46 protein-coding genes and 1 rRNA gene (1 of these 47 running past the window's edge) are annotated in these 57671 nt (G+C 62.9%); 3 read left to right on the forward strand and 44 right to left on the reverse strand.

Annotated elements, in window-relative coordinates; translation table 11 throughout:
- Together VGM51_05000 and VGM51_05005 are read right to left on the reverse strand one after the other, a co-directional pair.
- Positions 1-109: ribosomal RNA gene (locus VGM51_05000) — 16S ribosomal RNA — on the reverse strand; the annotation flags it as partial.
- A 366-nt stretch (positions 110-475) separates the two neighbouring features.
- The gene (locus VGM51_05005) at positions 476-757 is read right to left on the reverse strand and encodes a hypothetical protein (protein ID HEY3412404.1); all 282 of its coding nucleotides are present in this window, start codon (positions 755-757) and stop codon (positions 476-478) included.
- Positions 758-771: 14 nt separating this feature from the next.
- On the opposite strand from VGM51_05005, the gene VGM51_05010 reads away from it, so the two are divergent.
- The gene (locus VGM51_05010) at positions 772-2130 is read left to right on the forward strand and encodes a serpin family protein (protein HEY3412405.1); all 1359 of its coding nucleotides are present in this window, start codon (positions 772-774) and stop codon (positions 2128-2130) included.
- 210 nt (positions 2131-2340) lie between these two features.
- Positions 2341-3708: a serpin family protein gene (locus VGM51_05015; protein HEY3412406.1), complete on the forward strand. Its 1368-nt coding sequence runs from the start codon at positions 2341-2343 to the stop codon at positions 3706-3708.
- Between the two features lie 118 nt (positions 3709-3826).
- Here VGM51_05015 and VGM51_05020 read toward each other — a convergent pair whose 3' ends face one another.
- The 14 genes from VGM51_05020 to VGM51_05085 form a co-directional block, all read right to left on the reverse strand.
- Complete coding sequence (locus tag VGM51_05020; protein ID HEY3412407.1) at positions 3827-4036, reverse strand: type II toxin-antitoxin system HicB family antitoxin; 210 nt, start codon at positions 4034-4036, stop codon at positions 3827-3829.
- A gap of 15 nt (positions 4037-4051) precedes the next feature.
- On the reverse strand, positions 4052-5560 hold the full coding sequence (lysS, locus tag VGM51_05025; GenBank protein HEY3412408.1) for a lysine--tRNA ligase: 1509 nt from the start codon (positions 5558-5560) through the stop codon (positions 4052-4054).
- A 233-nt stretch (positions 5561-5793) separates the two neighbouring features.
- Entirely contained in the window at positions 5794-6285 is a 492-nt protein-coding gene (gene greA, locus VGM51_05030) for a transcription elongation factor GreA (protein ID HEY3412409.1), read from the reverse strand.
- Positions 6286-6518: 233 nt separating this feature from the next.
- On the reverse strand, positions 6519-7595 hold the full coding sequence (locus VGM51_05035) for an SDR family NAD(P)-dependent oxidoreductase (GenBank protein ID HEY3412410.1): 1077 nt from the start codon (positions 7593-7595) through the stop codon (positions 6519-6521).
- A 194-nt stretch (positions 7596-7789) separates the two neighbouring features.
- Entirely contained in the window at positions 7790-8692 is a 903-nt protein-coding gene (locus VGM51_05040) for a quinate 5-dehydrogenase (GenBank protein ID HEY3412411.1), read from the reverse strand.
- A 62-nt stretch (positions 8693-8754) separates the two neighbouring features.
- On the reverse strand, positions 8755-9687 hold the full coding sequence (locus VGM51_05045; protein HEY3412412.1) for a hypothetical protein: 933 nt from the start codon (positions 9685-9687) through the stop codon (positions 8755-8757).
- 71 nt (positions 9688-9758) lie between these two features.
- Positions 9759-10733, reverse strand: coding sequence for a tRNA dihydrouridine synthase DusB (dusB, locus tag VGM51_05050; protein HEY3412413.1), 975 nt, complete (start codon positions 10731-10733; stop codon positions 9759-9761).
- Between the two features lie 58 nt (positions 10734-10791).
- Positions 10792-11586 (reverse strand): type III pantothenate kinase, encoded by a 795-nt coding sequence (locus tag VGM51_05055; GenBank protein HEY3412414.1) that lies wholly within the window; start codon positions 11584-11586, stop codon positions 10792-10794.
- A gap of 91 nt (positions 11587-11677) precedes the next feature.
- On the reverse strand, positions 11678-12457 hold the full coding sequence (locus tag VGM51_05060; GenBank protein ID HEY3412415.1) for a hypothetical protein: 780 nt from the start codon (positions 12455-12457) through the stop codon (positions 11678-11680).
- Between the two features lie 184 nt (positions 12458-12641).
- Positions 12642-13412, reverse strand: a complete 771-nt coding sequence (locus VGM51_05065) for a hypothetical protein (GenBank protein HEY3412416.1) — start codon at positions 13410-13412, stop codon at positions 12642-12644.
- 63 nt (positions 13413-13475) lie between these two features.
- A complete protein-coding gene (polA, locus tag VGM51_05070) occupies positions 13476-16199 on the reverse strand; it encodes a DNA polymerase I (protein ID HEY3412417.1) in 2724 nt (907 codons plus the stop codon).
- Positions 16200-16270: 71 nt separating this feature from the next.
- Positions 16271-16564 carry a hypothetical protein gene (locus VGM51_05075; protein HEY3412418.1) on the reverse strand — a complete coding sequence of 98 codons (294 nt, stop codon included), beginning with the start codon at positions 16562-16564 and terminating at the stop codon, positions 16271-16273.
- Positions 16561-16782 (reverse strand): helix-turn-helix transcriptional regulator, encoded by a 222-nt coding sequence (locus tag VGM51_05080; GenBank protein ID HEY3412419.1) that lies wholly within the window; start codon positions 16780-16782, stop codon positions 16561-16563. Before VGM51_05080 ends, VGM51_05075 begins: the two co-directional genes overlap by 4 nt.
- Before the next feature lie 565 nt (positions 16783-17347).
- Positions 17348-18940: a serine/threonine-protein kinase gene (locus VGM51_05085; protein HEY3412420.1), complete on the reverse strand. Its 1593-nt coding sequence runs from the start codon at positions 18938-18940 to the stop codon at positions 17348-17350.
- A gap of 328 nt (positions 18941-19268) precedes the next feature.
- On the opposite strand from VGM51_05085, the gene VGM51_05090 reads away from it, so the two are divergent.
- Positions 19269-19973, forward strand: coding sequence for a transporter (locus tag VGM51_05090; protein ID HEY3412421.1), 705 nt, complete (start codon positions 19269-19271; stop codon positions 19971-19973).
- Between the two features lie 143 nt (positions 19974-20116).
- Here VGM51_05090 and VGM51_05095 read toward each other — a convergent pair whose 3' ends face one another.
- From VGM51_05095 to VGM51_05230, 28 genes are all read right to left on the reverse strand, one after another.
- Entirely contained in the window at positions 20117-20929 is an 813-nt protein-coding gene (locus VGM51_05095) for a serine hydrolase (protein ID HEY3412422.1), read from the reverse strand.
- Positions 20926-21591 carry an NYN domain-containing protein gene (locus tag VGM51_05100; protein ID HEY3412423.1) on the reverse strand — a complete coding sequence of 222 codons (666 nt, stop codon included), beginning with the start codon at positions 21589-21591 and terminating at the stop codon, positions 20926-20928. The genes VGM51_05095 and VGM51_05100 overlap by 4 nt, the downstream gene beginning before the upstream one ends.
- 121 nt (positions 21592-21712) lie before the next feature.
- A complete protein-coding gene (locus VGM51_05105) occupies positions 21713-24463 on the reverse strand; it encodes a glycoside hydrolase family 38 C-terminal domain-containing protein (GenBank protein HEY3412424.1) in 2751 nt (916 codons plus the stop codon).
- Between the two features lie 165 nt (positions 24464-24628).
- Positions 24629-25609, reverse strand: a complete 981-nt coding sequence (gene hemB, locus VGM51_05110; protein ID HEY3412425.1) for a porphobilinogen synthase — start codon at positions 25607-25609, stop codon at positions 24629-24631.
- Positions 25610-25649: 40 nt separating this feature from the next.
- Complete coding sequence (gene cobA / locus VGM51_05115) at positions 25650-27149, reverse strand: uroporphyrinogen-III C-methyltransferase (GenBank protein ID HEY3412426.1); 1500 nt, start codon at positions 27147-27149, stop codon at positions 25650-25652.
- Between the two features lie 86 nt (positions 27150-27235).
- Positions 27236-28249, reverse strand: coding sequence for a Gfo/Idh/MocA family oxidoreductase (locus tag VGM51_05120; protein ID HEY3412427.1), 1014 nt, complete (start codon positions 28247-28249; stop codon positions 27236-27238).
- Positions 28246-28746: a 6,7-dimethyl-8-ribityllumazine synthase gene (gene ribH / locus VGM51_05125; GenBank protein ID HEY3412428.1), complete on the reverse strand. Its 501-nt coding sequence runs from the start codon at positions 28744-28746 to the stop codon at positions 28246-28248. Before ribH ends, VGM51_05120 begins: the two co-directional genes overlap by 4 nt.
- Before the next feature lie 7 nt (positions 28747-28753).
- Positions 28754-29959, reverse strand: coding sequence for a bifunctional 3,4-dihydroxy-2-butanone-4-phosphate synthase/GTP cyclohydrolase II (locus VGM51_05130; GenBank protein HEY3412429.1), 1206 nt, complete (start codon positions 29957-29959; stop codon positions 28754-28756).
- A 75-nt stretch (positions 29960-30034) separates the two neighbouring features.
- Positions 30035-30628, reverse strand: coding sequence for a riboflavin synthase (locus tag VGM51_05135; GenBank protein HEY3412430.1), 594 nt, complete (start codon positions 30626-30628; stop codon positions 30035-30037).
- 61 nt (positions 30629-30689) lie between these two features.
- Entirely contained in the window at positions 30690-31793 is a 1104-nt protein-coding gene (ribD, locus tag VGM51_05140) for a bifunctional diaminohydroxyphosphoribosylaminopyrimidine deaminase/5-amino-6-(5-phosphoribosylamino)uracil reductase RibD (GenBank protein HEY3412431.1), read from the reverse strand.
- Positions 31790-32215, reverse strand: coding sequence for a hypothetical protein (locus VGM51_05145; GenBank protein HEY3412432.1), 426 nt, complete (start codon positions 32213-32215; stop codon positions 31790-31792). Before VGM51_05145 ends, ribD begins: the two co-directional genes overlap by 4 nt.
- A 21-nt stretch (positions 32216-32236) precedes the next feature.
- Complete coding sequence (gene rpe / locus VGM51_05150) at positions 32237-32893, reverse strand: ribulose-phosphate 3-epimerase (protein HEY3412433.1); 657 nt, start codon at positions 32891-32893, stop codon at positions 32237-32239.
- A complete protein-coding gene (locus VGM51_05155) occupies positions 32890-34662 on the reverse strand; it encodes a protein kinase (GenBank protein HEY3412434.1) in 1773 nt (590 codons plus the stop codon). Before VGM51_05155 ends, rpe begins: the two co-directional genes overlap by 4 nt.
- 31 nt (positions 34663-34693) lie before the next feature.
- Positions 34694-35791, reverse strand: a complete 1098-nt coding sequence (locus VGM51_05160; GenBank protein ID HEY3412435.1) for a DUF362 domain-containing protein — start codon at positions 35789-35791, stop codon at positions 34694-34696.
- The gene (locus tag VGM51_05165; protein ID HEY3412436.1) at positions 35788-36021 is read right to left on the reverse strand and encodes a hypothetical protein; all 234 of its coding nucleotides are present in this window, start codon (positions 36019-36021) and stop codon (positions 35788-35790) included. Before VGM51_05165 ends, VGM51_05160 begins: the two co-directional genes overlap by 4 nt.
- A 68-nt stretch (positions 36022-36089) precedes the next feature.
- Positions 36090-37193 carry a 3-dehydroquinate synthase gene (aroB, locus tag VGM51_05170; GenBank protein HEY3412437.1) on the reverse strand — a complete coding sequence of 368 codons (1104 nt, stop codon included), beginning with the start codon at positions 37191-37193 and terminating at the stop codon, positions 36090-36092.
- Entirely contained in the window at positions 37193-37738 is a 546-nt protein-coding gene (locus VGM51_05175; GenBank protein ID HEY3412438.1) for an AAA family ATPase, read from the reverse strand. Before VGM51_05175 ends, aroB begins: the two co-directional genes overlap by 1 nt.
- Before the next feature lie 2 nt (positions 37739-37740).
- A complete protein-coding gene (locus VGM51_05180; GenBank protein HEY3412439.1) occupies positions 37741-38259 on the reverse strand; it encodes a DUF2721 domain-containing protein in 519 nt (172 codons plus the stop codon).
- Positions 38260-38494: 235 nt separating this feature from the next.
- Positions 38495-40156: a TrkA C-terminal domain-containing protein gene (locus VGM51_05185; protein HEY3412440.1), complete on the reverse strand. Its 1662-nt coding sequence runs from the start codon at positions 40154-40156 to the stop codon at positions 38495-38497.
- 166 nt (positions 40157-40322) lie between these two features.
- Positions 40323-40814 (reverse strand): shikimate kinase, encoded by a 492-nt coding sequence (locus tag VGM51_05190; GenBank protein ID HEY3412441.1) that lies wholly within the window; start codon positions 40812-40814, stop codon positions 40323-40325.
- A 62-nt stretch (positions 40815-40876) separates the two neighbouring features.
- Complete coding sequence (aroC, locus tag VGM51_05195; protein HEY3412442.1) at positions 40877-42103, reverse strand: chorismate synthase; 1227 nt, start codon at positions 42101-42103, stop codon at positions 40877-40879.
- A gap of 110 nt (positions 42104-42213) precedes the next feature.
- Positions 42214-43845: a hypothetical protein gene (locus VGM51_05200; protein HEY3412443.1), complete on the reverse strand. Its 1632-nt coding sequence runs from the start codon at positions 43843-43845 to the stop codon at positions 42214-42216.
- Positions 43846-44054: 209 nt separating this feature from the next.
- A complete protein-coding gene (locus VGM51_05205; GenBank protein HEY3412444.1) occupies positions 44055-44810 on the reverse strand; it encodes a hypothetical protein in 756 nt (251 codons plus the stop codon).
- Positions 44811-44950: 140 nt separating this feature from the next.
- Positions 44951-45976, reverse strand: coding sequence for a hypothetical protein (locus VGM51_05210; protein ID HEY3412445.1), 1026 nt, complete (start codon positions 45974-45976; stop codon positions 44951-44953).
- Positions 45977-46036: 60 nt separating this feature from the next.
- Complete coding sequence (locus tag VGM51_05215; protein ID HEY3412446.1) at positions 46037-46945, reverse strand: hypothetical protein; 909 nt, start codon at positions 46943-46945, stop codon at positions 46037-46039.
- Positions 46946-46947: 2 nt separating this feature from the next.
- The gene (locus VGM51_05220; GenBank protein ID HEY3412447.1) at positions 46948-47796 is read right to left on the reverse strand and encodes a hypothetical protein; all 849 of its coding nucleotides are present in this window, start codon (positions 47794-47796) and stop codon (positions 46948-46950) included.
- A complete protein-coding gene (gene pilM / locus VGM51_05225) occupies positions 47797-49284 on the reverse strand; it encodes a type IV pilus assembly protein PilM (protein ID HEY3412448.1) in 1488 nt (495 codons plus the stop codon).
- A gap of 311 nt (positions 49285-49595) precedes the next feature.
- A protein-coding gene (locus VGM51_05230) for a hypothetical protein (GenBank protein ID HEY3412449.1) crosses the window boundary here: on the reverse strand, positions 49596-57671 show its 3' portion. 117 nt of this gene lie beyond the right edge of the window; the window shows 8076 of its 8193 coding nt (coding positions 118-8193); the start codon falls outside the window, past its right edge; it ends in the stop codon at positions 49596-49598.

Consider the following 57671-nt stretch of genomic DNA (forward strand, 5'->3'; position numbering starts at 1 on the left):
CGACCGTTCGCCGCTAACACAAAGACCGAAATCCTCATGTCCGCTCGACTTGCATTTCTCAGGCACGTCGCAAGCGTTCGTCCTGAGCCAGGATCAAACTCTCCATAGATTTTATCTGTATCAGCAGGTTATCGCTAACCCGCCGCTCAGTCTCGTTTAGAGGTCAAACCCTAGCCAAGAGTTTTGCTTCTTAATCCCTCCCATCAAAGAGAGAGACCAATCACTAGTTCTCAACTAGTTTCTTTGTCCTACCGGCTCCATTACAGAAACCAGCAGGCTCACCAGATACGCTGCTCGATTGTCAAGGTGCTAAGGCATTGCCACCCGGAGTGGCATGCGGCAGTATAGCGTTACCAAGTGCCGTTGTCCACTCATTTTTCCACCCGATTTTTGGGCGAAAAAAACCTCCGCAGCCGGCGGCCCTTTGGGTTCATATTGCTGAGCAACATGTCCATCGGTTGCCGTGGCGCGGAGTTCAAAACTCAATTGTCTCCAGTTTTTCCGGCGTTTTGGCCGGGTCTCCTGGCGGTGCGGGGTTGTCTCCAACCAGCACCTTTCCCAGTATACACGGGGGATCGGGTGGGGTCAAGGTGAACTTCAGGAGTTTTTCGGGAAGTGCGGCTCGGGGATCAACGCTGCGCTCAAGCGTGCGCCCGCCGAGCGAGGGATTCCCCCGGTTTGACACGCCCGACCACGCCTGCACGCCTGTGGGGCTGTTACCGACAATCACGCTGTAGTGTACTAGCATCCAAGGCAAAGGGGGCAGCCTCCATGAGACGATTCCGCGTAACGGATTGGATCCACCGAAATGCACGCCTCCTCGTTGCATTGTTCTTCTTCGAAGTCGCGATGGTAGCCATTGGTCTGCCGGACCCCGTCCAGATCGTGATCGTGTGCGGTTACAACGGTTTCCAGTCTGTCCGCGAACTCACAGCCGACGCGGTGGCACGTTTCCACCACCGAAACCCGAGCGGCCCGCCTCCCGACATGAGGGTCGTTGCCGCTGCCAACGATCTGGGATTCAGCCTGCTTCGCCGCCTGTCCGACGCCGCGCCTGGCCGCAACGTGTTCTTCTCTCCATACAACGTCGCGGCATCAATGACGATATGTGCAAACGCTTCCAACGGGGCAACGCGGGCGGCAGTCCTGAAGACGCTCCGGCTGACACCGGCGGACCTCGCTGCCTCAAACACGGCCCAGGAGAGCCTTGGTGAGTATTTGTCGGCCACCGACCCACGTATCCAGGTCAAGACCGCCACCAGCCTGTGGGCCGATTCCGCCGTGGACCTCAATCCCGCGTTCACCGGCCAGATGCGGAAAGACCTCAAAGCGGACGTGGAGTCCGCGGACCTGCACAGCGCCGCCGGCATGGCCCGCCTCACGGCCTGGATCGCGCGGAACTCAGACGCACAACTAGCGTCCGGCATCCCACCAATGGCGCCGGAAGAGCACATTGCCATCGTGAACACCCTTTCCTTCCACGGCAGGTGGAAGGACCAGTTCAAGCGCTCAGATACCCGACCCGGCCCGTTTCACTTGGAGGGCGGGACGACGAAGCAGCTGCCGATGATGTCGCGAAGGGGCTCCGTCCGGGGATTCGACGGAGAGTATGGCAAGTCCGAACGGCGTTACCTGGTGGCGTCTCTCCCCTATGGAGACGGCTCCATGGGCATGCTGATCATCGTGCCTGCGTTTGACCGCGCTGCCCGGGTCGCGGATATTCTCCCACTGATCACCGCCAAACAGGTAGACACGTGGATGAGCCACTTACGCTCCTTTGACGGCGGTATAGAAATGCCACGCTTCAGGGTGCGATGCCGGCCGGAGATGGATCCGGTTCTGCGGCAGTCTGGCCTGGCGCCGGCGTATGACGCAAGCCGCGCCGACTTCAGTTCAATGGCAAAAGCCAGATCAGGGCAGAATATCTACCTGGGGCGGACGGTTGAAACCGCCTTCCTGGAAGTGGACGAGGAGGGCACGAGGGCAGCCTCGATGAGGGTGATGGTCTTCAACACGTTTGGAAAGCCGCGGAAGATTGTCGTGGACAGGCCGTTCATCTGCCTGATACGCGACAACCGGACGGGGATGATCCTGTTCGCCGGGGCAATCTACGATCCTTCAGCATTGTAGCGGGGATCGGTCGTTGGGACACTTGACACTTAGGAGCCCGAACCAATTCCATACGGGCAAAGCCGTAGCGAACCACCGCAGTCCGGATTGACGGGGCGACAGCACCGCTAGCGACTGGCGAACGGGACTGACACGCCTGCACGCCTTTCAGCCTGTTACCGACAATAGCACTACCCCATACACGCCCGCCGACCGAAAGGAGCGCCTTCAATGCCAGAGTCCCGCCTTATGAAATGGACCCGCCGAATAGGCTGTACGCTCGCCGCGCTATTCGTAATTGAGATCTTCACCTTGTTCACCGGCCTGCCGGACCCAGTACAGATCGTAATCGTGTACGGGTACAACGGCATCCAGTCCGTCCGCGAGGCCACGGCAGACACCGTCGCGCGATTTCGTCGGCACAACCCAGGCGGTCCACCTCCCGATGCGCGGGTTGTCGCTGCGGCCAACGATTTCGGATTTGGGCTGCTGCGCCGCCTCTGCACCGCCAAGCCGGGACAGAACATCTTCTTCTCCCCCTACAGCGTCTCAGCGGTCACCACGACGTGCGCCAACGCGGCAGACGGAACAACAAGGGCAGCTGTTATGAAGACGCTGCGCCTCGCGCCCTCCGGTCTTGCCGCAGCCAATGCCACGCAGAGGAGTATCCGGGAGTACCTTGCAGATACGGACCCACGCATTCAGGTCAAGACCGCCAATAGCCTGTGGTCCGATTCCACGGTCGACCTGAATCCGGCGTTCGTTGGGTTGATGAAAGCTGACCTGAAGTCCGACGTGGAATCGGCAGACCTGCACACGGCGCTCGGCATGGCCCGCCTGACCGGGTGGATCGCCCGGAACTCGAACGCGAGCCTGGCGTCGGTAATCCCACCGATGGCGCGGGAAGAACATATCGCGCTCGTGAACACCATCACATTCCACGGCAAGTGGAAGGATCAGTTCAAGCGGGCGAACACTCACCCCGACGAGTTCCACCTCGAGGATGGCGTCATCAAGATACTGCCCATGATGTCCCGGTCCGGCGCTGTGCAGGCCACCGGCGGACAGGTGCAGTCTCCGTCCGAGGGCCTGTGGGGTTACACGGTTGCCTGTCTTCCGTACGGCGACGGCTCCATGAGCATGCTGATCGTGCTGCCGAGGTCCGATGTCAAGGCGCATTTATCCGAGCTGTTGCCGCTCATCACCGCGAAGAACGTTGATCGGTGGACGAAGCACATGGGATCACATGTCGGCGGAATCGTGATGCCTCGCTTCAAGGTGAGCTGCCGGCCCGAACTGGACCCGGCCCTTCGGGAGATGGGCCTCGCGCCGGCGTATGACCCAGCGGCGGCGGACTTCACCGCGATGGCGACCAGCAGGTCTGGGAACCCCATCTACCTGAGCCGCACGATCCAGAACGCTTATCTGGAGGTGGACGAGGAGGGTACCCGGGCGGGAGCGATGACCATGCAAAGATACAACACCGCGGGCATGCACGTGCCTATCTTCGTGGATCGGCCGTTCATCTGCCTGATTCGGGACAACCGGACGGGAATGATCCTATTCGCCGGGGCAATCTACGATCCTTCGGCGTGGTAGGTTGGGACAGCCGTGGTGCAACCGGCGGTCCGATCGACTGCCACGCGATCGCCATCCACACGAAAACGGGCACGGCAAGCCGTGCCCGTGAAAGTAACGGGGTATTGGCGCCCTCAGGTCAGTTGGCGGGGGTATAGTAGCCGAAGCCGGGGTCGTCGCCGTCGACGTTTTCATCGGCGTCCACGTTGTCCACGTAGAACTGGAGGGCTTCCTCGATGTACTGCATTGCCTCCTCCACCGTTGCGCCCCAGCTGTGGCAGCCCTTGAGGTTAGGGCAGTACGCGTGATACGTGTTGCGCTGGGCCTCAACCACCACTCTGAATTCCATCGCCACGCGCTCCTCCTACGCCCCTTCCGGTTTCATCTGCGGAAACAGGATCACGTCTCTCACGGAGGCGGTGTCCGTCAGGACCATCACCATCCGGTCGATGCCAAGTCCCAGGCCGCCCGTTGGCGGCATGCCATAGGTCATCGCCTTGACAAACTCGGTGTCCATCGGGTGCGCTTCTTCGTCGCCCCCGGCCCGGAGGTCCGCTTGAGCGGCGAACCGCTCCCACTGGTCCACCGGGTCGTTGAGCTCGCTGAACGCGTTGCCGACCTCCTGCAAGGCGATATACGCTTCGAAGCGGCGGACAAGTTTCGGATTGTCGGGGTGCTTCTTCGCGAGCGGTGATGTTTCCAGTGGATAGTTGGTGATAAACGTCGGTTCCTTGAGATTAGGCTGCACAAACCGTTCCAGAAACTTCTCGATGATGCCGCCCACGAGGTGCTCGCCCTCGGTGGGGAGGCCGACGGCCTCCAGCGCTCGAAGGGAAGACTCCAGGGTCTCAAATTCTGACGGTTTCACACCCGCATATTGTTCGATGCCTTCCAGAAGCGGCAGGCGTCTCCAGGGCGGGGCGACACTGATGCGTCCCTCACCATATGGAATGCTGGGTTCGCCATACAGTTCCATCGCTGCCGAGGAATATACATCTTCGACGAGGCCCATCACGTCCTCGAGGTTGGCGTAGGCTTCATAGCACTCCATGAGCGTGAACTCGGGATTGTGGCGGGTGCTGATGCCCTCGTTGCGAAAGACGCGGCCGATCTCATACACGCGTTCAAAGCCGCCGATGATCAGCCGCTTCAATTCCAGTTCGAGGCTGATCCGGAGATTGAGGTCTGCGTTCAGAGCGTTATGGTGGGTGCGAAACGGCCGCGCGGCGGCGCCGCCGGCGACTCGCTGAAGAACGGGGGTTTCGACTTCCATGTAGCCGCGCCGCTCCATAGTCTTTCGAACGCTGGATACCACCGCGCTGCGCTGGCGGAACCGTTCCCGGACTTCCGGGTGCACGGCCAGGTCCAGGTGGCGATGGCGATGCCGTTCCTCGACGTCTACGAGGGTACCATACTCCTTTCCCTCGTCTGTTTGCTTGCCGAACGGAAGGGGGCGAAGAGCCTTGCTGAGCACCTGGTACGACGAGACAAAGATGGTGACTTCGCCCGTGCGCGTCTTGTGGACCTCGCCTTCGAATCCGAGGAAATCGCCGCTGTCCACAAGGTTGAGGCGCGCGTATGCCTCGTCGCCAAGGGTATCCTTCTTGAGGTAGATCTGAATCCGCCCGGATCCATCCTCTATGTGCATAAACTGGGCCTTGCCCATGACACGGATGGCAACGACGCGACCCGCCATGCGGGCGACCGTTCCTTCGAGGTCGTCGAATCGGGCGGACACGTCCGCAGCCAGGTTCGTCCGCTCGAATTTCTCAACGGCGAACGGATCCAGTCCGGCCTCGCGCAGAGCGCGCAGTTTTTCGAGCCGCGTGGCAATCAGTTCGTCTTCGGCGTCTGGAAACGGAAGTGCGGGCATCAGGAATCCGGGCCTCTCGGAAAGGGATGGGGCTGCGCCCATCTGGAGATCAACTCCATTTTAGGAAGCGCCGCCGCAAATGGCGAGTATTGGTGGATGGCGGATGGTGGAAGGGTACCGCCGCGAAACTGCCGGATCGCGATTGAAGCAAAGCCGGCGGGGACGCCGGCATTGCTGACGAGGGCAACCACCCCCGGCCCCTCCCCAAACAGGGGGAGCCGTGCCCACGCGGGCTATCGCCCGATTTTCAGAACCTTGAATTTGAGCCGGCCGACGGGAACATCCACCGAGACGGTTTCGCCGACTTTTGAGCCGATCAGACTCTGGCCGACCGGTGATTCATACGAGATCTTGTCGTCTCCGTTTGCCTCCACCGGGCCAACCATCTGGAAACGCCATTTCTCCTTGAACTCCATGTCCTGGACTTCCACAAGGGATCCCACGCCAACCTGGTCCGTTGGGACGTCATCCTGTTCAACGATGGAAGCGGCGCCCAGGATGCGTTTGAGATCCAGGATACGCCCTTCGACGAACGCCTGCTGTTCCTTGGCGACTTCGTACTCGTTGTTCTCCGAAAGATCGCCAAACGCCTTCGCTTCGCGAATCCGATCGGCGACTTCCTTGCGCTCTATGCTACGCAGTCGTTCGAGTTGTTCCTCAAGGCGACGCGCACCCTCGGCTGTGAGGATAACGCTTCCCTCCAGGACTGCAGCCTCTTCTGGCATGTGAACCGTCCTACCTTCTCTACGGACTCAACGCCCTTGCGGCAAGGCGGGCAACGGTTCCCCGCCTGTAATGGCGGATCGTTGCCCGGCAAACCGGCACAGGCGAGTACTATATCTACCGTGCCGCGTGCGAAACGCCTGTCCGGCGCTTCACCGCTAATCGTGACCCGATGAGTGTTCGACCAATTCTAGCACCCGTTGGTTCCATGGTCAATACCTTGAGCACATTCGCTCTACCGCGCGGCGATCGCTTTCTTAACGCTTTCGATCGTCTCATCCGTAACGGGGCGTTCAAAACTCCGAAAACCCGCAAGCTTGAAGCCCTGCTCTTGAGCCAAACGCTGAGTCTCCCGCACTTGTTCCACGCTGACGGTCTTACCTAACGTAAAACTTTCGTAGCGCCCGGCGAGAGCGAGCATCATCGTCTCCGACATACAGGCGTAAGCCGTGCCAGGCTCAAATCCGAACGAGAAATTAAGGTCCACATGGTCGCCAGGGATTTTCACGACGCCTCCCTCGATGACGAGGACATCGGGCCGTTCTTTCACCACGCGGACCGACACATCGCGCGGGCGAGCCACATCGCATACAACCGCGCCGGACTTAAGGTCCGCGGGGTGGATCACCGTATCAACCGCACTGGTGACCGTGACAACGATATCGGCGGCCTTGAGCGCGGACTTGACATCGGTGGACGTTGTGACCTCGCGGGCGCCGCTCGCCCGCACTTCCCCGGCAACAGCGTTCAGCTTGGACTCGGTTCGTCCAACAAGGGTTACTGATCTGGCGTCGCGCCCGAGGACCATCGCACACGTGCGCCCGATGGAACCAGTGGCTCCAACGACGGCAACCACGGAATCTTCGACGTTGCGACCAAGCAGTTGGTTCGCAGTGACCGCGGCCTCGATAGCGGTGGCCACCGTGTAGGAATTGCCGGTGGTCACCGCGATGGGCAGGCGGCTCGCGATCGTGACGCCGGCATCACCAACCACAGAGGTGAAGGCGCCGAGACCCAGGATACCGGCGCCCAAATCCGCGGCGATCATTCCGCACTGAACGATGCGATCGTAGACGAACTCTGTGGGGAGTTCCAACATCTGGCGCGCCGAAAGCGGGCAGGCGACAAACCAACCCTCCGCCTCTGCGCCATTGGCCGCGCGGATGCCGGTGCAGTGCCCCACCACCTGGGGATTGCTGAACTTGATGGCGAACTCGACAACCTGTTCCGGGAGGTAACGGGCAATGGGATACTTGCGCGCCACGTCTTTTCGGGCGTCCAGAGGATGTATAACGAATGCGAACTTTTCCATGTCAAAAGGGCGCGCTTCGCCTCCTGGCGGTGGCCGGGGCGTTTTGCGTGCCGCCTTATTCTACACCCAGAATGCCGTGGAGGCAAGTGCAGAGGTCGGGTGGCAGGTGGCCGTTGATGGGTATCGGGTGGCAGGGGTCAGAGTTCTGACCCCAAGATATGTCGGTCACCGGTCAACGTTCATCGTTCAGTTTTTCACCCGAGGCGGTCCACGTTGGGGGACCAGTTGAGGCGGCCGAGCATTTCCATGTAGCTTTCGGGAGTCATCTCCTCCGGCCTCTTGCCGGCAGCGGTCACGAGCACTCCTTCCATCACGTTGGTGCCGAACGATTCGCCTCCGAAACTGGGCGTCGTTGTGACGAGCGTGGCGACACCACGATCCACCAACTGCTGACGGTCGGCCTTGCGTGTTGTGTTCGTGAGGATGACCTTGCCGTCCATGCGCTCCGGCATATACCTGCGTATGAACAGGAAATCACCAGCGATGACGTCGGCCCACTCATACCACCTGGGGTATTTCGGCGTAATCGTGTCCTGCTTCTCCCCGGTTGGATACAGCAGTTTGAACGGCGCCTGCACGACGATGGGCAGCAGCATTTTGGCGATCAGCTGGAATGACGACCACTGCCGTATCACGACGGGCAGGCCGAGGGTGAACATCAGGTCGCCCATGGCGAGATCGGCGCCGGCTTCGTGAAGCGCTTCGGCCATTCCGAAGCGATCGACGCCGGCGACCATCAGGACCTTCTTGCCCCGGAAGTCAACCGTGCCGTCTGCCTGGAGGCGGCGGACGGTTTCGCGTTCCAAAGTGTTTTTCAGGCCGCTTCCATCCACCCACGGCGTTTTATGGAGATGGCTGACGAGGCGTTTAGCCTCGCGGAAGGCATAGCGGCGGCCGTTTGCCCAGAGGTACACGTCGAGGCCGCCGATACCGATGGCATCCACGTTGCCGTCCAGTTCCTCGAGTTTGGCGATGTACTTGTCAAACGAACCGTCGACGCCAACGCGCTCGATGCGGAACTGCTCGCCGAAGAACTCTGCGTCCTGGGATTTGTCCCGGGCGGAAGATCCCAGGCTGACGCTGACTACCCTTTTCACAGATGCCTCCTTCCGGGCTGATTATCGGGAAACCGTGACGCGGCATGCCGGCCCTCGCGGGCCTACTTTGGCGGGGCGGTCTTCCAGGTGGCCTTGAGAACGATGTCACCGAGCGCGGCGGCCTCGGGATAAAGCGTCCACCAGACCTCATTCGCGTATTCGTCAGACTCTCCGTTTGTCTCCACTACCGTGCCTGGCGGCTTCAGGGTGAAAGTCATGGACGGCATATCGGTCCCGTCCTTGCTCGCTGAAGATGATCCACCTGGCTCCGGAGACCCTTTGGCTTGGGCCTGGGCGGACATCACGCCGATGAGTTTCTTGACCGTTGCGCGGCGCTCTTCCGCAGTGAGTCGGCTGCCAACGGTTTCGCCAAGCGTGCGATCGATCGATCGGCCGAGGCGCTGCAGGAGGATGTGCTCCGCGGCGTCGGGCTGAAGCATCAACTGAGGCAGGACCGATTGGCCGGGGCCAAACATGGCGCCCCAGAGCCCACGCACCAGTCCAACGGCCAGCGCCTTCGCATTGGCTTCGGTGGCAATTGACGCCGGCAACGCTCCCTTGATTGCCGCGATAGCATCAGCCGGAGGGTTCGCGAGTTCCGCGGGCTTATCCCCGGCCCAGTGCAGAGTCTCCGTATACTGCCAGCGGCCCGGCGCAATTTGCCGAACCACGACAGTGTTCGTAACGAGGACGGGACCTTTCTCTTTGCGGCGGACCATGATATCCTTGCCGAACTGCCCAGGTCCCTTCACCTTCAGCGAGGCGGTATAGGTTACCTCTTTTACGGTCACCGTCTTCTTGGCGGTCCATCCTGCGCCCTGTGCCGGGAGGGTGAAGACATCGGAGAGCTGCGCGCCGCCCATGCCGGATTTGGCCTGCGTGAAAACGTCCTGACGCGTCCAGGAGCCGTCCGGCTTAACCTCAGTGGTCACGGCCACGCGGCTGCAACCGGCAATCAGCGGCATCGCCGCCACCGCAAATAACAGTCTTTTCACGAATCGCCTCCTTCCGCCGGACTGGAACCGCAGGGGTTTATGGAGAGGCGCAGAATCACAGTCGCTCCGCGCTATTCCGCTTCTTGCTGCGGTTCACGGTAATTGTCGAGCAAGTTCAGGACATCGGACAGACCGGGCATGCGCATAATCGCGTCACGCAGGTGATTGCCGCCAGGAATTCCCTTACAGTATGCCGCCACCTGGCAGCGGAACGCCACAACGCCTATCCGCTCACCTTTTTGTTCCACATTGAGCAACAGGTGGCGGCGCATCATGGCAATGCGGTCAGCGGTCCCCGGCGCGGCAAGCGCTTCACCCTCTTCGAGATACGCGTTGGCTGCGGCGAAGAACCACGGATTGCCCATTGCGGAACGGCCGATCATGACGCCGTCGCACTCGCTCTCGTCCATACGGCGGTTCACATCCTGGGGCGTCCTGAGGTCGCCGCTGCCAAGAACGGGGATTGTCACCAGTCCCTTCACGTGCCTGACGATATCCCAGTCGGCGTTCCCGTCGAAGCCCTGTCTGGCGGTCCGCCCGTGAATCGTGACGGCGCAAATGCCCACCTCCTGGCAGAGTTCCGATACCCACGGCGCGCTTACTTCGCCCTCGTCCCAACCCTTCCTCATCTTGACGCTCACCGGGAGATGCGTTGAGGAAATGACCGCCGTGAGAACCTCGCGAAGGCGGACCGGGTCGCGGGCCAGCGCACTGCAGGCCCCGGTGCGCGTTACTTTCGGCACCGAACAGCCCAGGTTGACGTCGATGAAATCCGGGCCTTTGGAGGTAACGATGCGGGCCGCGTTTGCCATATGATCGGGATCGCCGCCAAAAATCTGCACACCCACGGGGCGCTCATCGTCCGTGAAGTCGATCATCTCGTCCGTGCGTTCGCTGCCGTACCACATGGCTGTGGCGCTGAGGAGCTCCGTGCAGACGAGGCCGGCACCCTGTTCTTTGCAGAGGAGGCGGAACGGGTGGTCCGTGTAGCCCGCCATGGGGCTGAGCACGAGCGGGCTTCGGGTTTCAATGGGGCCGTAGTGCATACAAGCAAACGATGAACGATGAGTGATGAACGATGAATGCCGGACCCGGATTCATCGCTCATCGTTCATCGTTCATCGTTTTCTCCCAGATGAGGCGGAGGCCGTCGAGGGTAAGCCATGGGTCGACTTCACTCACTTCCTCGGTTTCGGCGCAGATAAGACCGGCGAGGCCGCCGGTGGCGATGGCGCGCGCGTTGGGACCGAGTTCCCTGCGGAAGCGGCGAACCATCCCGTCTACCTGGGCCGCGTAGCCGTAGACGAGACCGCTGGTGAGACTGTCGGCCGTGGTGACACCGATGGCGGCCGTCGGTTTGGCGAGTTCGGTTTGCGGGAGTTTGCTGGCAGCGCGATGCAGAGCGTCCGCGCTGATGCCCAGGCCTGGCGCGATGGCGCCGCCGAGGTAATCGCCATTTTCGGCGATGGCGTCGTACGTGGTCGCCGTGCCGAAATCGACGACGATGCATGGTCCACCGTATGCGTGATAAGCCGCCACTGCATTGACAAGGCGATCGGCGCCAACGGCTTCGGGCGGGTTGTACCGGATGTTGATGCCAAGGTCCACGGTGCGGTCGACAACGAGGATGCGCCCGTTGAGGTAGCGCTCACCCCAGTCCCGGATGGCGCGGTCGAGAGGCGGTACGACGGACGAGGACGCGGCGCCGGCGAGGACCTCGGTGGGTTCGCCGAGGCCCTGAAGCCGAAAGAGGCCACTGAAGGCGAGGGCCAGTTCGTCCGCCGTGATGTGCCGGTTGGTGCCCATGCGCCAGTGCGCGACGAGTTCCTCGCCCTTGTACGCACCAAGGGTTATGTTCGTGTTGCCGACGTCGAGCGCCAGCAGGAGGTCGTGAGTCATAGGTGTTGTTGAGGTTCGTACATCAGGTTGACGATGCCGCGCGCGTCTGGCGCTCAAGGCAGACCGACTGGGCCGGGCACGGGAGCCCGACCTACTGGGTCACTTCCTGGCGCTGCATGATGACCATGCTCTTGCCGCCGTCCTGCGCAGCTTTGTTCATCTTCTCCTCGATGCGGGCGCGTTCTTCGGGCGGCAGACTCTGCAACGCCTGGGCACGCTGTTCCGGTGTCATATCGGAGGAGACCACCACGCCGCCGTGGTCTTTCATCCACTGGGCGCGCTGTTCCGGAGTCATGGCCTTCAGGGCGTCGAGCCCGCCGGGCGGGAGGGCGTCTCCCAGAAGACCAGGCGCAGCTGCCGGGCTTTCTGTCTGCCGGTAGAGCAGATATACGGCTTTGCGCGTCTTTGCCCATTCCTTCATGGCGGGCGACGCTTCGAGGTCGCGCGAGACGACGGTCATCTGGCCCGTCGCGGGATCGACGACGCCGATGTTAGGCATATTGACGCCATCCAGGCTGGCAACAATGCGCTTCAGGCGGCGGGCATCGACGGCGCCGCCAGCGAGGCGCGGAATCTCGTTCTCGGGAAGGTATACCTTGCGCCAGATGGCGTGATTGGCTTTCGCGATCGTGTCCAGCCCCTGCTCCAGCGGGAGCCTGGCTGTCGCGGCGGACACATTGACGTTGATATCAGGGTCCACAGCGGCAACGGCGTTCGCCGCCTTCGCCATGGCGGCAACGGCGGTGGCAACGGTCTGGCCGCGGGTAACTATGACCTTATTCGCCGGTTGCGGCGCTTCGGGCGCCGACTTCGGCTGCGCGTAGGCTGCCGGCATGAGCGCCGCCGCAGCCAACACGATTAGTCGTTTCATACGTTCTCTCCTTCTACAAACCAGACTCGACGCGAAGTCGACGAACTAAGCGGACCAACGATCCAACCCGGTCGTAACCACGAACGAGCGGAGCCGAGGGACGCCCACCGTTGTGTGCGTCCTTCGACTTCGCTCCTCTCAATCCTCGCTACGCTGCGTTCGGGATGCCGCCCGACACTCTCGCCTACTGTTTCGGCTTGGCCTGAGGCGTCATCATCTTGATCGAGATGTCCATCAGCTTGGCCTTGACCTCCGGCGATAGATTCTGAACGGCCGCCATACTCTGCTGCATCATTTCGCCCATCGCCTCGGGGTCCATGTTCAGGACCTGCTCGATCCCCTGCGACATCGCCTGGCTGCGCTGCTCCGGCGTCATGTTGCGGAAGGCGTCCAGCGAGTTGCGCTGTGTTGTCAGATAATCGCCGACGGGATCGCCGGAGTTGCCAAACGCGGAGCCCATGATCGTCGGCCGATAGAGAAGATAGACTGGCTTGCGTGCCTTGAGCCATTCCTGCGTGGCCGGCGAAGCGGCCGCGGTGCGGGTGGACATCGCGATGGTCCCGGTCGCCGGGTCGAATACGCCGACGCTGATTTCCGGTGCGGCCGAAACGGCCTCAACCATCTGACGCAACTTGGAGACAGAGATTTTCCCATCCTTGTCTCGCGGGATTTCGGCTTCTTTAAGGTATACCCGTCGCCACTGCACATGGTTCGCCGTCGCGATGCTGGTGAGCGCCGGTTCGAGAGTCAGTTTTGACACGGCGGGAGTGGCATTGCCAGTTATGCTGGGATCGACAACCGCTTCCACGTTGGCCGCCTTGGCCAATGTGGCGACCACGGCCGCGATGGGCTGGCCCTGAGAGATGACAACCTTGTTTTGACCGGTGGGCGCGGCGGTCTGAGCAAACGCTCCCGTTGCGACCGCCATCATCGCCAGCGTTGATTTCAGTTTCATACGTTTCTCCTTAGACGTCGCGAATAATGCAATAAGTCACTACGGACAGCCTGGCCGGGCCGGTTACGCCGGCTTCATGTCTCGCCAGTTGGGACCCGCCTTTGCGTCCACCTTGAGGCGGACGCTCAAAGGGTAGGCTTCCTCCATCACTGTACGGACAAGGTGGGCGACAGGTTCCAGATTCTCCGGCGGCAACTCCAGAACGAGTTCGTCGTGGACCTGAAGCAAAAGCGTTGCTGGCTCGCCCCTGTCGCGCAGCTCGTCGCGAAGATGGATCATCGCCAGCTTGATGATATCCGCCGACGACCCCTGGATGGGCGAATTCACGGCGGCGCGTTCGCCAAAGGCGCGGACGTTGTGATTACGGTCGTTCAGTTCCGGAACGGCGCGGCGACGGCCCAGAAGCGTCGTCACGTAGCCGGTTTCCCTGCCTTCGGTGAGTGTGTCGTTAATATAATCCTTCACACTCGGGAACCGGGCGAAATAGGCTTCTATGTATTCCTTCGCCTCTTTCCGGGGAATCTTCAACTGGGCGCTCAGGCCGAAATCGCTCTGGCCGTAAAGGACCGCGAAATTAACGGTCTTTGCCGCGCGGCGCTGAGCGGGTGTGACATCGTCCTCAGGGACGCCGAATATGCGCGACGCGGTGATGCGGTGGATGTCCTCGTCCTCGGCGAAGGCGCGCGTTAGCTCAGGGTCGTTCGTGTAGTGGGCCAGGACACGAAGCTCGATCTGGCTGTAGTCGGCGCTGAGCAGGATCTTGCCGCGGCCCGGCACGAAACATGCGCGGATCTGTTGGCCTATTTCGGTGCGGATGGGGATGTTCTGGAGGTTGGGATCAGATGACGAGAGGCGCCCCGTTGCGGCGACGGTCTGATTGAACGACGTGTGAACGCGCCCGGTGGCTGGGTCCCGCGCGTTCAGGAGCGCGTCCGTGTAGGTGGCTTTGAGTTTGGTGAGTTCCCGGTAATCCAGGATGCCTTGAACGATGCTGGCGTCCTGACCGCTCTCGACCATATCGGCTGCAAGCTGCTCCAGGACGCCGCTGTCCGTGCTGAATCCGGTCTTCGTCTTCTTGCCGGTCTTCAGGCCCATCGACTCGAACAGGACGTGCTGCAATTGCTTTGTGCTGCCGATATTGAATTTCTCGCCCGCCATCGTATGGACGACGCTTTCGGCATCACGGATCGCCTGGTCAAACTCAGCTGACAAACGCTTCAGCGCCTCGGAGTCGACGCCGATTCCGGTGCGTTCCATTTCGCCGAGGATGGGCACAAGCGGAAGGTCCACCTCATCGAAGACCTTCTTCAGTCCGGTTCGCACCAGCTCGTCCGCCATCGGCGCGGCGAGCGCCAGCGCCAGGTCCGCCTCCTCCATCAATCGCAGATGCCGCTGCTCGTCGGTTTCGACCGATTTCCGATCGGCCTTGGCAAATACGTAGTCAGCGCGGACGCCGAGGAACTGCGCAGCCAGGTCAGCGAGGCGGTAATCGGAGCGGGTGGCATCCAGCAGGTAGCCGGCAACGGCGGTGTCGAACTCCACTTGAATATCCGCGACGCCGTCCAACGCCTTGAGAACCGCCTTCGCGTTGTGCGCGGTGATGCGTCCCTGCGCCGCCACCCAGACGGGGTCCACGACGGACGGTGGCAGCCCCACGCCCATATCCAGCGTGCCGAATGCCGCGTGGGTGATGGGCACGTAGACGGCGCTGTCCGGTTCGGCTGAGAGTGCGATGCCGACAATGGCGCCGCGCACATCCTGGTCAAGGGCAACACCCAGCCTGCCCGGTTGAACCGTTCGGGCAAAATCCGAGACCTCTGCGGGTTTCGCAAGTGTGTGGTAGTCGGAGACCCGTTCGCCCAGGACGGGCTCGGGCGGCGCCGCGGCGGCATCCATCTTCGCGGCGAACCGGTTCTCCAGGGAGCGCATCTGCCATTCGGCGAAGAACTCGCGTGCCGTGGCAGGATCGGGTTCACGCACGACGCAGCCGGCCGGGTTCACGTGAAGGTCGATGTCGCAATGGATGCGGGCAAGGTCGCGCGAGAAGCTCGCCTGGTCCCGGCCTTCGTCCAACAGCCGGCGGATGCGGTCCGGGTTAACGCTGTCCAGGTTCGCGTACAGGTTGTCGAGAGATTCGAACTCGGAGATCAGCTTTGCGGCGGTTTTCTCCCCGATCCCCGCGACTCCGGGAATGTTGTCGGACGAGTCGCCTTTGAGGGCCTTGTAGTCCACCATCTGGTCCGGGCGAATACCGTAGCGTTCCATGACCTTGGCGCTGTCATAGAGCATTACGTCGGTCACGCCCCGCTGAGGTAAAACCACGCGCACGTGGTCATCGACGAGTTGCATCGCGTCCTGGTCGCCGGTGACGATGTAGACCTCGTAGCCCTCGACCGCCGCGCGGCACGCCAGGGTACCGAGGACATCATCCGCCTCGAAGCCGTGGGCTTCGATGAGCGGGAGTGCGAGCGCGTTGATCATGTCGAGAACGGCCGGGACCTGAGCTTTGAAATCGTCCGGGGCCGCCTGCCGGCCGGCCTTGTATTCTGCGTAGGAATCATGGCGGAATGTGGCGGACGGCGCATCCCAGGCGATCGCCATGGCCGTGGGCTTGTAGTCGTCCAGCAGCTTGAGCATCATGTTCGCAAAGCCGTAGAGGGCGTTTGTCGGCCGGCCGTCGGATGTCCGGAGGTTGGGCGTGGCAAAGAACGCGCGGAAGAGGAGGCTGTAGCCATCCACAACCACGAATACGGGTCTTGCGCCGAGGGCTGTTTGTTGAGTGGACATAGACGATTCCTTCAGGGGAATTGTAGCACCAGGCGTGATGATGAACGAGGAACCATGCCTCCCCAGGGAGCCTATCGCACCATCAGCGCTGCGACGGCGCCGACGAACGCCGCAATAACGATCACTAGCGCCGCCTTTCTGGCCCAGCCCGGCCCCAACGCATGCTGGCGGGCCTGGTATGCCCGGCCCGCCGCTCCGCTCACGATAACCAGAGCGAACAGGTCCCAGCAGGGCTGATGCAGCCGTCCGCTCCTGTACATCACGTCCAGGAGGATGCCAAACGAGATCAGCATATAGGCCAGGCGATAGCTGGCGTTCTCGACGGCTTCTGTGCGCTCATCGCGCTCAATCGGTAAAGACCTCATCCCTCGTCTCCTTCCATGTAGAACAAATCATCGACACGCTTGTCGAAATGCCGGGCCAGCCTGAAGGCAAGCAGCGCGGACGGGCAGTAGGCGCCGGTTTCGATCGAACTGATGGTCTGGCGGGTCACCCCGATCAGGCGGGCAAGATCGTCCTGCGAGAGATCCCGCTCGGCGCGGGCCACCCTGAGTCTGTTCATCAAGCGAGCTGTTGTTTTCATACCCACCTCCTTCATCCGGAAGGTACCGCTTGGCGAATACGAATGTCAAGTAAACTGGGCAATTTGTCTTGTTTATTTTACATTATGTCTGCTGGAGTTGGCAGGTATGGCATTGGGGAACCTGCGGAGTAATGCGAAATCAAAAATGGAGGATGAAGGATGCCAAGTGGGTGGCGGCAACGGCCGGAAGTAGGTCGTACCAGGGCGGCGGATCCTGCGAGTTTGGGCCGACGATTGATGTTAGTGAGATTCTTCGCTTCGCTTCAGAATGACGGGCCGGCGGTGTCGTTTATGTGCGCGGCATCCCGGTGGTCCCCTATCCCCCAACGCTGGTGGACCAGATACGCGACGCTCTGGGGCGGGTATGGGATATCTTCCGCGAGCCTCAGCAGTCTTCGCGTCGAATCATCGTTGTCGGGCACGGAGGCCCGACCTACCGAATGCGGGCGAGGCGCCCGCGCTCCATTTTCGGGCGAGGCGCCCGCGCTCCATTTTCGGGCGAGGCGAACGCGCTCCATGTTCCGGCGAGGCGCCCGCGCGTCGGGGTTACGGCGGAGTAGGCTAGTTACTGGGTGCCGAGGCGTTGGGCGGCGGCGGCGCCGGCCGGGCCGATGGAATCGATGCGCTGGGCGGTGCGCCACAGATCCTGGGAGGTCTGGCCATTGATGGGGCCGGACCGGTTCGCGTAATCGCCCAGGTTGACGTAAATGACGGCCAGGTTGCTCCGCATCTGCTGCGTCACGTCTTCAGGGCGGTCGGACATCGCGGCGAGCCCGGCGTTGTACCACCGAAGCGCCGTACCCTTGTCCCCGGCCGTGTCGTAATAGGAGCCCAGGTAAATGAGGGTTCTCGGGTTCGCCGGGTCGAGCTGGTACGCCGCATTGAGAAGCCGGAGCGTGTTGTCGCCCGACTGCGACAGGCCAAACTCGATGTACGCATTCACGAGGTTGGCCCTGTCACGCGGGTCGTGTGTGGCGCTGTAGACGCGGACGAACAGGTCCACCGCGCGACCGTAATCGCCGTTATTGTACGCCGCGATGCCGGGCCGGCGAAGCGCGTCTACGGACGCCATCGCCTCCGCCGTGCGCTGCTGCCGGAACTCCTGGCTGCTGGCCCAGATGCCCCAGGCGATCAGGGCGCCCAGCGCCAGCGTGGCGGCCAACGCGGCCATGAAGACACGCGCCTCGTCACTGAGTCGGGGCAGTTTCGGCCATTCAAACGAGCGGCGTGGCGTCGGGATGATGAACGCGCCCGCCGGCTGGGACCCGGGCATGTAGGTTGTGCCTTGTCCCTGCGCGGGCGCCCATGATCCCGGCCCCGGCGCGGATGCCGCAGCCCCATTCGGCGCGCGATGCGCCCGGAGGTCTTCGGCCATCTCGCCCGCGGTGGCATAGCGGTCCTGGGGGCGCTTGTGCAGTGCCTTGCGGATGATCGCCGCCAGGTAATCGGGGATGGTTGGCGGGATGAGGGGCGTTTCGTTGACGATGTTATAGGTTATCGTGACGACGCTCTCTCCGGTGAACGGCTTGCGGCCAACCGCCATCTCAAACAGCATGACGCCCAGGGAGAAGACGTCGGTCCGAGCGTCAATCTCGCCACCCGCGACCTGCTCCGGCGACATATACGACGGCGTGCCGAAAACCTGCCCGGAAAGGGTTATATTGGTCTCCGCCTGAATTCGCGCGATGCCGAAATCAGTGAGCTTGGGGACAGTTGGGGTCACGAGGTGGACATTATCGGGCTTCACATCCCGATGAATGACCCCATGGGAGTGGGCGTACTGGAGGGCATCGGCGATCTGCGCCGCGATGAGGACCGCGCGGTCCACCGGGAACGGCTGGCCACCCTGGAGTGATTCGCGCAGCGTCGGGCCTTCAAGGTACTCCATCGCGATGAAGTGGCGGCCCATATCCTCGCCGACCTCGTAAATGGTGACGATATTGGGATGCGAAAGGCCGCCCGCCGCGCGCGCTTCACGGTAGAAGCGCTGGACGCGCTCATCAGCGGCGGCCGCGCCGACACCAGGCGGCATGACCATCTCTTTCAAGGCCACGCGCCGGTTTACCGCGGGGTCCCAGGCCTCGTAAACAACGTCATTGGAACGCGCAATCTCGCGGCGAAGTTCGTACCTGCCCAGTTTGTTCGCGGAGACAGCCATCAATTACCTTGACGCCATGGAAGCGGGGTTAGGTTCCCGACCGACTGACCACAAAAGCATAAAGACGCGGAGACCAGTGATGAGTTCTGAGTGATGAATGGGAATACCCAGAAGCGGGCGGAGCCCATACGGGCCGGCAGTTCGTTCCGCCACCTCCGAGCATAGGAGAAGTGGGAGGCAAGGATAGAGTTTTGACACCTCATTCAGTAAGCGCGTTGATCCCGCAGTAGCGTTTTGTACTTGACTCGACGCGATGAGCGGGGCAAGAGTGCTGGTGTATATACGACCATATTGGTCGGAATTAACGAGCTGGTTAACAGGAGTTCTTGTGAGGATCAGAGACAAGTACATTTTGTGGGCCGTGGTTGTCGCCGCGATTGCGCTTCCTGCCACGGCGCCTTCCGCCCGAGCCAACAGACGCGACTTCGCATTCACATATGAATGGTGGACCCCAGCCAAGGGTGAAAAGGAAATTGAGGTCTGGAATACCTACGCCACCCATGAGAAGGCTTATCAGGGCCAGGTGGAATTCGAGACAGGAATCACGGATCGACTTACCGTGGCCGCTTACGCACTGCGCGAGAAGACATCGGGCGAATCCGGCGTCAACGGCTATAAAATCGAGACGATCTACCGGATGGGAGACTACAAGGACGGCGCTGTCCTACCTTCCGCGTATCTGGAATACGAGAAAGTGAAGGGTGAGACCGGCGAACTGGAGGGCAAGATCCTCCTCAGCCGGTATAAAGCAGATACAAACCTGTCGCTAAATCTGATCGCGACCCGTCGCACAGGGAGTGGAGCGGAGACAGAAACCGGTTACGCGCTCGGCTATGCGCGTGGGACCAAGAACCCGAAACTACGCGCCGGCCTTGAGGCCATCGGCTCATTCCGCGATCGAGTCCACGGCCTTGGCCCCACCGTGGCCTACGATCTTAGTCCCAGCACGCGCGCCATCCTAAGCACGAACTTCGCCCTGACAAGCCAGGCGGACAACCAGGCGAGGCTCCTGGTTGAGTACGAGTTCTTCTAGACCTCGACTAACCACAAAGGCACAAAGACAGCAAGCGGAGTTGATGATCTCGGTGTGCGGAATAGTGTGCGGAATGCTGATGGCAGACATCATGCGGTGACTCAGCACTCATCCCGGGCCTTTGTATCTTCGTGCCTTTGTGATTAGATTGTCTCTGCAACGTAGCGGTAGCAGGCGAGCGCCATCATGGCCATGATGAGGTTGGCCGCGTCGCGGTTCGTATCGTCCTCTCGGCCTTTGAGGTCTCCGAAGCAGATAGTGAGGGCGAACCAGTCTCCGTTGGGGAGGTAGATTATACCGCAATCGTGGGAAACCTCGTCGAGCGATCCGGATTTTGTTGCGGTGACGGCATCGGGTGGCAACAGATGGGGGATCTTCTCCCTGTACTGCTGCTTTTTCATCATGCCGATGAGGTCCGCGTCCCATTCGGGGCCGTTGAGGCGTCCGTCTCCGGCTAATGTGAGCAGGTAATTGATCTCGCCCGCAGCGATGTAGTTGTGGATTCCCTTCTCAATCAACGGCATGTCGTAGAGTTTGCGAACGCACCGCGTGACGGACAGGCCATGATCCGTGATGAACTTGTTGACGTTCACAACCCCGAGGCGTTCGATCATTATGTTGGTGGCGGTATTGTCGCTCACAACGGTCATCAGAACGGCCACATCGCGTGCGGTGAGGGGCAGGCCGGCGTGCAGCACGTTCAGCACTCCGGAGCCGCCGACCTTGTCCTCGTCGCGTAACGGGAGGATTTCCTCCCAGTCAATTTGTCCCGCCTTCGCCTGGCGAAAGGCCTCCATCAGGATGGGGGTCTTGATGACGCTCGCGGAGATGAACTGCTCGTCGGGCGCACGCTCCACACGGGCGCCGGACGCCGGGTGCTCGAACGCATAGGCGACTCGGCCGGGGATCTTCTCGGCGAGCGCGTCGAGGCTCTGTTTGAGGTCCGCGATCGTCATGATGGGCGGTCCATGTGGTGAGGAACGTCGGTAACCCCTCGCACCCCGGCGAGCGGACTCGGCGTCGGAATCTCACCGGGCTCAAGGTCCGGGTGAACGGCGCCATTCTCGGGCAGCATCTCCTGGGTTTTCGGGTGATGGCCGTAGCCCATCTCGCGCTCTCCGTTTACGCGGGCCGGCATCGGGCGCAAGAGGTATTCATCGATGTAGAACGCCGCGTCCGACACCCGCTGAAGCTCCTCGGCAAAACTGCCGCGAACCCCGTACGACTCCACGCGGACACCCTTCGATTTGAGGGCGGTCACGAGGTCGGCGAAATCACTATCGCCCGAGACCAGGCAGATGGTGTCCACTTTTTGCCCAATCGCGAGGGCGTCCAGCGCGATGCCCATGTCCCAGTCGCCTTTTACACTGCCGTCCGGGCGGACTTTCAGGGGCTTGGACTTCACTTCAAAGCCCATCTGGCGAAGCGCCGTGAGGAAATTGGTGGCGTCCGTTTCCGGTGAACAAATGACGTAGGCGATAGCACGGACGACGGGTCGTCCGGCGGCCACGCGCTCCAGCAGTTTTCCGTAGTCTACGCGCCCATTGTATTGGCGCCGGTAGGAATAATAGAGGTTTTGCGCGTCCACCAGGACGGCAACCTTCTGAGCCAGTTGCATAGTTTGCTCCCACAAGAAACGATGAAGCTGGAACGATGAACGAAGAGAGTCCGGTGCAGACGCGTCTGCGTCCACACCAGTCCAATCCCGGGATTCATCGCTCATCGTTCATCGGTCATCGTTAATATTCGAACTCGACCGTCACGATCTCCTTCGGCTTCGCCGTGATCGCCACAGTCCCATCTTCCATTATCGGCAGGCCGCGCTGCCGTTCCTCGTTCATATTTACTCGCCACGCGGCCTTCGCGCCCGGGATGCCTGCCCTGCCTTCAGCAACCTGCGTGCCTATGTTCCAGAACCGGACGATGCGCGTGTGCCGGTCCTGCGCCATCTTGTACGCGCTGAGGACGAGGGAGTCCGGCTCCAGCAGCAGGCCCGGGCCCCCGCCCTCTCGGGCGGGAAGCGCAAGCCGCACGCGGTTGTAATCGGGGCTTTCCCGTTCAGCCTCGGGCGTCTGCATCGCCAGCAGAGGCGTGTTGAAGGCGTGCGCTGCCTTCCAGACCTTATCCTCTTCCCAAGTGCCCTGGTGGGGCAATACGGCGTAGTGGAAGGTCAACGTGCGTTGGCACTGCGCGTCAGGGGTACGGTCATGCCCCAGCGGGTCGTGCTTGATCATATTGATGCCGTCCACGGCGCGAAGAAGGGTCAGGGCCAGCGTGCCCTCGCCGTCTCGAAGGAGTTCGTGTTCGTAGAGGCCGTCTGTCAGGACCGTTAGCGAGATCCTGGGAAAATCCTGGAGATCAGGAATTCTGTAATTGCCCGAAACGCTCACCCATTGTTCCAACGGGTGCTGCCCAGCCTGGACAGACAACACGTCCCGTGACACAGGAGGCCGCTCGATCACATCGAAAGCGGATTGTGCAAACGTGACACCAGCATCCGAGTCGGTTGGGAACAAGGTTCGGAGGCGGTGGTCTTTCGCCAAGTTCTCCACAACTCTCGTGATCTCCACCCACGGTTGATCCGCTCTCAGGCGGATGGTGGTCTCCACTGGCAAGGACACCCGTTGCAGGCCGCGCGCCTCCTTATCTGAGGATGCGGCGGCGGGTAGGTCCAAAGTCATCCGCGTTCGATACGCAGCAGCCAGGAGCGTGTTCTCAACCAGTTCTATCTGCCCCTCCGACTGGCTGCTGTTGATAACTGCATCGCGGCGGGGCGCTCGATATACATACTCGTCCCCGACATCCCCACCATCTTCCAACGTATTGCATCCGAAATTCCCAACTGGCCCGTTGATTGAGAACGCCCCATCATGACACACGACAACTGATAGAAACTCGTTTTCCAAGCCACCCATGCTCTTCACGAGGGTTGTCCGCTGGCCTTCCGCGCCGGTCGCCATCGTGGCGCCGGCGTTGGAGTGGCCGTCCTGACCCTGGAAGCCGACGACGCGGAAGGCCTTGAAGCCGACGGGTGGGACGTCGGCGGCGCGAACCTGGATGACGAAACGGCGGATTTGCTGGGCCATCGGGAGGACGGTTGGCGAGATGACGCGGGTTTGGCGGATTTCGCTGCTGACGATGTGGAAAGTGACGGGCTCGCCCTCCTCATCGAAGACCGCAACGTTCTGGACGTCGGTCGATTCGTCCGCGACGGCTTTGTAGCGGTTGGGCGGGCAGAGCGCGAAATCGATGGTGACTTCGGCGATATCGGTGCGGGGGAATGAGAGCGCGTTGAAGACGGCGAAGGTCGTGTGGCGGCCTTCCATCTCGACCGTCGCGGGCACCCGGAGATTCTCGGCGATAGCGCCGAAGGCGGTCGCGACGAGTTCGTCGCCGACCTGCCGGACCTCCTCGAAGCGGACCTCCATCTCGCGGTGCACCTGGTCCTGGCTGCAGCCGCAGATGCTGTCGTGCGGGTGGTTCTCCATCAGGCGCTTCCACGCCCAGGTCAGGTACTCGCGCGGGTACTTCTCCCCTACCGCATCCGCGATCGTACAAAGCGGTTCGGCATAGCGTTCCAGAAGCGTCTGGCATCTCGCGTTGGCCTGCTTGAGGTAGACGCGGCTGCTGAGTGTCCCCGGCAGCCCTCCCAGGCTGGGGCCGTGGCGCAATTCGCCGACGACCTTCTGGAGGTCCAGGTTCTCGCTTTCGACACCTTTGAAGTAATCGTCCAGCGTGCTGTGGACCAACTGACCGCCTTCATATTCCGCATTGACCGCCTTCATCTTGCCGCTCAGGTTGGCCTGCGCCTCAAAGTGATCAACCCCGTTCATGAACAGCAGATGGCTGCTGGCGGCGGCGGGCGCCATGTATTTCTCCGTGAGTTCCTTCACACGGGCGACGGCCTCGGCGTGGTCCTCCGGGATGCGCTCGAAATTGTTGTACCAGTAGGCGAGGAAGGAGGTCAGCACGCTGGAGCCGTCCGGCGATTCCCACAGGAACTCCATTTTGTCGCCCGGCCTGAAATCGCGTCCGCGCCCCACCACGGCGTACGGGATGTCAAAGCCCCGGAATATCTGGGGCATCTGGCTGATGTTGCCGAACTGGTCCGGCAGGTAGCCGATCTTCATCGCCCCCCCGAATTCCGCGGCGATACGGTGACCGATGAGCAGGCTGCGGATGGTGGACTCCCCGCTCACCAGGAACTCGTCGTTCAACTGGTACCACGGCCCGACCAGGATCCGGCCCTCGCGGATGAACTTCTCGAGGCGCGGGCGGTTGGCCGGCTTCACGGCCAGGTAGTCCTCCAGAACGATGGTCTGGGCATCGAGGTGGAAGACCTTGAAGTCCGGATCGGAGTCGAGGAGGTCCATCAGGCGATCGATGAGGCGCACGAGACGATAGCGGAACTGCTGGAACGGGAGGTACCATTCGCGGTCCCAATGGGTGTGGGATATGACGTGCAGTGTGCGCGATGTGGGATTGGTCATTCGGTCGCTCCAGGCAAACGGGGGCAATTCTCTTTTGCCCGTATTGTATGCGCGGATGACAGGCCCGGAGCGAAGCGGCGGGGAGCGGTTGCGGTGAGACCGATATGCGTCAGGGACGCACAGATCGGCAGCGCCCCGCGTCTTCCGCGTTGAGCCGGTGTTCGGTCAGTCCTTCAAGAGCCGCGCGGCGTCCTTGGCGTGGTATGTGATGATGATCTCCGCGCCGGCGCGTTTGATGCCGGTGAGGATCTCCATCATCACGCGTTCGCCGTCGATCCAGCCGTTGCGGGCGGCAGCGTGGACCATGGCGTACTCGCCGCTGACGTTGTAGGCGGCCAGCGGGTGGTCGAAACGGTTGCGCGCCTCGCGGAGGATATCCAGGTAGGCCAGCGCCGGCTTGACCATCAGAATGTCGGCCCCCTCTTCCGCGTCCAGTTCCATCTCGCGAAGCGCTTCGCGGCGGTTGGGCGGGTCCATCTGGTACTGGCGGCGATCGCCGAAGGCGGGTGCGCTGTCCGCGGCGTCGCGGAAGGGTCCGTAGAAGCCGCTGGCGAACTTGGCTGCGTAGGACATGATCGGCGTGAGCTCGAAGCCGGCGGCATCGAGGGCGGAGCGGATGGCGGCAACGCGGCCGTCCATCATATCGCTGGGTGCAATGATGTCCGCGCCCGCAGCGGCTTGTGAGACGGCGGCGCGGGAAAGAAGGTCGAACGTCAGATCATTGTTGAGGTAACCGTCCGAGTCCAGGCGGCCGCAGTGGCCGTGTGACGTGTACTCGCACATGCAGGTATCCGCGACGACCATCAGGTCGGGCGCGTGGGTCTTGAGCGCGCGGGCGGCCCTTTGAACGATGCCGTCTTCGGCAAAGGCGCCGCTGCCGCATTCATCCTTGGTCTCCGGCAGCCCGAACAGCAGCACACCGGGGATGCCGAGCGAGAGGATTTCATCGGCTTCGGCGTCCAACAAATCCACGCTCAACTGGTAGACGCCGGGCATGGACGACACTTCGTGGCGCACCCCGGTCCCGGGGACGACGAACAGCGGGTAGATGAAATCGCCCGGTCTGACTTCGGTCTCGCAGACCAGGCTGCGAAGGGCCGGCGTCTTCCGCAGGCGGCGCATACGGGTTATGGGAAAGGCTGACATATTCTAACTCTCGTTTCAGCACGTAGGCACAAAGACCAACTCACAGAATCGCCTTCGTGAGCGCCCCGATGAGGCCGGGGACGCTGTAAGTGTCCGCGGTTACGCGAACGTCGTAGCCGAGTTCGCGAGCGGTCAGCGCTGTCACCGGGCCGATACAGGCGACGGTGACGCCGTCCATTGGGACGTCGCCGATCGCGTCGTGAAAATTCCGCACGGTGCTGCTACTGGTGAAGGTGACAACGTCCACCTGCCCGTTCTCGAATCGAGCCTTGAGCTCATCTGCGCCTTCTCCATCGGGCACAGTGCGGTAGACCGGCAGGACCGTGACCTCCGCTCCGCGCGCGCCGAGTTCCTCCGGCAGCACTTCCCGGGCAACCTCGGCGCGCGGGATCAGGATGCGCTTGCCGGCAGGATTGTCCGGGAAGCCGGCGAGCACGGCCTCCGCGACGAATTCACCCGGCACATAGTCCACGATCAGCCCCATGCCCGCCAGCGATTCGGCGGTTGCCGGTCCAATGGCGGCCAGTTTGGCGGCTCCCAGCGCACGTATGTCTCCACCATTCGCCTTGAGCGCTGCCAGAAGGCAGGCAACGGTATTGGCGGACGTGAAGATGATCCAATCGTAATCCAGAGGCAGGCAGCCGAAGACGGGCGAGCCTTCCAGGGCCGGCATCGGCTCAATTCGGATAGTTGGAAACTCGATGGTTTCGGCCCCGAGTTCTTCCAAACGTTCGCTGAGTTCGGACGCCTGCTCGCGAGAGCGTGTGACGACAATTCTCTTGCCGCTCAGCGGCCGGTTGTCCCACCACCGAAGCGTTTCGCGGAGATTGACGACCTCGCCCACGATGGTAACGGCGGGCGCCTTGAACCCCGCCTCGCGGACGCGGTCCACAATATCGGCCAGGGTGCCGGTGAGAGTCGCCTGATCGCTGGTCGTTCCCCATCGGACAAGCGCCACCGGGGTTTCGGGAGCCTTGCCGTTCGCCACGAGTTCGCGAACGATGTTGGGCAGATTCTCAACGCCCATCAGAAAGACCAGAGTGTCCAGCCCCTCGGCCAGCCCGGCCCAGCGGATAGAAGATTCGGTCTTGCCCGGGTCTTCGTGCCCCGTGATGATGCCGAGGGCCGAGCATAGTTTGCGGTGCGTAACAGGGATGCCCGCGTACGCCGGGGCGGCGATAGCGGAGGTGACGCCAGGCACGATCACAAACGGTACGCCGGCCTTAACGCATTCCTCGGCCTCCTCGCCGCCACGGCCATATACGAACGGATCCCCGCCCTTGAGGCGGCACACCGTCTTGCCGGCCAGCGCCCGATCCACGATGAGCGCGTTAATCTCGTCCTGGGTAAGGGTATGGCGCGACGACTGCTTGCCTACATACACGCGCTCGGCGTCCACGCGGCAATGCTTCAGCAGGCGAGGCGATGCCAGGCGGTCGTAGACGATTACGTCCGCCGCTTCGAGGGCTTCGCGCCCCCGGACGGTGATAAGGCCGGGATCACCCGGCCCAGCGCCAACAAGATAGACTTTTCCGGCCACGCAAGATTCTCCCTATTGCCGAACCGCCAGGGACATAGGCCCCTGCCTGAAGGCCCCCCGGCCCATCGTACTTCGGATGCAGCGTCCTACTCCTCGAAGTCCGCCAATCGTACCGGTACGCCGCGCTGGGCGCTGGCATAGGCCGCGCGGATTACACGCAGGCATTCGAGGCCTTCGTTGGCGGTCGTACACGGCACGCCGTGCCCCTGAACGCACTCCAGGAAGCGCTTGAACACGGCCTGAAATCCCGCGTCCGGCGCCGCGTGATGCCGGTCCCAATGTCCACTCCCCCGGCTGATGGCCACAGTTCCATCGGGCTCGAAGCGCATGGTGCCCTCGTCGCCGTAGATCTCGTTGACCGCGGCGCTCTCTCCACCGAGGCTCCATGCCGCCTGAAGGCTGGTCGTCGCGCCGCCTTCGTGCGTCACAAGCAGCAATGCGGTGTCTTCAACCTCAACGCCGGGACGCAGCGCGCCGATGCGGGCAAAAACGGACTCCACGGTTCCGCAGAAATCCTGCGAAAGATAGACGCCGTGGTAGCCGTTATCCAGCAAACAGCCTCCTCCCGCCGCCGCGCGGCGGATGCGCCAGTCGGCATCGTATCCCGCAGCGCCGGGGTGCCAGCCCATTCCGAGCGATTCCGTGCGGTACAGGAATGGGCGGCCAACCGCCCCGTCGGCAAGCAGCTTTCTGGCGAGTTCGCTTTGAGGCCGCGACCGGTAGTTGTGGATGACGCCCAGCGGAACGCCCTCGGCCTCGGAGACAGCGATCATGCGTCGCGCGGCGGATAGAGTCGCGGCCATCGGCTTCTCCACTAGAACGGGGACCCCAACGCGCAGACAGTCGATCACGATCGTCTCGTGAGACACGTGCGGCGAGTTCACGACCGCGAAGTCCGGGCGTTCCCGCAAGAGCAGCGCGCGATAATCGCTGTACGCGTGCTGGGCCGGGACACCCAAAGCCATCTGGACGGCATAGCGGCTCTCGGACGTAGGGTCCGCGATGGTCCAGTCGCTGACGGCCGCACGACCGAGAGCCTGCCATGCCGGCACGTGGTGGTCTTGAACGATGCGCCCACAGCCGATGATCGCTCCCGTCACGCTTCGGCCCCTTCCGCGATCGGCTGCACCGGCCTGACGCAGAGGGCCATTTCGACGGCGGTCAGGGCGGCTTCCCGGCCCTTGTTCGCCTCGTCCGGGCGGCTCCGCTCAAGCGCCTGGGCCTGATTATCGGTCGTTAGCACGCCGAAGCCGATGGGGATACCCGAGTCAAGGCTCACGCGCATCAGACCCTGCATGCAGCCCTGAGCCACGAAATCGAAATGTGGTGTACCGCCGCGAACTACGGCGCCCAGGGCAACCGCGGCATCGAACATGCCTGTGTTCAGGAGAGCCTGCAATGCGAGAGGCAGTTCGAATGCACCCGGAACGCGAACGACCGTAACGTCCGCCTCAGCCGCCCCGGCCTCACGCAGGGCGGACAGCGCGCCGTTCAGCAGCGCATCGGTCACATCGCGATTGTAGCGGCTTGCCGCAACGGCAATACGCAGACCTTCCGCCGTGACGCCTTCGCCTGTGGTGTTCTCGTAGTGCCTCATCTTCGTGTCAGTGTTCGATCTTCTCGAGCAAGTGCCCCATTTTGTCGCGCTTGGTCTTGAGGTAGCGGGCGTTCATGTCGTTCGGTGTTATCTCCAGCGGGACGCGCTCGACGATTTCTAGGTCATAGCCTTCCATGCCGGCGCGTTTCGCGGGATTGTTCGTCATCAGGCGAATCTTGCTGACCCCCAGGTCCACCAGTATCTGCGCGCCGATGCCGTAGTCCCGCGCGTCCGGCGGCAAGCCCAGCAATTCGTTCGCCTCCACGGTGTCCGCGCCTTCGTCCTGCAGTTCGTAGGCCCGCAATTTGTTCAGTATCCCGATACCGCGGCCTTCCTGCTCAATGTAAAGCAGGAGTCCTCGACCTTCCTGGGCAATCCGGGCAAGGGCCAGTTGCAGCTGGTCGCCGCAGTCACATCGCAGACTGGAAAGGATGTCGCCCGTAAGGCAGGAACTGTGTATGCGTACGAGGGTTGGCTCGCCTGTCGTGACATCGCCCATCGTGAGAGCGATGTACGGGTTCGGATCGACTTTGCTTTTGTAGCCGTGGACACGGAACAGGCCGTACGACGTGGGAAGATCGGTCTCGGCGACCTTCTCGATGAGGCGTTCGGTGCGTCGGCGGTATTTGATTAGGTCGGCGATTGTGATGATCTTCAGGCCGGCTCGATCGGCGATCTCGCGGAGTTCCGGCAGACGGGCGCTGGAACCGTTTTCGCTCAGAATCTCGCACACGACGCCGGCGGGCTGAAGCCCGGCGAGGCGCGCCAGGTCCACGCTGGCTTCCGTGTGCCCGGCCCGGCGCAAGACGCCACCTTCAGCGGCCTGAAGCGGAAAAACGTGTCCTGGGCGCGCCAGATCGGACGGTTTGGCCGCCGGATCCACCAGCGTCTGAATGGTCCGCGCGCGGTCGAAGGCCGAGATTCCGGTCGTCGTGCCGTGCGATGCGTCAACGGTGACCGTGAACGCCGTGCCAAGCGCGGCGGTATTGCGCTGGACCATCAGGGGCAGGCTGAGCTGTTCCAGGCGCGCGGCCGTAAGCGGCACGCAAAGGGTGCCGCGACCGTGCGTGATCATGAAGTTGACGTGCTCCGGCGTGACCTTTTCCGCCGCCATCACGAAATCGCCTTCGTTCTCGCGGTCCTCGTCGTCGGTCACGATCACCATGTGACCCGCGCGCAGGTCCTCCAGCGCCTCTTCTATCTTGCTGAACATAATTCGCTCAGTATCCGGCATCCGGCAATCAGCATTCGGGTTCCGACCTGAATGCTGAATGCCGGTTGCCGGATGCTACTTTCTCTCCGTCATCAAACTGTCAACGTATTTGCCGAGCATGTCGGCCTCAAGGTTCACGAGGTCGCCGGCCCTCTTCGCACCGAGCCCGGTATTCTCCAATGTATGCGGAATCAGGGCCACGGTGAACTCATCCGGGTCCAGGCGGGCAACGGTCAGGCTCACGCCGTCCACGCTGACGCTGCCGTGCGGGATAAGGTAACGCTTCACGAGTTCGGGGGCTGTTATCGCGATGAGATACCATTCGCCCTCCGCGTCCACCCGGGTGACGGTACCGACGCCGTCCACATGACCCTGAACGAAATGGCCGCCCAGCCGGTCTCCTACGCGCATGGCGCGCTCAAGGTTCACGGGAGAGCCGGGCTTCAGCACGCCGAGAGCGGTCTTGCTAAGTGTTTCCGGCATCACGTCGAACCCCACGGAGTCCGCGGCGACTTCCACCACCGTCAGACATACGCCATCCACGGCGATACTGCTGGCCGGTCCCGCGTCCTCACGGACCTTCGCACATTCCACGCGCAGAATAAGGGCTTCGCCACGCGGTTCAACCGCGCGAACCTTTCCAACTTCCTCGATGATTCCAGTAAACATAATCGGAAGGATAAGGGAGACAGGAACCAGGAGAATGCCGCCAATCTCCTGTGCGTCCCGCTTACCTGACAAAACCTCGAAATACAAAATCCCTGCCGCAGCGGCGTATAGTGATATCGCTCAGCCGCGCCGACACCGCCGGCGACGCGAACCCGGCACCCCCGATGGGCGTATGGGCATCGCGCCCGCCCATGAGCGTCGGCGCAATAAAATACAGGACCTCGTTGACACAACCGTCCCGCAGAGCGGTAAAGGCAAGTTCGCCGCCGCCCTCGAGCACGATTCCGGTAACGCCCCGCATTCCCAGCTCCGCAAGCAGTATAGCAAAGTCGGGTTTCCCGTCACGCTCGGGAACGCGGAGCACCACGACTCCGGCCTCGCGCAGACGGTTTTCGCGTTCCGCACTCGCGGTCTCTCCGCAAGCGGCGATGAGCGGCGAGGACGCTGCGGACGCGACGAGGCGGGATTCGACCGGCAGGCGGAGGTGGGAATCCATCACGATTCGCGCAGGCTGCGACCGCGCCTCAAGCGATGAATGCTCGTGGCGGACCGTCAACAGAGGATCATCGATGAGCGCGGTTTCGACGCCGACCATGACCGCTCCGAACCGGGCGCGCAGGCGGTGGACGTATGCTCGAGCGACCGAAGATGTGATCCAACGAGACTCACCGCTTGCGGATGCCGTCTTCCCGTCCAGGGTCATCGCGGCCTTCAGCAGCACATAGGGACGCCCGGTGCGGGCCCAATGCAGAAACGGGGCCAGCAGGGCTGCGGCGCGGCCACCCGGATCCAGCACAGCCGTACCGACTCCCGCCTTCTGAAGCGAATCAAACCCGCCGGATGCCAGAGGGTTGGGATCGCGGACGCCGGCAACCACGCGTGAAATGCCGGCTTCAATAAGGGCCGACGCGCACGGCGGTGTCCGACCGTGGTGGTTGCACGGTTCCAGCGAAACGTAAGCGGTCGCCCCGCGGGCCAGACGGCCGGCCTGCTCCAGCGATGTGACTTCAGCGTGGGGGCCGGGCGGTGGCTGTGTATGTCCGCGCCCGACGACAACGCCGTCGCGAACGATGACACACCCCACCGGAGGATTGGGGTGCGTGCTCCCCACGGCCCGCACGGCTTCCCGGTAGGCCGCGCACATCCATGCTGCATCATTCATCATTTGCCCACGTCATCCGGGTGATCCTTGTGATCCGCGCGAAGGATCCGGTCAACGTCCTCCCGTGTGATGGTTGCCTGGCGGATCGCCTTGCGCGACGCGAGATACTGTCGACTGATCTCGCCCGCATCCATCACCGCCATCAGCAGCAGGAGCACCGTCATGCCCAGGCAAATTCCCCAATAGCCAAGCGTGAGCGCATCTCGCTGTAGAATGGTCGTTCCGGGTAACGGCTGGAGGGCGATGGGAGAGTAGACCAGCATGATGGCGATGCCCATCAGGAGTACGCCACCGAGCAAACGCACAACCTTCTGGCGCGGCGTCAGGGTGACTTCTCCACGCTGGAATTTGAAAAACTCCCGCGCCAGGAACACTGCGACCAGCGCAATGCCCGCTACTCCCCACCAACCGCCCGCCAAACCCATTACGCCCCTCCGTGGTCCGCGCTAACGCAGAGCAGCAATGCCGGCGGCCACACCACCGGGGTGTGAGAAAACAGCTGTGCCCGCGATCAGCACGTTGGCGCCCGCATCCACCACTAAGGGCGCCGTCCTCGCGTCCACTCCGCCGTCAACGGCCACATCGACGTTCGGGCCCAGCATGGCCCGCGCTGCGCGGATCTTTGGCAGCATCGCTTCGATGAATGACTGCCCGCCGAACCCCGGGTTGACAGTCATAATGAGCACCGCGTCGAGGTCGTCCTTCACCCACTCCAGCACGTCCAGCGGGGTGTGCGGATTGAGCGCGACGCCCGCTTTCGCCCCGGCGGCGTGGATAGCCTGCAAAGAACGATGCAGATGGGGCGACGCCTCGGCGTGAACCCAGATCTGATCGCTGCCGGCTTTTCGAAACGCCTCGATGTAGCGATCAGCATCCTGGATCATCAGGTGCGTCTGCAACGGCAGCCCGGTTACCTTACGCACGCTGTTGATGACCGGCACGCCAAACGATATGTTCGGAACGAACGCGCCGTCCATCACGTCGAGGTGAATGATGTCCGCCCCGGCACGTTCGGCTTCCGAGACCTGTTCCCCGATGCGGGCGAAATCGCATGCCAGCAAGGATACGGAAATCTTGATGGCTGGATCGCCCGAGCCGATCATTTCAGCTCCTGACTGTACAATTTGCCATTCAGGAATACGCGGATGCGAACGCCATCACCCACCGTGTCTACGTTCTTGGTGACAACTTCACCGAGCCGATGCTGTTCATCGGCGACAGTGGTTTCACCGCGGTCGTCCACGATAACCAGTTGAACCTCGACTGGCTCTTCATAACCCGTCGCGGGGATCTGGAAGGATATCTTGAAGCTGCGCGGGCGTCCCGTGGGCGCGCCTGCCGCTCCGTACGACGCTCCGGGCGGGGCGGGGTTATCCGGGTTATACGTATCCACCGGAGGCGGTGGGGCGGGCACCGGTACCGGGCCCAGGCTGACAGTGACCTTCACTGTGGACCCCGGCGCGACCTGTTCGGCGGCCGGCGGGTCCTGGTCCATCACGTAGTCCTTCTGGATGTCTTCGCTGTGTTTGAGTGCGGTCTTCTTCACCGCGAGGTTCGCCGCGGCGGCAATTTCCCTAGCGCGGTCTATGGACATCTCCGTAAGCGCCGGCACCGTGGTCATTCTCGGTCCCTTGCTGACCAGCAACAGAATGGTTCGGTTGGGCCTGACGGTGCCGTTGGGCTCCGGGTCCTGGTTCACCACTTCACCGGCGTGACGCCGGTTCTCGGTCATCTTCAGGTTGGACTGGAGGCCCTTGTCCAGGAGAATCTGCTGCGCCTCCCCTTTGTCCTTTCCGATCACATCGGGGACGACAATCTCTTTCTGCGGCTGAAGGGCGTTGTACAGGAGCACGCAGACGGCGACGAGGCCGGCGCCGATAAGCATCAGGATCAGCGCCCGCAAAATGACGACAATCTTCGGATCGCCGTCATCGTAGTAGTCTTCAGTTCGTTCCGGTCGTTTGGTGTGTGTCACTGGTTTGAGCACCTGTGCAGGAGTGAAGTCCAATGGCTTATTGTATCGCAAAGCGTCCTGGATGCGGCGCAGATCGGCCAGCATAGCGGCGCCCTCGGCGTATCGCGCGCCCGGTTCCTTCTCGAGACACCGCATCACGAGGTCGGCCAGGGGCTTCGGAACCGAGGGATTCACGGCGTCTATGGGCCGGGGGGTGTCCTTCGCGTGCTTCAGCGCGACCACGATGGCGTTGTCACCAGGGAAGACCGGCGCGCCCGTAAGCATCTCGTACAGAATACACCCAAGGCTGTAGGTGTCGGAGGCGGGTGTGGGAATCTGCCCCTCGGCCGCTTCCCAAGACGCGCACTGCACCCACCGAAGAAGCGAATTCTGCTCGAGGTCGGGGCTGGCGGAAATGGCGCGCGAAAGCCCGAAATCCGCGACCTTGACGAACGACTGCTGGGTCAACAGCACGTTCTCCGGCCGGAGATCGCCGTGCACGATGCCGGCGGCGTGCGCGGCCGCAAGCGCTTCGGCAATCTCAACGGCGATGTCCACGGCAACGGCGACCGGCATCGGCGCCGTACGCCGGATGCGGTCACGCAGGTTGGCGCCGGGCACAAACTCTGTAACGATGCACACGCTGCCATCGTCCAGGCCGGAATCGAAAACGCGGGCCACGTGCGAGTCGATCAGCGATTCGGTCGCCTTCGCCTCGGCGACGAGGCGGGCCGCGAAGCGGCGGTCACGGGCAAGCGCGGATTTTAGGATCTTCACGGCGACGGTTCGCCCGGTCTCGCGGTCCCGGGCGCGAGCGACGTCAAAGAGCGCGCCCTCGCCAACCCGCTGTTCGAGTTCGTAGCGCCCCGCGATCAGGGGGGCGTCGTTTTTCGATCCAGTTGTGCTTGAGTCCGACATCAATGGTTCTAACGCAAAGTAAGCCCGGCTGTCACGACACGGGCGCCGGGTTCAGGTATGTCTCAAAAAGGCGACCCCAGTCCGAGCGCATGAACTCGCGCACATTGCGGCGGCCCACCATCGGGTACCACCAGCCATCATGATACGCGTTCGAAGCCGCCGGCGCCCATCCGCTCAGCGAGGAATGCAGCAGAGGCTTCTTCAGCAGGCGCAGCGGTCCCTTTCGAAGCATCTGGTCGCCCCAGATGACGAACGATCGCCGTGTGCTGAAACCCCATCTCTCCGCGGCCCGCGCGGTGTCTCCTACTATCTCGATCCGGCTGATATCCGCGCACCCCAACCCGCGGTCATGCGCCATTTTCAGGTACGGGATCGCCATCGGATCAAAACCCATCAGCGACGCCGCGACGCTGTCGATCGCCACCTGATCGGCGCTTGCCAACAACACGTTCTTTTCCCGCGGGACCATGGTGCGGGGACCGGCTCCATCGCCGCACACAGCGCCGTCCATCACCGCGAAGACTCCGGGGTGGATCTCCCTCTGCATCAGGAGAAGGTCCACCAGCGTCTCGTGGATAAACTCGTGGCAATAGTGCCGTACTTCCTTGAGGAGACCGCCAAACGAATTCTTGATCGCCCCCGTGGTTGTGCTGTGTCCGTGGGTCTTTACGGTCGGCATATGCAGCACGTTTCGACCGACGAACATTTTGGGGATTTCAATCCCCTCCGGGAAGATCCTGTTCAGCACCAGGAAATCGTTCGTGAACGGATAGCGTGTCCACTCGACGCTCGGAAGATCGGTGAACGGAATGCCTTCGCGCTTGAGGACCGGCAGCCAGCCATTATTCGCGGCCCCCTTCCAAGGGTCGGTAACGACCGTCTTGTTCTCAACCGGGTAGAGCGACCCCTTGCGATAACCGTCGGCGAGCATGGCCCGGAGAACGCCGTCAAGCTGCCACGGGGGCGAGGAGCACGCCGGATAGAAAAGGGTCCACGACAGGTTGAGTTTGAGGATCGTGTCGCGATCCGGGGAGAGAGCCTGCTGATAGCCGGCGAGGCGCATCACCCGTGCGTAATCGTCCAACACGGTCGATGGGGACGTATTGACGATCGCGACGAGGCTGCTCATTTACGCTTGTTGTCCCGATTCTCGACAGGCACGGCATCCGGTACGAGGCGCCGTGCAATCGCCACGACGACAACCAGGCCGGCAAGGAGTGTGTACTGAGGCGTGAAATCGATGAGGCCGAGACGAACGGGCAGGCCGGGGACCAGGCCGTAGCGCGCGAGATGCGAAACGCCCTGCAGCCCAACGGTGAACAGCCAAAGCGCGGCGGTAAACGATATAATAGTTCTCATGATTCCGCTTTCAACCTCTTCGCAACGCAGAGTCGCCGGGGACGCCTGTTCCCGGTTCGCCGCCCTCCCTACACGGCACCCATGCCAGTCAGGACGGAGCGGACAAGGTCAACCGGCGCCTCGACGCCGGTTTCCACGGCTCCGATACGCGTAGCCATCACCCACCGCACGCTGCCGCCCCGGGCTTTCTTATCGAACGCCATCGCCGCCATCAACTGATCCGCCGTGATACCCGACGGCACACTCGCGGGCAAACCAAGCGCGGTGATCAGGGCCTCGATTCGACGAACCGCATCCCCGGGTGTGATGCCCATTTCCCGGCCTGTGCGCGCGGCGGCGATCATCCCGATAGCGACCGCCTCGCCGTGCCGAAGCCTTCGGTAACCGGCAGCCTTCTCCACGGCATGTCCGGCCGTGTGCCCGTAATTCAGTATGGCCCGCAGGCCGCCCTCGCATTCGTCCGCACTCACAACCCGCGCCTTGCAGGCCGCGGAATCGGAGATGCAGCGAGCCAGTGCGGAAGGCTCGCCCGCCGCGCACGCGTTCACGTTCGCCTCCATGAACTCAAACAGTGGCGCATCGGCGATGACGCCGTATTTCGCCACCTCGGCCAACCCGCTACGAATGTCGCGGGCAGGAAGGGTTCGCAGGACGTCCGGATCGGCAAGGACCGCCCTCGGTTGATGAAAAGCGCCCACCAGATTCTTGCCGATGGGCAGGTTCACACCCGTCTTACCGCCAATGGCCGAATCAACCATCGCCAGAAGCGTGGTTGGAATCTGGATGACGTCTATTCCCCGGAGCCACGTTGCCGCCGCGAACCCGGCCAGGTCTCCTATCACGCCGCCACCCAGCGCCAGCACGCAGCCGTGGCGATCCAGGCCCGCCTCGGCCATCTCGCCGTAAATACGAGCGACCATAGACAGCGATTTCGACTTTTCCCCGGCCGGCACAACCGCCACGCGGAGGTCATATCCGGCCTTCAATAGATCTGACGCGATGATATGCCCGTGTAGTTCCATCAGAACGGGATGTGACACCATTAGCAGGCGCCGTGCGGGGACCAGGTGCGGGAGGATATCCGCGATCCCACCCGTCAGACCGGGGCGAACGATTATGGGGTATGTCCGCGCGCCCAGCTCCACTTGAATCATCTTTTCAGTTCGCTTCATCAGCCCTCACCCCGTGGAACCATTGGCCGGCCCATCGTCGCCGCGAAGTCATCGGCGCCATGCCTGCCCTGTAATACGACCACCGTTCTGGCACCGTCGCGATACCGCTCAATTGCGGCGAGTATCAGCGGTCGCTTTCGCCGATTGAACGTCATCGTGTACCAGACGAACGGCCCGAAATCCCACGTCAACCGCTCAACACACCCTTCGTTCAAGTCGGGGCGGGCTGAGCCGCGGGTGCGCCACATTCGAGCCACGATTCGCCAGGTGCAGCACGCGGAGCCCTCGTCCAGATAGATGATGGTGTCTGCGGCGGTGAACCGGTCGTCCATGGTCGCGCCATAGTTGCCGTCGATGACCCAGGCGTCCGACCGGATCAGGGACTGGTGTATCGCGGCGAACTCGTCACGCGGGCTTTCGACCCAGCCTGGACGCCAGAAATAGCGGTCCAAATGGATGACCTCCAACCCGAGGGCTGTCCCGATACGACGCGCCAGCGTGCTTTTTCCCGAACCTGGGGGTCCGACAACGGCGATGCGACGCATCGTCAGGCCCCTGCTTCGATGCCTTCGACCAAATCCGCGACGAACTGGCTCTCCAGTTCGATTGGTTCGAGAGCGGCCAGCAGTTCCCGCATCGCGAACACAACCGCAGCCAGCACGCTCAGAAGGCCCACGACAAACATGATCGCCGCCACGGTGATGGCCTCGGGCCACTCGATGCTTAAGCCGGAACAGAGCGAAGACACGATGAGGGAACCGATGGCGGTCAGCAGACACAGCAGCGTCCGCTGAATGAGCCTCGCCCGGCGGGTAACGTGCGTGGTCTGGACCTGCAGCATATCCAGAAGCTGCTGATGCCGCGCGACAACCGTCTGGTCATCCTCTGTTGCGTGGTTGGTCAGCCAGTCCTGTTCCTGAAGCCGTTCGCGCTGAAAGGCGCGCAGCCGCCCGACGATCGAGGACAGACGGTTGTAGAACGCAAGGCACATCAAACCACACGCCGAGATGATGACGACAGGGACGACGGACGCGGCGATCACTCTGGACAGATCCTGAACCGGCATATAAACCTCTGCTTTCCGGTAAGTGACTGATTTGGGCGTTCAAACGCCCGTCTATTGTCACAGATGTTAGCGCAACCCGGTCGCGCTGTCCAAAATCGCGCAAAGGGGGGAGCAAGCCCGCCTCCCCCCGGACGCAATCCGTTGCCTGGCGCCGCTAATGAGCCCCGAGCTATTCACGACGTTTGCTGCGCCGGATAACTGCAGCGGGATACGCGATGACAAGCGTGTTCCGCGCTTACCGGGCCACGCCCATCAGTTGCGCAAGCCCCTGAACGAGGAATTGCGCCGTGACGATTTTCAGGATCAGCGCGACGGGGTACACACTGGCGTAGGCGAGGGTGGGCACATCGGTCTCGCTCTGACCCTGCGCCGCCGCGAGGGCCGGTGGGTTGGTCATGCAGGCGCTGAGCGCTCCCATTGACTGCGACACCGTCATCCGGGAGATCGCCAGCATGAGGACGAGAACCGTCACCACCGTGGCCGCGGTTATCAGGGCGCCCGCCCCGAGCAACTGCCACCCGTAGCGCTCAAAGACCGGCAGGAATTTGGATCCGGCCGCAGTTCCCGCGCCGGCCAGGAAGAGCATGAGGCCCAATTCTCGGGAGAAATTGCGCGCTCCGGCGGGGACGTGGAGTCGGAATCGGCCTACGCCTCCGAAGTGGCCCATCAACAGGCTGACGATGAACGCTCCACCCGATGCGCCGAGTTTCACCGCCATCCCGTTCGGGAGGCGAAGCTGGATCACGCCGATCGCGACCCCGGCGGCGAGTCCGAACAGGAACGGCACGAAGTTGGTTTCATCCTGTTTGCGATGTCCGGTGTCAACGGCTCCCGCGAATTGAGCTACGTTCCGGCGCTCGCCCACGATTCGAAGGGTATCGCCAAACTCCAGCGTTGTGCTTCCGGTCGGTGCGAGCTCCACATCCTGGCGCCGGATGCGGGTGATGACGACGCCGTACTCTTCCCAGACGCCGAGATCGGCGATGGTTTGGCCGACGATGGCCTTGTTCGTGACGTCGGCTTCATCCGCCGTGACGGACGTATCGAGGTCGCTCGGTTTGTGCGTTTCCTCGCCGATGAGCATCGCCATCTTGTCGAGTTCGTCATCGGCGCCGACGGCCGTGACGACGTCACCCAGCATGAGCACCGTGTCCGGCCCCGCCGGCATAACGACACCGGCGTGCCGCACGCGCGAAATGTTGGATACGCTGGCGCGATGGGGATTGATTTCGCGAACCCCTTTGCCATCACACGCAGGATTGGTGACCTTGAAATGCCTGGCTTTGAGTCGCTCATTGCGCTTAGCACGGTCCCGGAGCCACTTCTGGTCTTCACCTTTCACCCGCTTCGCCATGAACTTCGGCAGAACCTGGATGAGCAGGACCACGCTGATGGCGCTGAACGGATACGCAATGCCATAGCCGACGGCTGTGAGCGGCGTCTGCGCGGGCCCAAGGATCCCCTTCGCCGTCTCAGTGGCTGAAGCGAGGGCCGGTGTGTTCATCAGCGCTCCGGCAAACAGGCCCGCTCCCAGGTCAAACGGGAGATTGAGCACTTTGACCATGACGACCGTGAGGGCGCAACCCATCAGAACTGCGACGGTTGCTATGAGGGCGTATTGAAGGCCGCGGCGCTTGAAGGTCCGGAAGAAGCTGGGCCCGGCCTGAAGACCCACTGCGTAGACGAACAAGAGGAGCCCGATATCGGTGATCTCTTTTGAAACGGTGTGGCCATAATTCCCGAATACGAGCGCCACCGCAAGCACGCCGGCCGTCCCCAGCGAGATGCCTTTGATAGAGAGATGACCGATCCACGATCCCAGCAGAAGGATGGCGAATAGTACCAGCAGTTTCTCCGCGAAGAGAACCGATAGCAGGTCGTTAAGAGCCGCGAGCATTTATACCCCCTGTTGACTGATGCCTGATTGATGCGTCAAGAGTCGCCTATTGATGAGCGACCGAATCATTAATGATTGATTGCGTCATTCATATGGTGTCATGGATCGGGAGCAAATGTAAACAGCAAGGGGACGTTCCCGCAGCCAAACGGGCCGGTCTGGCGGACTACGGAGCGAGTTCGCGCCATTCGTCGAGGATGGCGGCGACCACCGCCTCGACGGTAAGGCCGGTTGTGTCGACGGTGAAGTGCGCCGATGCGTAGAACGGTTCCCGGGCAGCGAGCACCTCCCCGGCTCCCTGCACGGGGTCGCTGTAGCGGTCCAGAACGGGCCGCCTCTCGCTACTCTGCACCCGCCGGCAGTGTTCGTCGAGACTTGCGGCGAGCCAGACAACCCAGCACCGGGACCACAGCACCTCGCGGTTTCGCGGGCGGAGTATCGCGCCGCCCCCGGTCGCAATGACGACCTGATCCGCGCGAACGGCATCGCGGACGGCGGAGGACTCGAGGTCGCGGAACGCTTCCTCGCCGTCGGTCGCGAAGATATCGGGGATGGTCCGCCCGGTTGTTTCCGTGATGGCCGTGTCGGTATCCGTGAATCGCCATCCAAGGCGCTCGGCCAGCGCGATGCCGACCGACGACTTGCCGCTTCCCATCATCCCGATGAGCGCGATTCTAGGTGGAGAGGGCCGGGGCTGAAGATGCGAGGCGGGGATGCCCACTATCTGTCGGCCCGGGCCGGGGGCCGCCAGAGGTCGGCGATGCGGGCAGCGTAGGCTTCGAACGCGACGCGAATATCCGAGAGGCTATCGGCGCCGAACTTCTCCAGGAAGGCTTGCGCGACAACGATGGCAACCATGGCCTCTCCGACCACTGCCGCGGCGGGCACGGCGCAGACGTCGGAGCGCTCAAAATGCGCGTCAACAGGCTCCAGGGTGCGGATATCGACGCTCCGGAGCGGTTTTCGGAGCGTAGCGATCGGTTTCATCGCGGCGCGAACTACCAATGGCTGTCCGGTCGTGATTCCGCCCTCCAGGCCGCCGGCGCCGTTGGTGGGCCTTTCTATGGCGCCATCGTACAGGATCTCATCGTGGACGCGGCTACCCGGGAGCGCCGCCGCGCCGAAACCGAGGCCAATCTCTACGCCTTTGATCGCCTGGATACTCATCAACGCCCGGGCGAGGCTGCCATCCAGCTTCCGGTCCCATTGGGTGTGGCTTCCGAGGCCCGGCGGGAGTCCTTCGGCAACGACCTCGAAGACCCCGCCGAGCGTATCGCCATCGCCTCGCGTGGCATCGATGGAGGCAATCATCGCGGCCTCCGCGTTTGGGTCCAGGCAGCGAACTTCGCTGTTTTCGGCGCGTTCACTCCACTCGGCGATCGGCCCCGCCGGCGTATCGTCGGTGACGGCGCCGATGCGGGTTACCCGGCCGCGTATATCTACCCCGAACTCCGACAGAAGGCGCTTTGCCACCCCGCCAACCGCGACGCGCATCGCAGTTTCCCGCGCGCTCGCCCGTTCGAGGACATTCCGCAAGTCCGACCGCTGATCATACTTCAGCGCACCCGCCAGGTCGGCGTGGCCCGGACGCGGCACGGTGATAGGCGCGCGGCGGAAGGCTTCGGCTCCCTGAACGGCCTCCGCCGCCTGATCGTCTGTCAGAGGTTCTGCGCTCATCGCCGTGTACCAGTTCGCCCAATCCCTGTTCTCCACCATCAGAGCGACCGGGCTGCCAAGCGTCACGCCGTGGCGTACTCCGCTCAGGATGCGCACGTGGTCGTGCTCGATAGCCATCCGGCCACCTCGACCGTACCCCTTCTGGCGACGGGCCAGGTCAACGTCAATGGCAGACGCCGTGAATGGAAGGCCGGCCGGAAGGCCGTCGATCGTTGCCGTCAGCGCCGGTCCGTGCGATTCGCCGGCCGTGATAAAGCGGAATGGGTTCATGATGGGTATCAGGTTTCAGGTGTCGGGTGTCAGGGTGTCTGGTATTTCAAACGCGAACGGCCCGCCTTGGCGGACCGTTCGCGCATTCTTTTCGATTCGCTGCGTTTCGCCTAGCCCGGCGAGTTCTGGGCGCCTGAATCGTCTTCAACGATGGTCGGCGTCAGGAAGATCAGAAGCTGCGAGTTCTTGACGCTCTTGTCGTGGCTCTGGAAGAAGCGGCCAACGAACGGCAGATCCTGCAGGAACGGGATGCCTCGGGTCGTCACGGAGTCCGTCTTGGTCTGGAGGCCGCCGAGAACGATGCTCTCACCGCTCTTGACGCGCCGGATCGTCTGAAGCTGCTGCCCAATGATGATCGGGGCGGACTGACCGTTCGGGCCGGCGATGAAGCCGTTGATCTGCTGAACCTGCGGGGACAGTTGGACGGTGACGCTGCCATCCCGGTTGATTCGCGGCAGAACGTAGAGGCCGGTAGTCGTCGGGATCTGCTGCAGCGTGCTGGTCGCGATGTTGCCGCCAACGTTTCCCTGCGAGATGCTGGAGGTCCAGATCGGGTAGGATTCGTTGCTGGAGATCGTGGCGCCGACGTTATTGAGTGTGCTGATCAGTGGAGCCAGAATCGTATGGGCGCGGTTGTTCTGCTTGAGAGCAGTCAGCGTGGCGTTTATGTTGCCCTGGGCGATATTCATCGTGATGGTAGGTGTCGCCTGGGTGCCCTGGCCGCCGATGTCGGTTGTGACGTTGCTGTTGAGGACCGAGGTGGACCAGTTCAGCCCGAAGGCGTCCAGGTCGTTATCGCTGACGGTTACGAATTCCGCCTTGATACTTACCTGCTTCACCGGAACGTCGAGAAGCTGGATGATGTTCTTCAACTCGTCGATGGCATCCGGCTCACCGCGAACGAGGAGGCTGTTGTCCTCCTGATACGGGAAGATTGTGTCGATGCCGTCGGGTACGAGGCGGTTCTGGTTGTTGTTGGCGTTGGTGCCGGTGTTGGGGGCCTGCCCCAGCCCGGTGGTTCCGGTGGCGCCGGGCTGTCCGGGCTGTGTGCCGAAGCCGGTCGTTCCACCGCGCCGTCCGCCCCGTGGGAAGCCGATCTGCCCCGCGGAATCCAGTTCCTGGATATCGGCGTTCGCCTGATCGGAGCTGGTATCGCTTCCGATCACGGTCACGGGCCGGACTCCCGGTCCCATCGCGCCGGCCGGGTTGAGCCCGCCTGTCCGTCCATTGGGGAGCAGATTGAGGCTGTTACCCGACGTGAAGGGTCGAACCGAAAGAGAGTCGTCCATGTAGAGCGCAACCATGATGTCTGACGGGCTAGCGCTCCGCAACTGGATCTTCTCGGTTGTCACGATACGGGCCGGCGCGGGAGCGGTGGCTTCCACAACAACGGGCGCCACGGGCGCTTCGGAGTTGATGTAGAAGATGCCATCTTCTCCCTTGTACCAGGGTGTCTTGGTCGCGGTGAGAATGGTGTTGAGGGCCTTCTCAACGGACATGCCGTTGAGGGACACCGTTACCTTCTTGCTGGCCAGCGAAGGGGGATCCGCGATAATGATCTTGGCTCCGCTGCGTTGGGTCAGCATTTCGATGGCCGCGGTAAGGGGCGTATTGCTCAGTTCCAATTGGACCTGGCCGGCCGGTTTCTGAGCCATCAATGGAGCGGCCAGAGAGGCGGCAAGAATGCCGGAGACCGCCAGCCAGAGCCGGGGCCTAGCGCTGTGTCGCCGCGCAGAATTCATCGAGATTCCCTCCTGATTTGGATACGGGCGCCGGATAGGGTAGCAGAATGGCTCCCGCCGTAATTCACGTGCCGCTCCCGGCGGGATGGCATCGCCCGTGATGTGTTCTTGTTCAAAATCCATGTATATCAAACGGATGCGAACGCTCGCACACGCTTGATGCGCCGGGCCCCTTTGTTTGGAAGGCGCCCGGCGCAAAACGCTGGCGTCTAGCGGCCGAAGCCGCCGCCGCCAAAGCCGCCGCCGCCAAAGCCGCCGCCGCCGAAGCCGCCGCCGCCACCGAAGCTGCTGCCGCCGCCGAAGCCGCCGCCGCCGAAGCCGCTGCTGCCGCCGAAGCCGCCGCCGCCGAAGCTGCTGCCGCCGCCGAAGCCGCCGCTCATGCCGCCGCCGCCGAAGCCGCCGCCCATGCCGCCGCCGCTCATGCCGCCGCCCATATTATTGGCCGCGCGGTTGCTGCCCTGGCCAGAAAGCGTTCCGTAGATATCCAGCGAGTCCGCGAAGTTCATCGGGATCTTTTCAATCTGAAGCGGGGGAGCGACATCCGTCGTCGCCGGGCCGGCGTCGGTCGGAAGTGTGCCGCCCACCGGGCTGGCCGCCACGTCAACTTTCTTGGCGTCGATGATGTACACGCCGGTGTCGCGGTCTTTCTTATACGAGAGGTTCGCGGTCTTCGTGATGATGTTAAGCGCGGCGTCGAACGTGACGTCCTGCAGCGTTACCGTTACCGTTGGAGCGACCTGTGTGGCTTCCGGAGTAAGGGCGTAGTTAAGGCCAGTGCCACGAAATAGAGTGTCCATTGCGTCTCGAGTGGCCATGTCCTTAAAGTCGATGCTGATCGTCTTCGCGGGCTTGGCCACCGGCGCGGGCGCGGGCGTCGGAGCAGGTGTTGTGTCTTGCGCGGAAGACACACCGAGGGAGGTCAACCCGACCAGCACGACGGCTGTTCCAAACAGGCTAAATCTCATTACAGAAACGTTTCCTTCCGTTGGGTGCTGCTGACGGTACATCAGCGGAAGCACACCATATTGTACTCATTTTCATTGGACTCGGCAATGAGCCGCATCCCTCAAATTCGCCATAGACTCGCAGAACATCGGCCGGGGCCTTAGCCTTCAGGCAGCGGCGGGCCGCCGGGACGTGGCCCGCCGGGCATCGGTGGGCCACCACGGAAGCCGCCAGGGACCGGGCCGCCATACGGCACACCGCGTCCCATGCCACCGGGGGTGGTGACGCTCCCTTCGGGAGCGCCCTTTAGCGGAACCCTGATCGTGCTGGACTGACCTGGTTTCGGACTATCGAGCCGTTTGAGAACGATGCCATCGCGGTCGATGCGGGTCACCTTGACACGTTCGGTGCCTGAGGTGAGGACGTCGCCGGGCTTAACTACACTGGTCTTACCATCGGTTTCCAGAACACCGAGCACGCGATCTCCATACAGGAGACCGGCAACGCGGCGTACGACGGGGATCTCATTTGGTTGGGAAGGATTGGGCGTCTCTGCCACGAGAGCTTTGGTTCGCCAGAGGGACGGCGGAGATGGAAGCTGGCGCATCTGCTCGTTCAGTGCAATCTCCCTTTGCTGCGCAAGCCATTTGCGCCGCAATTCACGGAGCGCAGCCGCGCTCCTCATGCCGAACGGGGCGAACGGATCCCGGCGCGGCGCATATATGGAAGCCCCTGAAACCTTTTTCGACGCCCTCCTGGGCCCCGCGGCAACCGGAGCGGAACCGGTAGAGCCGCCGTCCAGCGTTTGAACGCCGCCCCCGAGGGTCTGCGGAGCGTCATTGGAAGGGCTTGGGGCCGGAGCGGTTTCGGGAGTCGGGGCGCCTGGCGCACCCGCAGCTCCGCCGGGCATCGGCGGACCACCCGGCATCGGCGGGCCGCCGGGCATCGGTGGGCCACCTGGCCGCATGCCACCGGGCAGCGGTGGGCCGGCGGCGTTGCCGCCGAACCCGGCCGTCGTGCCATCCGGATTCGCAGCCACCTCTTCCGAACCGGACCCGCCAATGATGCCCGTCACCTTGAATAGACCGAGGATCAGGAGCAACAGGACCACCGCTCCCACACCACCGTATATCATGGCCTGCTGGCGGTTGTTCTCGATGTATTCTTTTAGGTCAAACTTCGCCATTCAATCTGCCTCTCACTCAGCACAACACTGCTCGGCAACGCTCGTCGCGACCCGCGCCGATCAGCCCATCGGCGCGCCGCCGGGGCGCGGTCCACCGGGCATCGGCGGTCCACCGGGCATGGGCGGGCCACCTGGCATCGGCGGGCCGCCTGGCCTCATGCCGCCAGGCATCGGGCCGCCGGGTTGTCCGGACGCACCCGGGGTGGTTGCGCCGCCGGCCGCGCCGCCGCCCGGAACCGAAGCCTTCTGCATCTTGTCGCCGTTCAACGGGTACACATAGACCGTCATGTTCATTTCCGCAACGACGGTGTCGCCGTTGCCGGTCAGGAACGCCGGAACGGGGCTGCCTCCGATGGTATTCGCGTCCTGCGTCTGCGACTGGGCGGACGTAAGGATCACCTTGTCGATCGAGGCCAGGCGCCGGCATTCCCTGGTGGACCTGAGCATCCGCATGATACCCGGAAATGTGCCTCGAACCTTCACGCCTTCGATAACCAGTTTTTCGAGCGTGGGATCGATGGTGTTGGGGTTCGTTCCATCCGGCGGCCCTTTCACCTCGGGCATGGTGATCACCGTGTTGCCGGTGCTCCTGATCCATCGCGTGATTACGGAGGCGCAGACGGTGTTCTTCTCAAGGGTGAGATCCTCCCAGGCCGTCCAGATATCCGCGCCGAGGTCAAGCGGCTGATTCCGAGGACCAATGCGGAAGTAGTGAGCCTGGGCCACCCTCCACTGGTTCTGGGTAATCGCGGCCTTCTGCTCGGCGGTCGCCAGCTGTTTCTCCGCGGCGGCCTTCTTCGAAGGATCCGCCTGGGCTTCCAGGTCCTCGACAGCGGCACGGTTGGCGGTGTTGGTCTTCACAAGCGGCGCGATCCAAAGGTACGCCGCCGCTCCTCCGACGATGGCCGCCAGGAGGATCGCCAGGATTCCGATGTGAACAGGCTTCAGTTTGGGGGGGGTTAGATTCATCTCTATTGTACTTGCGGCTGGGCGGCGCCCGGCGGAGTGGCGATATCTATCTTGTTCAGTAGGTCGATGGCGATCTCAACGTCATACATCGCCGGCTGCGGCGGACCGGACGGCGCGGCGGCGGCGGGCATGCCTGACGCTCCGCCAAGCGCATAATTGTATTGACCGGAGGCTCCCGTCGCGGGACTGGCAATGCTCATGGGAGAGTTCGGGTTCATGCCACCTGGCATGGGGGGGCCGCCCGCCATCGGTGGCCCGCCGGGCATGGGTGGTCCGCCGGACAGGGACTGCGCGCCGACAGACGAGCCGGAACCCGACGTGTCTGTACTCGCCGCGCCGTACGAGACGGCCATAACGGAATCGATGATCGGGCAGCGCCGCAGATTCCGCGTCGTCATGTTGACCAAAGTGGCCTGCGCCATTCTCTTCGATTCCGGCAGGCGAACATGCATGGTGACGGAAACCGAGCCCGGCGTGGGCGTGATGTCTGAGACAACGGCGCCGGGGTAGGTATAATTGGCGATGGAATTGAACACCTTCGCCCAACCGGCGTTCTTTCCCGTGACGGGGTTCACGGCCGTGTCGATGAACGTGGTCTTTTCCAGAACACCCTTTACCGCCGCCGTGGCGTCATCCGCCTTCTTGTTGATTCCGGCGATCTCCGTCACCGCGGCTTGGGCAACTCCCTGTCGGGCGGCCAGGTCTTTGGCGACGTTATTCTGGAACATGCCGAACGCGACCAATCCGGCCGCTTCGGCCAGAATGAGTAACGCGGCAAGCAACCACGCCACTCTCACCTTCTTGCGGAGGTAATAGGCGGCCGGTATCAGGTTAATGGTCGGGATTGACATTTATGCGGCCTTTTTCTTTCCAACGGGGGCCGTGGCGATGGCGTTGCGCGCGCTGAGACCGATGGCCACCGGTATGAGCGCGGCTATCTGCTGAAGGTAGTCCGATGGAACCGCCGGGGAGCCCAGCGATGTCGCCGCGGGCAATCCAGCGATCTGAACGGGAAGGCCCAATTCCTTCTCCAGGAAGCCATTGAGACCCGGGAGATTCGTCACGCCGCCGAACAGGACCACGCGGTCCACCCGGGCGTCATTCGCTCGCGTGGTATAGTACTCTACGGAACGCTTGATCTCGGTGGCCATTTCGGCGACCACCGGCATAAACGCGTCGGAAATCTCCCGGCGATGCCTTTCAGCCTCAGTGAGGACCTCAGGTACGGGCTCCGGGGCCGGCGCTGGGGCAGCCTCGACAACAGGCTCCACGGGGCCGCTGTTGGCCGGGCCGACATCGGGCAGTTCAAAGGTCGGGCCGTCGGCGGGCGCTGGCGAGAAGTCAACACCGAACGCGGGCGGAATCTCGGGGTCACCGAAGGCGGGCGCCGTCCCGAACGTTGGTTCCGGGATCGTCTGCGGAGTGTCGCCGAATATCGGGATATCCGGGGCGGAAGGGGGAACGATACCGGCTGCGCTAGGAGTGAGCGGGGCAGAGAGGTTCAGGCCCTGGCCGGCAAAATCGCCGAACTCGAACTGCTCCTCGGCCTGCGGGGCTTCCCCACCCCAACGCTCGCTGGCGTCATCGGGAACGAAGCCGTGCTGCTTCTTCAGGTGCTCCGCCTGGGTGATGTCCACATTGAGCGCGTGGGAGACCGCTTCCGTCATCGCGTTGCCCGCAACGGGGATCGTACGCGGGAAGGCAAGCGTTCCGGACTCGTAAATGCCGACGTCAATCTTGGAGGCGCCGATATTTACGAGGGCAACGGTCTGGCCGGGATAGGCATCGTCCACGTCAAACAGCGCGCGCGCGCCTGCGAGGCACTCTACATCGATCGCCACCGGTGTGAGGCCGGCCATAAGTATCGTCTGCAGCATGCCCGCGACAACGGCGTTTTGGGCGACGGCCAGCAGAACCGCCATGTTGGGCGAGTTCGGGTCGTCGGTGGGGCGCGCCATCGGCTCAAAATCTTTAACAACCTCGTCCGGAGCGAACGGGATGTGCCGGTCGATTTCCCATTTCATCGTCTCCGCGAGTTCCTTGTCGGTCATCTTGGGGACTTCAATCACGCGCACAACAACCGACGATTGCCCGGCGACCGAGGCCACCACGGATTTCGTCTTGATGCGGCTTTCGGCCAGCAATTGCTTGATCGCTGAAGCGAGGACGGCGGGATCAACGATCTCGTCGTTCACGATGCACCCGGGAGGGGTGGGCAACACTCCGACTCCGGTAATCGAGAGGGCGCCTTTGCTTGGGCGCATTTCAACGACCTTGATGAAGGCCGCCCCGATATCCAGACCGAGAACCGGGGTTCCGCCCTTGTTGGTAACCGCCATGCGTTCCTCTTGTGGTGGGATCCGGACCATCGCCTCAGCGACGGCCAAAGGTGGTGCGGGAAGCGCTGCGCCGTGTAGGGGCGCACGCGACCTCATGCTAACACTAAGACGGGCAAAGGGTCAATACGGTGTCAGGTTTCGGGTGACCGGTTGCTGGTGACGGGTGTCCGGTATCGGGCACGGTGGCCCGGTCTACCCCAACACACGCCTCCCGTCACCTGTCACCCGTCAGGCTGCGGGTGACGGGTGGGTCAGGCACGAAAGCCCGACCTTCCCGACACCCGCTGCCTTCCACCTGTCACCCATTCACCCTACTTGTTCCGGAAATCCGGACTCAGAGTTGTATAGTAGACGTCGCTTGCGGAGCCCGCGTACATCAGACCTCCGAACGAGCTCTTGGGGTCATCGAATATCTGGTAGTAATACGGATCGACCGGTTTAGACTGGATGAGCGACGGCACACTGGTTGTATTCCCCGCGCTGCGGCTGGGCCTGGTGCTTTCCCAGAACAGCCACATGCTGTTATTGCCACGGACGTAATACAGCGGATCACCCGGCGGCACGTCGCTGAACGGGTCCTTGAACATCCAGGGCACGCTGTCATTGCCTTGCGCCTGGGTTGGAACGGCCCGCGGCTGGGTCCACGTCTCCATCGGAAGCCTGAAATCGCCGCCCGCGGTCCCGTACCTTACAGGAGCCGGGATGCCTTCCGGTATCCACCCGATCGTGAAGCGCCCCACTTTGCTTCCGCCCATATAGACGTCCACAACATCTCCATCGTTCGCTCCGGTAAAGAAGAGACGTCCATTTTTCCGGTCGACCGTCACATAGAGATCGACCTGCGCTCCCGAAGTGTCCGTGAAGCTGATGACGGGCAGCTTGCCTTTGCTGTCCAATGGTATAGGCGCGACGCCGGTGTCGACGCCCAGCCGATACGTCTGGTAGAACAGCGAGCTCTGGCGCGTGGCGCCTTCGGGCGCCGCGCTGCGGCGCCACAAGACCCACATCCGGTCGCGACGGATCACCAGCGGGTTCGTCGCCGTAATGGGCGCATTTGTCTCCGTCGGATCCGTCACCACCTCGTGCGTTTCGTCGATCCATATCTGCGGCATCGTGTCGGAGATGTCGTCGTCGGCGGTCACGCGCAGCGCATAGGGGTTCATCGCCACGAAGACGAAGTCCTGCACCAGGACGTTATTGGCATCGGAATGCGGCACGGTCATCGGCGCAGGGTGCCCCACCGGGTCCGAGGTTGTGAAGCGGACGGTGCCGCCGCCGGCGTCGATAAACGCCGTCACATTCGGCAGGTTACCGCCCGCGGCCATATGGCCCGTGACTTCCACGATGCCACCCTGGTTGTTCCCGGGATTGCGCGACGTGAAGGTCGCAAACAACCGGTAGTCGTTGTCATTGCTCGGCTGGCCTTGAGGCGCCACGGGCTTCTGGAACCAGTAGACGACCGTTCCGAGCGGCCCACGGCCGAGCCAGTCCGCCCAGCGCGAGCGGAAGATGGGGCGCGGTTCGCCGGCCACGCGGATCAGCGGGTCCAGCGGCTTGTTGTCGATGCTCCTGGGGTCGGCGCCCTTTCGCGCGAATCCCATCGTGCCCCAACCGCCGACGGTGGCGGCCGAGCCATCCTCCGCGGATTTCATCGCCACGTAGCGCACCACGTATATGTCCGGGTTGCGCGCCGAGCGGTTGTAGCCCGTGAAGGCGACTTCCAGGACGCCCTGCCGGTATTTCGCGTTGGACGAATCCAGGAGCACCTTGGGCATTTGATGGTAGTACACGCTGGGGTGTAGCGCGCTGCCGACGCCGGTCGGCAGCGCCAACTGCGTCGTTTTCCAGGTAGCGTCCTTGCTGATGGCGCCGGTATTGTCGGTCGCGATCGTGCTGACGTAGAGTTTCCAGGCGCCCGGGGCGCCGCCGAACCACGCGACACCGAGCCCGATCACGCGCTCGCCAGTCAGGTAGGCGGATCCCACCTCGGCGCCATTCTTCGTGAGGGTGCCGCCGGCGGTGATCAGGAAAGGCCGCGGCCCGTATTTCGGGGTGAACGGATCGAGCGAGCGCAGGCCATTCACCACGCCGACAGCCTGAATGGAGCCACCGGAAATGCCCACGGTGGCGTTGGAACGATCCACCGCGATGGGCGCGTAGAAGATGGCGCTCCGCTGGTCGGCGCCGATGCCCGTCGTTCCGACCCAGAAGACGACGCGCGGGAAATTCGTGCCGTGATACTCAGTCAGAGGCGCGGGCGACGTGTAATTGAGATCGGACGCCGATATCTCGCCCGGTTTCACGCCCAGCGCATCCGCCACGGTTGCGTTGTCAGGAAGCCACGGCTCCGCGCTCGGCGCACCGAACCATCGGGCGGGCGCGCCGAAATTCGGGAACAGGAAGAGCCCGCCGGTGTTGCCGCCCTGGTACTGCCAGCCCCACGGGTTCTGCGCCAGCACGCCGGTGAGGAACTGATTCACGTTGGCGCCGTAGTTGATGGGCGGATTGGTCGGATCCTGCCACGTCATCGCGCTGGCGAAGATATGGTACTTAGAGGCCGCTTCCGCCTTCGGAACGAACGGCGCAATCGGCTGGAAGCCGCTGCTCCCGACTTCCCCGACGCGGTTACTGGACCAGAAGGTGACAAGGTCGCCCGTCGAAGGATCGCGGAAGGCAGACGGTGTCGTATCCTGGGCCAGCGACTGCCACACTTTTCCGAGGCTGGCCAAGTCGTTCGGCGTGGCGAACGTTGCGGACATGGCGACGCCGGTGTCGGCGTTCGGCAGGAACGGGGCGAGGCGCGAGGTCTTGTCGGTAAGCCGGGCTTCGCCCACGTTGACGGTGACCACCGAGTCCGCGCTCACTCCGGACTCGCCGGGCGTTAGGACGCCGTCGCCGGAAGTGAACTTGCCCGCGGCAAACTGGATGTCCTCGAAGACAACAAACCGGCCGTTAGGCGTGGAATAGCGTCCCGGCGGCGTTCCCGGCGGGATGGCAACCGTGAGATACGGCAGCCCCGGAGGCGACGCCACGCCGGTCGCGTTGTGCTGGCGGCGGACATAGCCCGCGGCCCAGAGGTTGGGAGCGTCCGGCGCCGTCGAGGGAGACGCTGCAAAGACGTCCTTCACCTGGATGATACGGCCGTTTCCGTCGTCGCCGATGGCGCCCGGGGTCGGCTTGCGAACCGGCGTCCACAGCCGCGGATCGGACGGACCGCCCGCGCCGGATTTCGGCAGCGGATCGATTGTGGAGGCCAGGTTAAACCGCTTCAACTTGCCGGACCCAGGCCAGTTGCTGTGCTCGTCGGCGCCCAGGTACGGGTTCTGGTCGATCTCTGGCGCTTCCAGATGGGCGGCCAGCGGATCGTACTTGTCGAGGCGCAGGCTCCAGAGGTTCACATTTCCCGTGTTGTAGACCGCAAACGGCGCATAGTAGGAGCGCTCGCCGAACAGCAATCTGTCTTCGTCGCCCGGACTTGCGCCGGCGGTAACGGCCTGGTTGTCGTAGTAGTACTGGAACGGGATATAGCCGGCAGGGATGCTGGATTCCGGGCTGCGCGGCACGTCGATGGTGGTCGTCGCGACCTTCAACGATTCGTTCGGACGGACCTGCGCGCCGGACACGAACATACGATAGGCTTCGCCGGCGTCGGTGTCGGGCGAGCCGTTGCCATTCACGTCCGCGTATACCTTGGTCAGGTACTGCTGTTCCCGGGCAACGAAAGCGTTGGATGTGGGCAGCAGCGGGTTGTTGATACCGCCGGCGTAATACTGCTGCGCATTGGTGTGGCTCGGATCGGTGAACGCGCCATACAACCCGGCCCCCAGGGACCGGCCGGCGGGGTTCCACGCCAGTAGAGCCGCCGCGGCCGCCGAGTTGTTCGTCGGATTGATGGTGTAGTAACCGGGGCCAACGCCCGAAACCTTGCTCTGATCGCCGGGATCGATGTTCGGCGGCGAGTAGTTGGCGGGCTGATATTTCGGGACGGCGACGCGCATCGAGAAGTTGGCGAACCCGTTCGGGAAAAGCGGGGCGTCATCGAGGGTGGCGTCGGACTCCGTGTCGCCGGCCATGGTCGGCTCCCGCAGCCAGGTTGTCTTGCCCGCGTCAATGTCCGGGTAGTCGAGGCTCTTGTTCTCCTCGCCCGTGACGAACGGGGGGGTCTCGGCGCCAATGTACACATGCGCGTTCGGATCCTGGGCGCTTGCTATCTGCGGCCCCCAATAGGACGGCAGGTTCGGATCGGTAGCCTGCGCATACAGCGGCTCCGGCGGCAACGTGCCCAGCGATGACGGAAGGCCGTTCGGGAGATTGCCTGTATTCACTAGCAGCGGCTTGTAAGCCGCCTTCGGGCCGCCGACCCAGCGAAGCCTGTTGCCCTGGACGCGGACGCGCAGGTAGATGTTGTCGCCGGAGCCGGCGAGCTTGGAGTTCGCCAGCGCGCGCAACTGCGGCAGGTGGCTCCGGTCAACGACCGTCACCAGGTTCTGCGGGATCGTATTCGTCCCGTGGTCTCCGATCACGGACGTCTCGATCGGGATGCGCTCGTTGCCGTTGCGGTCGACTTCCTTCTCCTGGTCCGTTGTAGGCGTCACGGGCGTCGTGGCGGTCGCCAGCAACGGCGCCGGTACGGTGGTGGCGTCACCGGGCGTGAAATGCCCCATCATATTGATCGGGTTGCCCAGGCGGAATTTGGTGAGCGAAGCAATCTTCACGCGTTGTGAAGCCTGTCTGCGCCGGACTTCCTTGCCATTGACCACGTCGACGAGATCGGGCGCCTGATAGAACGCCGTGACGGTGTAGCCCGATCCGCGCCAGCCCGGGGCCAGCAATTGCCCGTGCAGCGGGTTGACGTATTCGGATTGCGGCGCCATCGGATATCGCAGGCCGATCGGAACAGATTCGCCAAACGGGTTCAGGTAGAATATCTGCCGGGAGAATCCGGTGGTCCCCGAACTCTCCAGCGAGCCCTTCAGCGTCGCCGTGGTGCCCGGCCCCGTCAACTGGAAGGTTAGTGTGCCCCAGTCGGTTTTAGCCTTGGCGGCCTCGGTGTCGAGGCCCGGGCCCCATGCGACCACGCCTACCGGATCGCCCCATTCCAGGAGGGCGCCGTTGGCGGCCTGGAAGTTGGCGTTGGCCACCCCCACAGGCTGCGGCGTGGTGGGTCCCAATTTGGCGGCATTGCCCGGAGGTCCACCGGTGGGCGCGGCCGTGCCCTGAAACGCCTGAGGCGTGGTGAAGTTGTAGCCGAACCCGGCCTGGAAGATGTCAACGTAGAACTCGAGGTCGCCCGCCACGGACGCGCCGCCGCTGGGGCGGACGCGGTCGGGCGCCGGGCCGCGCTGGCCCCTGTTGCGGTAGCCAGTGCGTCCGCCGCCGCCGACGTTCCCGAAGTCAAAATCAGGCAGTTGGTTCGCCCACGCATATAGAAGCCCGTTGTCGCCGCCCGCATACACATAACCGGCGTGGATGACCGGGGTGGAGACGACCGGCTGCTGGACCGGCTGAAGGCTCGTGACCGGCGGATCGACGCTCGTGTCGGTGGTCGGTACGTCCGAATCGACTTCCCAGCCCCAAGACAATTCACCGCCCGTTGTCGCCGGCGTCATGAGTTTGTTGTGGACGTCGGTCACCGGCTGGGTGCGCGCGGATGTGGTATCGAGGGCGAGCACACCGGTTGTGACACCGATAAAGACGTAACTGCGCCCGGCCGCCGCCGGATAGCTTGACGTGAGCATAAGGGGCGAACTGACCACGGGCGACGAGTAAAGCCCCGCCGTTCCCGCGACATTGCCGGGAAGCGAATACGGAAGACGCCAGTACAGGCGGTCCACGCTGGCTTTGGCATCGTCGGCCGGCCCGGCCCGCAGGGGGTAGACCCGTCCGTTGTTGTCGATCGCGAAAAGGATGCTCTGATCCTTTAGCGGGCTTCCCTCTCCAGACCCGGCGCTGACCGCTTCGTTGACCTCGCTGAATATCTGTTGGCCGGTGGCGTACGCGGGTGTGACGTTGAACGCGGACGGGCGGATGGTGTAGTCGGTGGCGGGTGTTTTGTCGAAATCCGTGTTGACATCGCGCGTCACGTCATTCCAGCGGTCAAAGGTCCACTTGACGGTTCCGTTCAAAGGATTGACGCAGAAGATGGTGCCGCCGCTGAGGCCGGCTTCAGCGCCGATCGTGGCGTCGTTCTGGTTCGTGGGCGAGGTCACAAAGATCGCGTCTATCTGGGGAATGACGTGGCCGGACGACGGTTCAATGTAGGGGCTTCCGGCGATTGGCCGGGCGACCACCGTCGCCAGCAGCGGCTTGGACTGCGCGGGGACGAGGCGGCCGCTCTGGGAGTTCACCTTCGTGTCCGGCAGAATCACCGTGCCGGATGTGGTAACCTTCTCAAAAGGGTAAGCCACGAAGCCGAAATGGTCCAGCCGGTATCGCGTGCCGTTGGTGGACGTTGTGCCGATGGTTCCGCCCTGGACGGAATCGGTGACGTCCCAGCCCGCGCTTGTGCCGTCGCGGATCGGCGAACCGTCCGCCGCGTCTAGCGCGTACACCTTGCCGTCATCGCAGCCGAAGAACAGAGCGAGGCGGCCGGTCGCATCAGCCGCACCGGGCCGCAGCTGGCTCTTGGCGGTCGGCAGGAACCCAAGTGTGGGCGACGTGTTGATCGGGTTGCCCGCGACGCTGTCGTAAGTGATGTAAGTGGGATTCTTCGCGTCGCCCGTGCGCAGAATGCCCTGCCCCAGCGGCGTCGTCTTGAACTCCCATTCCTCCAAGCCGGTCGCGGCGTCGATGCAGAACATGCGGCCCATCGCGGAGCCTACGAACACCACGACGCGTGTCTGCCCCGGGTGGCTGAACGCCGTGGAGGGAAGGGCGATTTCGGCGGAAACCGGGCTCGAGATAATGGCGCCGGAAACGATTGGAGCATAGGGAGCGAGCAGCGGGCCGTCCGATTTCGCATTAACGGTATCGCCGCTCAGCGTCGGGATATATTCGCCGGGCGGTGTAGTAATGACCGCCACCTGGGAGCGTGTGCTGCCGTTAAGCGTCGAGTAGACCGGAACGCGGGCGGCGGCGTGGAACGCCCATACCAAGCGGCCCATATACGTGCTGGTGAGCGAGCCGCCTCCTGTGGCGGGAACGCGGCGGGCGCCTCGCGGATCGGCGTCGAAAGCATACAGGTATCCGTCATCGGACCCAACGATGTACAACTGCTCGGTCGCGAGGCCCGCTTCCTTGACGATCTTCAGCGGGTCGCGACGGTCGTCCCGGACGTGCTGGAGGTTCGTGTCGTAGTTGTAATACGCGGAGATGTAGGAAACGGGGACCTGGAGCCGAACGAAGGCGCCCGTGGAATTGATGGGCCCCATGCCGTTCGCCTGCCGGAATCTGTTGTCCAGCGGGCCGGAGAACACGTCGCCCTTCGTCTTGCCGGCGTTTTCAACCAGCCCGAACGCCTTGCCGGTGATGCTGAGGTTGTACAGGCGGTCCGTGACGCGCTCCGGGATATCCGCGCGGTTCGGGCCAACGGGGCCGGCGCCGCTGTCGATGCCGGGGCCGGTACCTTTGATATCGGTCGTATTGGCGACGGCGGGCATCATCCACTGGGTGGCCACGGCCTCGCGGCCGGGCTTCTCAATCGTCGCATCCTCCGTGCTGTACGGCGAGGTGCTGCTGCGTGATTCCTCAGGAGAGTAGTCGAACGCGCGCATCGCGGTATCCGACGCGTTGATGAAGAAGCGGTGCTGCGCGAGCGACGGAGACCCGGCAAAGGTGCCCTGTGAAGAGGTGCTGGCATTCCCGATCTCGTCCTGCGGGACCAGGTAATACGGAAGGTTTCGGACGCCATACCACCAGAACGGCTTGAAGTTGCGGGAGAAATTGGTGAACTCGGCGAGTTCGGTCGTGCCCGCGAAGCCTTCAAGTGAGAACACGCAACCGGTGTTCTGCATGTTCAAATAGTTGTACGGGTCGGAATTGGCATCGTAGACCTCCGTTCCGGAGGCGTCCGTGGAAAAGTCTCCCACACGCGTGCCGGGCAGGTTGTTGCGCACATCGCGGCGGACCATTGTGGTGGATCCGAACATGACGGTCATCGCCAATTCGGGGGTGATATCGTCACCGCCCACCATGACGCCGGCCACTGTGGCGGACGAACGGATCTGGCCCAGGGTGTAGCCAAGGGGGTAGGCGTTGCCGGGGTCGTCGAAACCCGCACCCTCAACGTCCAGCGGGTAGAACCAGGTCAGGTCCGGATTCGGGAGCCAGCCGGCGGTGCCCCTGCTGTCCGTGTATTTGACCTTGAAGGCGGGCATCTGGTTGGATTTCAGGCCCTGGCCCGTCGGGTCGTCCGGATCAAAGCCGAGACTGGTGCGCAATTCGTTTTG

This window comes from Armatimonadota bacterium (genome assembly GCA_036504095.1).
GTDB lineage: Bacteria > Armatimonadota > DTGP01 > JAKQQT01 > JAKQQT01 > DASXUL01.

Coding starts and splice junctions, on each gene's coding strand:
- VGM51_05010 (HEY3412405.1), top strand. CDS start 772: ATGAGACGATTCCGCGTAACGGATTGGATCCACCGAAATGCACGCCTC.
- VGM51_05015 (HEY3412406.1), top strand. CDS start 2,341: ATGCCAGAGTCCCGCCTTATGAAATGGACCCGCCGAATAGGCTGTACG.
- VGM51_05020 (HEY3412407.1), bottom strand. CDS start 4,036: ATGGAATTCAGAGTGGTGGTTGAGGCCCAGCGCAACACGTATCACGCG.
- lysS (HEY3412408.1), bottom strand. CDS start 5,560: ATGCCCGCACTTCCGTTTCCAGACGCCGAAGACGAACTGATTGCCACG.
- greA (HEY3412409.1), bottom strand. CDS start 6,285: ATGCCAGAAGAGGCTGCAGTCCTGGAGGGAAGCGTTATCCTCACAGCC.
- VGM51_05035 (HEY3412410.1), bottom strand. CDS start 7,595: ATGGAAAAGTTCGCATTCGTTATACATCCTCTGGACGCCCGAAAAGAC.
- dusB (HEY3412413.1), bottom strand. CDS start 10,733: ATGCACTACGGCCCCATTGAAACCCGAAGCCCGCTCGTGCTCAGCCCC.
- VGM51_05055 (HEY3412414.1), bottom strand. CDS start 11,586: ATGACTCACGACCTCCTGCTGGCGCTCGACGTCGGCAACACGAACATA.
- VGM51_05060 (HEY3412415.1), bottom strand. CDS start 12,457: ATGAAACGACTAATCGTGTTGGCTGCGGCGGCGCTCATGCCGGCAGCC.
- VGM51_05065 (HEY3412416.1), bottom strand. CDS start 13,412: ATGAAACTGAAATCAACGCTGGCGATGATGGCGGTCGCAACGGGAGCG.
- polA (HEY3412417.1), bottom strand. CDS start 16,199: ATGTCCACTCAACAAACAGCCCTCGGCGCAAGACCCGTATTCGTGGTT.
- VGM51_05075 (HEY3412418.1), bottom strand. CDS start 16,564: ATGAGGTCTTTACCGATTGAGCGCGATGAGCGCACAGAAGCCGTCGAG.
- VGM51_05080 (HEY3412419.1), bottom strand. CDS start 16,782: ATGAAAACAACAGCTCGCTTGATGAACAGACTCAGGGTGGCCCGCGCC.
- VGM51_05085 (HEY3412420.1), bottom strand. CDS start 18,940: ATGGCTGTCTCCGCGAACAAACTGGGCAGGTACGAACTTCGCCGCGAG.
- VGM51_05095 (HEY3412422.1), bottom strand. CDS start 20,929: ATGACGATCGCGGACCTCAAACAGAGCCTCGACGCGCTCGCCGAGAAG.
- VGM51_05100 (HEY3412423.1), bottom strand. CDS start 21,591: ATGCAACTGGCTCAGAAGGTTGCCGTCCTGGTGGACGCGCAAAACCTC.
- VGM51_05105 (HEY3412424.1), bottom strand. CDS start 24,463: ATGACCAATCCCACATCGCGCACACTGCACGTCATATCCCACACCCAT.
- hemB (HEY3412425.1), bottom strand. CDS start 25,609: ATGTCAGCCTTTCCCATAACCCGTATGCGCCGCCTGCGGAAGACGCCG.
- ribH (HEY3412428.1), bottom strand. CDS start 28,746: ATGAGGCACTACGAGAACACCACAGGCGAAGGCGTCACGGCGGAAGGT.
- VGM51_05130 (HEY3412429.1), bottom strand. CDS start 29,959: ATGTTCAGCAAGATAGAAGAGGCGCTGGAGGACCTGCGCGCGGGTCAC.
- VGM51_05135 (HEY3412430.1), bottom strand. CDS start 30,628: ATGTTTACTGGAATCATCGAGGAAGTTGGAAAGGTTCGCGCGGTTGAA.
- ribD (HEY3412431.1), bottom strand. CDS start 31,793: ATGATGAATGATGCAGCATGGATGTGCGCGGCCTACCGGGAAGCCGTG.
- VGM51_05145 (HEY3412432.1), bottom strand. CDS start 32,215: ATGGGTTTGGCGGGCGGTTGGTGGGGAGTAGCGGGCATTGCGCTGGTC.
- rpe (HEY3412433.1), bottom strand. CDS start 32,893: ATGATCGGCTCGGGCGATCCAGCCATCAAGATTTCCGTATCCTTGCTG.
- VGM51_05155 (HEY3412434.1), bottom strand. CDS start 34,662: ATGTCGGACTCAAGCACAACTGGATCGAAAAACGACGCCCCCCTGATC.
- VGM51_05160 (HEY3412435.1), bottom strand. CDS start 35,791: ATGAGCAGCCTCGTCGCGATCGTCAATACGTCCCCATCGACCGTGTTG.
- VGM51_05165 (HEY3412436.1), bottom strand. CDS start 36,021: ATGAGAACTATTATATCGTTTACCGCCGCGCTTTGGCTGTTCACCGTT.
- aroB (HEY3412437.1), bottom strand. CDS start 37,193: ATGAAGCGAACTGAAAAGATGATTCAAGTGGAGCTGGGCGCGCGGACA.
- VGM51_05175 (HEY3412438.1), bottom strand. CDS start 37,738: ATGCGTCGCATCGCCGTTGTCGGACCCCCAGGTTCGGGAAAAAGCACG.
- VGM51_05180 (HEY3412439.1), bottom strand. CDS start 38,259: ATGCCGGTTCAGGATCTGTCCAGAGTGATCGCCGCGTCCGTCGTCCCT.
- VGM51_05185 (HEY3412440.1), bottom strand. CDS start 40,156: ATGCTCGCGGCTCTTAACGACCTGCTATCGGTTCTCTTCGCGGAGAAA.
- VGM51_05190 (HEY3412441.1), bottom strand. CDS start 40,814: ATGATGGGAAGCGGCAAGTCGTCGGTCGGCATCGCGCTGGCCGAGCGC.
- aroC (HEY3412442.1), bottom strand. CDS start 42,103: ATGAACCCATTCCGCTTTATCACGGCCGGCGAATCGCACGGACCGGCG.
- VGM51_05200 (HEY3412443.1), bottom strand. CDS start 43,845: ATGAATTCTGCGCGGCGACACAGCGCTAGGCCCCGGCTCTGGCTGGCG.
- VGM51_05205 (HEY3412444.1), bottom strand. CDS start 44,810: ATGAGATTTAGCCTGTTTGGAACAGCCGTCGTGCTGGTCGGGTTGACC.
- VGM51_05210 (HEY3412445.1), bottom strand. CDS start 45,976: ATGGCGAAGTTTGACCTAAAAGAATACATCGAGAACAACCGCCAGCAG.
- VGM51_05215 (HEY3412446.1), bottom strand. CDS start 46,945: ATGAATCTAACCCCCCCCAAACTGAAGCCTGTTCACATCGGAATCCTG.
- VGM51_05220 (HEY3412447.1), bottom strand. CDS start 47,796: ATGTCAATCCCGACCATTAACCTGATACCGGCCGCCTATTACCTCCGC.
- pilM (HEY3412448.1), bottom strand. CDS start 49,284: ATGGCGGTTACCAACAAGGGCGGAACCCCGGTTCTCGGTCTGGATATC.